The organism is Streptomyces sp. 17_S59, from assembly GCF_056930295.1.
In genome coordinates this window covers 2616629-2672500 of sequence record NZ_JBXOWD010000001.1, presented here as the reverse complement: position 1 = coordinate 2672500, position 55872 = coordinate 2616629, and the positions used below count along the sequence as shown (strand labels likewise).

Annotated in this window: 38 protein-coding genes and 2 rRNA genes (2 of these 40 only partly in view); 29 read left to right on the top strand and 11 right to left on the bottom strand. The window is 72.7% G+C overall.

Annotated features, from left to right (window positions below):
• Together AC1Z4A_RS11785 and rrf are read left to right on the top strand one after the other, a co-directional pair.
• A 23S ribosomal RNA gene (locus AC1Z4A_RS11785) occupies nucleotides 1–2144 on the top strand; it begins 979 nt to the left of the window's first position.
• A 76-nt stretch (nucleotides 2145–2220) separates the two neighbouring features.
• Nucleotides 2221–2337 (top strand): 5S ribosomal RNA (gene rrf / locus AC1Z4A_RS11780).
• Nucleotides 2338–2514: 177 nt separating this feature from the next.
• Here the strand turns inward: rrf and AC1Z4A_RS11775 are convergent.
• A complete protein-coding gene (locus tag AC1Z4A_RS11775; RefSeq protein WP_483678011.1) occupies nucleotides 2515–3438 on the bottom strand; it encodes a glycerophosphoryl diester phosphodiesterase membrane domain-containing protein in 924 nt (307 codons plus the stop codon).
• Between the two features lie 383 nt (nucleotides 3439–3821).
• On the opposite strand from AC1Z4A_RS11775, the gene mtnA reads away from it, so the two are divergent.
• The 7 genes from mtnA (at nucleotide 3822) to AC1Z4A_RS11740 (ending at nucleotide 12401) form a co-directional block, all read left to right on the top strand.
• Entirely contained in the window at nucleotides 3822–5000 is a 1179-nt protein-coding gene (mtnA, locus tag AC1Z4A_RS11770; RefSeq protein ID WP_483678009.1) for an S-methyl-5-thioribose-1-phosphate isomerase, read from the top strand.
• Nucleotides 4997–5674: a two-component system response regulator MtrA gene (mtrA, locus tag AC1Z4A_RS11765; protein ID WP_483678007.1), complete on the top strand. Its 678-nt coding sequence runs from the start codon at nucleotides 4997–4999 to the stop codon at nucleotides 5672–5674. The genes mtnA and mtrA overlap by 4 nt, the downstream gene beginning before the upstream one ends.
• 1 nt (nucleotide 5675) lies before the next feature.
• A complete protein-coding gene (mtrB, locus tag AC1Z4A_RS11760; RefSeq protein WP_483678005.1) occupies nucleotides 5676–7700 on the top strand; it encodes an MtrAB system histidine kinase MtrB in 2025 nt (674 codons plus the stop codon).
• Complete coding sequence (locus tag AC1Z4A_RS11755; protein ID WP_483678003.1) at nucleotides 7684–9516, top strand: LpqB family beta-propeller domain-containing protein; 1833 nt, start codon at nucleotides 7684–7686, stop codon at nucleotides 9514–9516. Before mtrB ends, AC1Z4A_RS11755 begins: the two co-directional genes overlap by 17 nt.
• A 145-nt stretch (nucleotides 9517–9661) precedes the next feature.
• Nucleotides 9662–10387 carry a ComF family protein gene (locus tag AC1Z4A_RS11750; protein WP_483678001.1) on the top strand — a complete coding sequence of 242 codons (726 nt, stop codon included), beginning with the start codon at nucleotides 9662–9664 and terminating at the stop codon, nucleotides 10385–10387.
• 338 nt (nucleotides 10388–10725) lie between these two features.
• On the top strand, nucleotides 10726–11412 hold the full coding sequence (gene hpf, locus AC1Z4A_RS11745) for a ribosome hibernation-promoting factor, HPF/YfiA family (RefSeq protein WP_483677999.1): 687 nt from the start codon (nucleotides 10726–10728) through the stop codon (nucleotides 11410–11412).
• Between the two features lie 236 nt (nucleotides 11413–11648).
• Nucleotides 11649–12401: a response regulator gene (locus tag AC1Z4A_RS11740; protein WP_483677995.1), complete on the top strand. Its 753-nt coding sequence runs from the start codon at nucleotides 11649–11651 to the stop codon at nucleotides 12399–12401.
• A 39-nt stretch (nucleotides 12402–12440) separates the two neighbouring features.
• Here the strand turns inward: AC1Z4A_RS11740 and AC1Z4A_RS11735 are convergent, their stop codons facing one another.
• A complete protein-coding gene (locus AC1Z4A_RS11735; protein WP_483677992.1) occupies nucleotides 12441–13661 on the bottom strand; it encodes a winged helix-turn-helix domain-containing protein in 1221 nt (406 codons plus the stop codon).
• A gap of 42 nt (nucleotides 13662–13703) precedes the next feature.
• A complete protein-coding gene (locus tag AC1Z4A_RS11730) occupies nucleotides 13704–14297 on the bottom strand; it encodes a GNAT family N-acetyltransferase (RefSeq protein WP_483677990.1) in 594 nt (197 codons plus the stop codon).
• 226 nt (nucleotides 14298–14523) lie between these two features.
• On the opposite strand from AC1Z4A_RS11730, the gene secA reads away from it, so the two are divergent.
• Nucleotides 14524–17343 carry a preprotein translocase subunit SecA gene (secA, locus tag AC1Z4A_RS11725; RefSeq protein ID WP_483677987.1) on the top strand — a complete coding sequence of 940 codons (2820 nt, stop codon included), beginning with the start codon at nucleotides 14524–14526 and terminating at the stop codon, nucleotides 17341–17343.
• Between the two features lie 65 nt (nucleotides 17344–17408).
• On the opposite strand, the gene AC1Z4A_RS11720 is transcribed toward secA, so the two are convergent.
• Entirely contained in the window at nucleotides 17409–17891 is a 483-nt protein-coding gene (locus AC1Z4A_RS11720) for an Rv3235 family protein (RefSeq protein WP_483677985.1), read from the bottom strand.
• Nucleotides 17892–18180: 289 nt separating this feature from the next.
• On the opposite strand from AC1Z4A_RS11720, the gene AC1Z4A_RS11715 reads away from it, so the two are divergent.
• The 4 genes from AC1Z4A_RS11715 to AC1Z4A_RS11700 all read left to right on the top strand — a co-directional run bounded on the left by AC1Z4A_RS11715 (nucleotide 18181) and on the right by AC1Z4A_RS11700 (nucleotide 26069).
• Nucleotides 18181–18684 (top strand): DUF6912 family protein, encoded by a 504-nt coding sequence (locus AC1Z4A_RS11715; RefSeq protein ID WP_483677983.1) that lies wholly within the window; start codon nucleotides 18181–18183, stop codon nucleotides 18682–18684.
• Between the two features lie 59 nt (nucleotides 18685–18743).
• On the top strand, nucleotides 18744–19421 hold the full coding sequence (locus AC1Z4A_RS11710) for an HAD family hydrolase (protein WP_483677979.1): 678 nt from the start codon (nucleotides 18744–18746) through the stop codon (nucleotides 19419–19421).
• Nucleotides 19422–19793: 372 nt separating this feature from the next.
• Nucleotides 19794–24833 (top strand): NAD-glutamate dehydrogenase, encoded by a 5040-nt coding sequence (locus AC1Z4A_RS11705; protein ID WP_483677977.1) that lies wholly within the window; start codon nucleotides 19794–19796, stop codon nucleotides 24831–24833.
• 81 nt (nucleotides 24834–24914) lie between these two features.
• The gene (locus tag AC1Z4A_RS11700) at nucleotides 24915–26069 is read left to right on the top strand and encodes a hypothetical protein (RefSeq protein ID WP_483677974.1); all 1155 of its coding nucleotides are present in this window, start codon (nucleotides 24915–24917) and stop codon (nucleotides 26067–26069) included.
• Here AC1Z4A_RS11700 and AC1Z4A_RS11695 read toward each other — a convergent pair.
• A complete protein-coding gene (locus AC1Z4A_RS11695; RefSeq protein ID WP_483677970.1) occupies nucleotides 25997–26521 on the bottom strand; it encodes a GtrA family protein in 525 nt (174 codons plus the stop codon). The genes AC1Z4A_RS11700 and AC1Z4A_RS11695 overlap by 73 nt on opposite strands.
• A gap of 147 nt (nucleotides 26522–26668) precedes the next feature.
• On the opposite strand from AC1Z4A_RS11695, the gene manB reads away from it, so the two are divergent.
• The 6 genes from manB to AC1Z4A_RS11665 all read left to right on the top strand — a co-directional run bounded on the left by manB (nucleotide 26669) and on the right by AC1Z4A_RS11665 (nucleotide 35361).
• A complete protein-coding gene (gene manB, locus AC1Z4A_RS11690) occupies nucleotides 26669–27748 on the top strand; it encodes a mannose-1-phosphate guanylyltransferase (protein ID WP_483677967.1) in 1080 nt (359 codons plus the stop codon).
• 66 nt (nucleotides 27749–27814) lie between these two features.
• Nucleotides 27815–28642 carry a polyprenol monophosphomannose synthase gene (locus AC1Z4A_RS11685; protein WP_483677965.1) on the top strand — a complete coding sequence of 276 codons (828 nt, stop codon included), beginning with the start codon at nucleotides 27815–27817 and terminating at the stop codon, nucleotides 28640–28642.
• A 19-nt stretch (nucleotides 28643–28661) separates the two neighbouring features.
• Nucleotides 28662–30158 carry a hypothetical protein gene (locus AC1Z4A_RS11680; RefSeq protein ID WP_483683570.1) on the top strand — a complete coding sequence of 499 codons (1497 nt, stop codon included), beginning with the start codon at nucleotides 28662–28664 and terminating at the stop codon, nucleotides 30156–30158.
• Entirely contained in the window at nucleotides 30155–31417 is a 1263-nt protein-coding gene (locus tag AC1Z4A_RS11675; protein WP_483677963.1) for a glycosyltransferase family 87 protein, read from the top strand. Before AC1Z4A_RS11680 ends, AC1Z4A_RS11675 begins: the two co-directional genes overlap by 4 nt.
• Before the next feature lie 3 nt (nucleotides 31418–31420).
• Nucleotides 31421–34201 (top strand): bifunctional glycosyltransferase/CDP-glycerol:glycerophosphate glycerophosphotransferase, encoded by a 2781-nt coding sequence (locus AC1Z4A_RS11670; protein ID WP_483677961.1) that lies wholly within the window; start codon nucleotides 31421–31423, stop codon nucleotides 34199–34201.
• Nucleotides 34198–35361: a glycosyltransferase gene (locus AC1Z4A_RS11665; protein WP_483677959.1), complete on the top strand. Its 1164-nt coding sequence runs from the start codon at nucleotides 34198–34200 to the stop codon at nucleotides 35359–35361. The genes AC1Z4A_RS11670 and AC1Z4A_RS11665 overlap by 4 nt, the downstream gene beginning before the upstream one ends.
• Nucleotides 35362–35407: 46 nt before the next feature.
• Here AC1Z4A_RS11665 and AC1Z4A_RS11660 read toward each other — a convergent pair whose 3' ends face one another.
• Nucleotides 35408–37099 (bottom strand): glycosyltransferase family 2 protein, encoded by a 1692-nt coding sequence (locus AC1Z4A_RS11660; RefSeq protein ID WP_483677957.1) that lies wholly within the window; start codon nucleotides 37097–37099, stop codon nucleotides 35408–35410.
• Nucleotides 37100–37245: 146 nt separating this feature from the next.
• Here AC1Z4A_RS11660 and AC1Z4A_RS11655 point away from each other — a divergent pair, with 146 nt between their 5' ends.
• Nucleotides 37246–38775, top strand: a complete 1530-nt coding sequence (locus AC1Z4A_RS11655) for a glycosyltransferase family 39 protein (RefSeq protein ID WP_483677955.1) — start codon at nucleotides 37246–37248, stop codon at nucleotides 38773–38775.
• Nucleotides 38776–38803: 28 nt separating this feature from the next.
• Here the strand turns inward: AC1Z4A_RS11655 and AC1Z4A_RS11650 are convergent, their stop codons facing one another.
• From AC1Z4A_RS11650 to AC1Z4A_RS11635, 4 genes are all read right to left on the bottom strand, one after another.
• Nucleotides 38804–39685 carry a carbohydrate ABC transporter permease gene (locus AC1Z4A_RS11650; RefSeq protein ID WP_483677953.1) on the bottom strand — a complete coding sequence of 294 codons (882 nt, stop codon included), beginning with the start codon at nucleotides 39683–39685 and terminating at the stop codon, nucleotides 38804–38806.
• Entirely contained in the window at nucleotides 39682–40962 is a 1281-nt protein-coding gene (locus AC1Z4A_RS11645) for a carbohydrate ABC transporter permease (RefSeq protein WP_483683569.1), read from the bottom strand. Before AC1Z4A_RS11645 ends, AC1Z4A_RS11650 begins: the two co-directional genes overlap by 4 nt.
• 79 nt (nucleotides 40963–41041) lie before the next feature.
• The gene (locus tag AC1Z4A_RS11640) at nucleotides 41042–42514 is read right to left on the bottom strand and encodes an ABC transporter substrate-binding protein (protein ID WP_483677951.1); all 1473 of its coding nucleotides are present in this window, start codon (nucleotides 42512–42514) and stop codon (nucleotides 41042–41044) included.
• 193 nt (nucleotides 42515–42707) lie between these two features.
• A complete protein-coding gene (locus tag AC1Z4A_RS11635) occupies nucleotides 42708–45935 on the bottom strand; it encodes an FtsK/SpoIIIE domain-containing protein (RefSeq protein ID WP_483677949.1) in 3228 nt (1075 codons plus the stop codon).
• A gap of 544 nt (nucleotides 45936–46479) precedes the next feature.
• Here AC1Z4A_RS11635 and AC1Z4A_RS11630 point away from each other — a divergent pair.
• The 4 genes from AC1Z4A_RS11630 to AC1Z4A_RS11615 all read left to right on the top strand — a co-directional run bounded on the left by AC1Z4A_RS11630 (nucleotide 46480) and on the right by AC1Z4A_RS11615 (nucleotide 52218).
• Nucleotides 46480–48267, top strand: a complete 1788-nt coding sequence (locus tag AC1Z4A_RS11630; protein ID WP_483677947.1) for a serine/threonine-protein kinase — start codon at nucleotides 46480–46482, stop codon at nucleotides 48265–48267.
• Nucleotides 48268–48433: 166 nt separating this feature from the next.
• On the top strand, nucleotides 48434–49744 hold the full coding sequence (locus AC1Z4A_RS11625; RefSeq protein WP_483677945.1) for a serine/threonine-protein kinase: 1311 nt from the start codon (nucleotides 48434–48436) through the stop codon (nucleotides 49742–49744).
• Between the two features lie 106 nt (nucleotides 49745–49850).
• A complete protein-coding gene (gene prfB, locus AC1Z4A_RS11620; RefSeq protein ID WP_483677943.1) occupies nucleotides 49851–50966 on the top strand; it encodes a peptide chain release factor 2 in 1116 nt (371 codons plus the stop codon).
• Between the two features lie 229 nt (nucleotides 50967–51195).
• Nucleotides 51196–52218: a hypothetical protein gene (locus tag AC1Z4A_RS11615; RefSeq protein ID WP_483677941.1), complete on the top strand. Its 1023-nt coding sequence runs from the start codon at nucleotides 51196–51198 to the stop codon at nucleotides 52216–52218.
• Nucleotides 52219–52300: 82 nt separating this feature from the next.
• On the opposite strand, the gene AC1Z4A_RS11610 is transcribed toward AC1Z4A_RS11615, so the two are convergent.
• Entirely contained in the window at nucleotides 52301–52492 is a 192-nt protein-coding gene (locus tag AC1Z4A_RS11610) for a hypothetical protein (protein ID WP_483677939.1), read from the bottom strand.
• A 287-nt stretch (nucleotides 52493–52779) separates the two neighbouring features.
• On the opposite strand from AC1Z4A_RS11610, the gene ftsE reads away from it, so the two are divergent.
• The 4 genes from ftsE to smpB all read left to right on the top strand — a co-directional run.
• A complete protein-coding gene (gene ftsE / locus AC1Z4A_RS11605) occupies nucleotides 52780–53469 on the top strand; it encodes a cell division ATP-binding protein FtsE (protein WP_483677937.1) in 690 nt (229 codons plus the stop codon).
• Between the two features lie 31 nt (nucleotides 53470–53500).
• On the top strand, nucleotides 53501–54415 hold the full coding sequence (ftsX, locus tag AC1Z4A_RS11600) for a permease-like cell division protein FtsX (RefSeq protein ID WP_483677935.1): 915 nt from the start codon (nucleotides 53501–53503) through the stop codon (nucleotides 54413–54415).
• Between the two features lie 81 nt (nucleotides 54416–54496).
• The gene (locus AC1Z4A_RS11595) at nucleotides 54497–55723 is read left to right on the top strand and encodes a S41 family peptidase (RefSeq protein WP_483677933.1); all 1227 of its coding nucleotides are present in this window, start codon (nucleotides 54497–54499) and stop codon (nucleotides 55721–55723) included.
• A 21-nt stretch (nucleotides 55724–55744) separates the two neighbouring features.
• A protein-coding gene (smpB, locus tag AC1Z4A_RS11590; protein ID WP_483677931.1) for an SsrA-binding protein SmpB crosses the window boundary here: on the top strand, nucleotides 55745–55872 show its beginning. It continues 355 nt past the right edge of the window; the window shows 128 of its 483 coding nt (coding positions 1–128); the start codon lies at nucleotides 55745–55747; its stop codon lies off the right edge, out of view.

Genomic DNA, 55872 nt, shown 5'->3' with positions numbered 1-55872 from the left:
GCGATGGGCCCTACCGGGTTACTGACCTTAGCCAAACTCCGAATGCCGGTAAGTGAGAGCGCGGCAGTGAGACTGTGGGGGATAAGCTCCATGGTCGAGAGGGAAACAGCCCAGAGCATCGACTAAGGCCCCTAAGCGTACGCTAAGTGGGAAAGGATGTGGAGTCGCAGAGACAACCAGGAGGTTGGCTTAGAAGCAGCCACCCTTGAAAGAGTGCGTAATAGCTCACTGGTCAAGTGATTCCGCGCCGACAATGTAGCGGGGCTCAAGCGTACCGCCGAAGTCGTGTCATTCACACAACAGCCTCAACGGGTGTGTGGATGGGTAGGGGAGCGTCGTGTGCCGGGTGAAGCAGCCGTGGAAACGAGTTGTGGACGGTTCACGAGTGAGAATGCAGGCATGAGTAGCGATACACACGTGGGAAACGTGTGCGCCGATTGACTAAGGGTTCCTGGGTCAAGCTGATCTGCCCAGGGTAAGTCGGGACCTAAGGCGAGGCCGACAGGCGTAGTCGATGGACAACCGGTTGATATTCCGGTACCCGCTTTGAAACGCCCAATATCGAATCAGGCGATGCTAAGTCCGTGAAGCCGCCCTGGATCCTTCGGGTGAAGGGGAGTGGTGGAGCCGACGGACCAGACTTGTAGTAGGTAAGCGATGGGGTGACGCAGGAAGGTAGTCCAGCCCGGGCGGTGGTTGTCCCGGGGTAAGGGTGTAGGGCGTTGTGTAGGCAAATCCGCACAACATGCAGCCTGAGACCTGATGCCGAGCCGATTGTGGTGAAGTGGATGATCCTATGCTGTCGAGAAAAGCCTCTAGCGAGTTTCATGGCGGCCCGTACCCTAAACCGACTCAGGTGGTCAGGTAGAGAATACCGAGGCGTTCGGGTGAACTATGGTTAAGGAACTCGGCAAAATGCCCCCGTAACTTCGGGAGAAGGGGGGCCATTCCTGGTGATAGCACTTGCTGCTTGAGCTGGGGGTGGCCGCAGAGACCAGCGAGAAGCGACTGTTTACTAAAAACACAGGTCCGTGCGAAGCCGTAAGGCGATGTATACGGACTGACGCCTGCCCGGTGCTGGAACGTTAAGGGGACCGGTTAGCTCTGTTTCGACGGGGCGAAGCTGAGAACTTAAGCGCCAGTAAACGGCGGTGGTAACTATAACCATCCTAAGGTAGCGAAATTCCTTGTCGGGTAAGTTCCGACCTGCACGAATGGCGTAACGACTTCTCGACTGTCTCAACCATAGGCCCGGTGAAATTGCACTACGAGTAAAGATGCTCGTTTCGCGCAGCAGGACGGAAAGACCCCGGGACCTTTACTACAGCTTGATATTGGTGTTCGGTTCGGCTTGTGTAGGATAGGTGGGAGACTGTGAAGCATGCACGCCAGTGTGTGTGGAGTCGTCGTTGAAATACCACTCTGGTCGTGCTGGATGTCTAACCTGGGTCCGTGATCCGGATCAGGGACAGTGTCTGGTGGGTAGTTTAACTGGGGCGGTTGCCTCCTAAAGGGTAACGGAGGCGCCCAAAGGTTCCCTCAGCCTGGTTGGCAATCAGGTGTTGAGTGTAAGTGCACAAGGGAGCTTGACTGTGAGACCGACGGGTCGAGCAGGGACGAAAGTCGGGACTAGTGATCCGGCGGTGGCTTGTGGAAGCGCCGTCGCTCAACGGATAAAAGGTACCCCGGGGATAACAGGCTGATCTTCCCCAAGAGTCCATATCGACGGGATGGTTTGGCACCTCGATGTCGGCTCGTCGCATCCTGGGGCTGGAGTCGGTCCCAAGGGTTGGGCTGTTCGCCCATTAAAGCGGTACGCGAGCTGGGTTTAGAACGTCGTGAGACAGTTCGGTCCCTATCCGCTGTGCGCGTAGGAGTCTTGAGAAGGGCTGTCCCTAGTACGAGAGGACCGGGACGGACGAACCTCTGGTGTGCCAGTTGTCCTGCCAAGGGCATGGCTGGTTGGCTACGTTCGGGAGGGATAACCGCTGAAAGCATCTAAGCGGGAAGCCTGCTTCGAGATGAGGACTCCCACCCACTTGATGGGGTAAGGCTCCCAGTAGACGACTGGGTTGATAGGCCAGGTGTGGAAGACCGGTAACGGTTGGAGCTGACTGGTACTAATAGGCCGAGGGCTTGTCCTCAGTTGCTCGCGTCCACTGTGTAGGTTCTGAAGTAACGACCGTTGAGTCATGCTCCGGTTGGTTAACTTCATAGTGTTTCGGTGGTCATAGCGTTAGGGAAACGCCCGGTTACATTCCGAACCCGGAAGCTAAGCCTTTCAGCGCCGATGGTACTGCAGGGGGGACCCTGTGGGAGAGTAGGACGCCGCCGAACAAATTGTGAGAGAAAGCCCTGGCAGGGATTACCTGCCGGGGCTTTCTTGCGTTATGGGTGGGTTATGGCCCCCCGTCCCCGCCTCTGCCCCGCGGGCCCCGTCCGCCCGCGCCTTCACAAGCACATGAGGGAAGGCGGGCGAACAGGGCCGCAGCAACTCGGCACCGCGAAGAACGCTTACTCGTTGCCCGCCGCGGCGCGGGCAAGATCAATGTCGAGGGATTCGCGACGGATTCGCTGATCCATATACAGCAGCGCCGTAACCCCTGCCGTGAACGGCAGCATGATCGTCGAGCTGATGGTCGCGGTGATGCCGGTGATGATCGAATCCGTCCAGCCCGTGGAACTGGCGGCCGGGTGGCCCGTGATGATCAATTCGATGATTCCCATGGGCACGGAAACAACTGCGGTGACCACGAAAACCAGCAGCGCGGTCAGAATCTGTATTCCGAAGATCCGGCCCCACGCGCCCTTTACCAGCTTTTCGCTCCGCCGCATGGCGGCGATCACGCCCTGCCTTTCCAGCATGAGTGCGGGTGCCGCAAGGCTGTAGCGAATCCAGAGCCATACCGCGGCCGCCAGTCCCGCCAGCCCGCCGACCACCGCGAGCGAGAGGCCGGCCTGTTCGGCCCCCACCGCCGTGAGCAGCAGTCCGGGTGCCGTTCCTGCGGCGAGGGCACCCACGATGAGCAGCGGAATCAGGCAGAACAGGCCCGCCATGGCCGGCAGCCGGGGGCGGGTGTCGGCCCATGCCTCCCGGGTGGTGACCGGGCGGCCCAGCACCGCGCGGCTGACCACGATGGTCAGCATGGCGGTGGCGAGGATCGAGCCCACAAGGCTGATCAGGGAGCCGATGCCCAGCTCGGCCAGGCTGTCACCCAGGGCGCGCAGCACTTCGTGAGGGGTCGCGTCCGCGAGTTCCTCGGGGGTCGTCAGGGGCTTGGCCGTGCCGGGCCACAGGCCCTCGACCACCGTTCCCACCGTCTGGGTGCAGACTGCCACGGCCAGGGACACGCCCAGGGCCGTGCGCCAGTGCTTGCGCACCGTGCCGAGCGAGCCCGCGAGGATCTCGCCGACCGCCAGCGGCCGGAGCGGGATCACACCCGGTTGCGGTGCCGGTGGCGGGGTGGGGTGCCAGTGGCCGCCACCGCCCCAGCCGCTGCCCTGGCCGCCTCGTCCGCCGCCCTGTCCACCCCAGCCACTGCCCTGGCCTCCGCCGCTGTTGGCGCGAGCCCGTCCCCCGCCGGAAGGGGTCCGGTCCGGAGAGTCGTTCATCTGTCTCTAGCTCCTTCTGCTGCCCGTGCCAGCGCCCATGCGAGGGCGAGCGGGTTACCGCCAGCCATCGTGTCACGCACCGTCGACGGCGCCCGGGGCTCATACGGGGTCGCACCCCGGCTCGTACCCGGGCGCGTACCCGGGCTCGTAAGGGGGAGGCGCCCAGGTGAGCCCTTCAATACTTGGTGTGCGCGGGGCAGACTGGACTAATGGCTGATCACCAAGAGGCACCGGCATCCGTGACCACACCCGCGAGCGCTTCCGAAACCGCCCCCGGGCCACGTACGGGGGAGGGAGTCCCCCTCGTACCGGCCCTGCGCTGGGAGGACCTTCCCGAAGGGCCCGTGATCGTCCTGCTGGACCAGCGGAAGCTGCCCGCGGCCGAGGTGGAGCTGGTGTGCACGGACGTGCCCGCGCTGGTCGAGGCGATACATACGCTCGCGGTCCGCGGCGCGCCGCTGCTCGGGGTCGCGGGGGCGTACGGGCTGGCGCTCGCGGCCGTCCGGGGCTTCGATGTGGACGAGGCCGCCGACATGCTCGCCCACGCCCGTCCCACGGCGGTGAACCTGGCCTACGGCGTGCGCCTGGCCCAGGACGCCCACCATGCGGCCCTGAAGGGCGGGGCGGCCCCCGAGGAGGCCGCGGCCGCCGCGCTCCGCGCAGCGCGCGAGCTGCACCGTGCGGACGCCGAGGCCAGTGAGCGCATGGCCGGGCACGGTCTGTCGCTGCTGCAGGAGCTGGTGCCGGGCGGTGGTTTCCGGGTGCTGACGCACTGCAACACGGGTGCGCTGGTCTCCGGTGGCGAGGGCACTGCGCTGGCCGTGGCGGGGGCGGCGCACCGGGCCGGGGAGCTGCGGCGGCTGTGGGTGGACGAGACGCGTCCGCTGCTTCAGGGGGCGCGGCTGACGGCGTACGAGGCGGCGCGGGCCGGAATGCCGTACACGCTGCTCACGGACAATGCCGCGGGCTCGCTGTTCTCGGCGGGCGAGGTGGATGCGGTGCTGATCGGTGCGGACCGGATCACCGCGGACGGCTCGGTGGCGAACAAGGTGGGCAGTTATCCGCTGGCCGTGCTGGCCCGCTATCACCATGTGCCGTTCGTCGTGGTGGCCCCGACCACGACGGTGGATCTCGGTACTGCCGACGGAGCGGCCATCGAGGTGGAGCAGCGGTCGGGTCTGGAGGTGACGGAGTTCCCGGGATCTGCCGTTTCGACCCCTCTCGCGCCGCTCGGAACACAGGCGTACAACCCTGCGTTCGATGTCACACCGCCGGAGTTGGTGACGGCTATTGTCACGGAAAACGGGGTTGTTTCGCCCGTGACGGGGGAGGGTCTGGCAGAGCTGTGTGCCAGGTCACGATCGGGTAATGGGATGATGTCGATATGAAGGGACGCGTCCTCGTCGTCGACGACGACACTGCACTGGCCGAGATGCTCGGAATTGTGCTTCGTGGTGAGGGTTTCGAGCCGTCGTTTGTTTCGGACGGCGACAAAGCACTTGCTGCTTTCCGGGAGGCCAAACCGGATCTTGTTTTGCTGGATCTGATGCTGCCGGGCCGTGACGGCATTGAGGTGTGCAGGCTGATCCGGGCCGAGTCCGGAGTGCCGATCGTGATGTTGACCGCGAAGAGCGACACGGTCGATGTGGTGGTCGGGCTGGAGTCCGGCGCGGACGACTACATCATCAAGCCGTTCAAGCCGAAGGAGCTGGTGGCCCGGATCCGGGCGCGGCTGCGGAGGTCCGAGGAGCCCGCGCCGGAGCAGCTGACCATCGGCGACCTGGTCATCGACGTCGCCGGGCACTCGGTGAAGCGCGACGGGCAGTCGATCGCGCTCACGCCGCTGGAGTTCGACCTCCTGGTGGCGCTGGCGCGCAAGCCGTGGCAGGTGTTCACCCGTGAGGTGCTCCTGGAGCAGGTGTGGGGCTACCGCCACGCCGCGGACACGCGGCTGGTGAACGTGCACGTGCAGCGGCTGCGGTCGAAGGTCGAGAAGGACCCCGAGCGGCCGGAGATCGTGGTGACGGTCCGCGGCGTCGGCTACAAGGCCGGGCCGAACTGACGTGACGGGGAGCGGGACCGCCCCGGAGCGGGGTGCGGGGCGGCCCGCCGACACGGCGGGCGGCATATCTCTTCTGCGGCGGCTGTGGCGCGCCGGCAGGCTGCTGCCCGACGGTGCCGCCACGGCGCCGGTCCACCCCCTGCTGCGGCTCTACGTGCGCTGGGTGCGGCGGCCGCTGCTGCCCGCCATGCGGCTGTGGCGGCGGAACATCCAGCTGCGGGTGGTCGCGACCACCCTGCTGATGTCGCTCGGTGTGGTGCTGCTGCTCGGCGTGGTGGTCATCGGGCAGGTGCGCAACGGCCTGCTGGAGGCCAAGCAGCACGCCGCGCAGAGCCAGGCCGAGGGTGGTTTCAAGGCGGCCCGGGCGGCCGCCGACCCGGGCGCGGACGGCCGCGGCCAGGACGGTGCCCAGTCCGGCGGCCGCGGGAACCCGGATCCGGGGGCCTGGCTGACGGCTCTGGTGCAGCAGCTCGCCAGCGGCGGCCAGGGCGTCTACCACGTGGTGGCCCTCAGCGCGGGCGACAGCGGCGACACCTCGTACGTCGGCGGGGGCACGCGCGGTCCGCGCGCCTCGGGCGACATCGATCCCGAGCTGAGCGTGCCCGCCGATCTGCGCAGGCAGCTGGACAGCCGGACGGGGACGTTCCAGAAGCCCGGGACGATCAAGCGCAGCGCCTCGGACGAGGGCGAGCCGGCGCTGATCGTCGGCAAGCGGATGTACGACGTCAACGGCAAGCCGTACCAGCTCTACTACCTTTTCCCCTTCACCCAGGAGGAGAAGTCGCTGAGCCTGGTCAAGGGCACGCTGGCCACGGCCGGGGTGTTCGTGGTGGTGCTGCTGGGGGCCATCGCGTGGCTGGTGGTGCGGCAGATCGTCACGCCCGTGCGGATGGCGGCGAGCATTTCCGAGCGGCTCGCGGCGGGTGTCCTCCAGGAACGGATGAAGGTCACCGGCGAGGACGACATCGCACGTCTGGGTGAGGCCTTCAACAAGATGGCGCAGACCCTCCAGGTGAAGATCCAGCAGCTGGAGGAGCTGTCGCGGATGCAGCGACGGTTCGTCTCCGACGTCTCGCACGAGCTGCGGACGCCGCTGACGACCGTGCGGATGGCGGCGGAGGTCATCCACGAGGCCCGGGACACCTTCGATCCGGTGACCGCGCGCTCGGCCGAGCTGCTGTTCGGGCAGCTGGACCGGTTCGAGTCGCTGCTGGCCGACCTGCTGGAGATCAGCCGGTTCGACGCGGGCGCGGCGGCGCTGGAGGCCGAGCCGATCGACCTGCGGGACGTGGTGAACCGGGTCGTCGACGCCGCGCTGCCGCTGGCGGACCGCAAGGGCAGCAGGCTGCTGGTGCGGGGCAACGAGCAGCCGGTGATCGCCGAGGCGGATGCCCGGCGGGTGGAGCGCGTGCTGCGGAACCTGGTGGTCAACGCCGTGGAGCACGGCGAGGGCCGCGATGTCGTGGTGCGGCTGGCGGTGGCGGGCGGTGCGGTCGCGGTGGCCGTGCGCGACTACGGCGTGGGCCTCAAGCCGGGCGAGGCGACGCGGGTGTTCAACCGCTTCTGGCGGGCCGATCCGGCGCGGGCCCGCACGACCGGCGGTACGGGCCTGGGCCTGTCGATCGCGGTGGAGGACGCGCGGCTGCACGGCGGCTGGCTCCAGGCGTGGGGCGAGCCGGGCGGCGGCTCCCAGTTCCGGCTGACGCTGCCGCGCACGGCGGGCGACACGCTGCGGGGCTCGCCGATCCCGCTGGAGCCGGAGGACTCACGGCGCAACCGCGGCGTGAACGAGGCCGGGGTGCCGCTGGCGCTGCCGGGGCGGACCGCGCCCGTACCGCCGCAGCCGGCCCCGCCGGGTGTGCCCGTGCCGCCGCAGGTGCGGAACGTGCGGCCCACGGCGGATCCGACGGCGCTGCCCGGCAGCGGTGCGCGCGTGGTGACGCGGTCCGCCGGGGCGAAGGGTGACGGGGCCGCCGGCGGCGGACGCGGGACGACGACCGGAGGCGACCGTGACGGGCAGGCGTAGGGGAATCGCCGGCGGGCGCCTGGCCGGGCTGGTGGCCGCCGGTGCGCTGCTGGCCGGCTGCGCGTCGATGCCGGGCAGCGGCGAGGTGGACTCGGTGGACTCCTCGCAGCGCGCCGACGCGGATGCGCAGGTGCGTGTGTACGGGGTGCCGCCGCGCAAGGCGGAGCAGCCGCAGGAGCTGGTGATGGGCTTCCTGGAGGCGACGACGAGCGACGATCCGGACTACGAGACGGCCCGGATGTACCTGGCCAAGTCCGTGAAGCGGCAGTGGGATCCGTCGGCGTCGACGACGGTGCTGGCCGCGACCCCGCAGCCGCAGGTGCAGGTGACGCCCGTGGGCGGCGACCGGGAGCCCGCCTTCACGGTGACGCTGACCGGGCGGCAGATCGCGACGGTGGACGCCAAGCACGCGTACAAGCCCGACGAGCGGGACTTCAAGACGCAGCTGCACATGGCGCGGGAGGACGGCGAGTGGCGCATCGACGCGCTCGACGCCGGTCTGGTGCTCGGCGTCTCGGACTTCCAGCGCATCTACCGGCCGGTCAATAAGTACTACTTTGCCGAGTCGGGGAGCGGTGACGGCAGCGGCGGTGCGGAGAAGGCGCGGCTGGTGGCGGATCCGGTCTATCTGCGCAAGCGGATAGACACCGTGACCTCGACGGTGCGGGCGCTGCTGGACGGTCCGACGAACTGGCTCGACCCGGTCGTGGGTACGGCCTTCCCGACCGGTACGCGCCTGGAGGACCAGCGGCTCTCGCTGGACGACTCCAATGCGCTGAAGGTCCGGCTGAGCGACCAGGCGTCGGCGGCCGACCAGGAGCAGTGCCTGCGCATGGCCGCGCAGCTGCTCTACACGGTCCAGGAGTCGGCCAAGGTCACCGATGTGACGCTGCAGCGCAAGGACGGCTCGCGGCTGTGCGTGCTCGGCAAGGAGCAGGCCAAGTGGTACGCGCCGGACCAGACGGCCGGGCGGCCGGACCGGCAGTACTTCATCGACGCGCAGCACCGGATGGTGAGCCTGGCCGACTCCGACGAGGAGCCGCGCCGGGTGGCGGGGCCGCTCGGCGGCGACGCCGGCGTGCCGCTGCGGTCGGTGGCGGTGGACCGGAGCGAGCGGCGGGCGGCGGGCGTGTCCGCGAACGGCCAGTCGCTGTACGTGGCCGCCATGCAGGCGGGCGCGCCGCTCGGCGAGGCCCGGTTGAACGTTCACGGAGGCAGCACCCCGAAGTCCGGTCTGACGGCGCCGAGCTGGGACGGGCTGGGCGATCTGTGGGTCGCCGACCAGGATCCGGAGCGGCCGCGGCTGCTGCGGCTGCCCGGCGGCACGGGGGCGCCGGATGAGGTCCGGGTGCCCGGGCTCGACGGCGGGCGGATCACGGGGCTGCGGGTGGCCGCGGACGGGGTCCGGGTCGCGCTGCTGGTGACGAAGGGGGACCATACGGTCCTCAAGCTCGGCCGGGTCGAGCGGCGGGACAGCGGGGGCAAGGCGAGCCTGTCGGTGCAGGAGCTGCGCTCCGTGGCGCCCAGGCTGGAGGACGTCAGCGCGGTCTCCTGGGCCGGCGCGAGCCGGCTGCTGGTGGCCGGGAGCGAGCAGGGCGGCCTCCAGCAGCTGCAGTACGTGGAGACCGACGGATCGCAGGCCAACGGCTCGGGACTGCCCGGCATCACGCAGGTGCGGGGCGTGGCCGCCTCGGAGACCCCGGGCAAGTCCCAGGCGCTGGTCGCCGAGGGCGAGGGCGGGGTGGTCCGGTTGCTGCCGGACACGAACTGGAAGCTGGTCGGCAAGGAGGGCTCGGCTCCGGTCTATCCGGGATAGCGGTGCCCGGGACAGCGGTGGACGGTGGTCCGGGGTGCCACTCGGGGCGTCTTCCGGCAGCCCGGCATCAGTGCTGGTCAAGGACGCTGCCCGGGAGTTTTCCACAGGGGTGGCGAGGTCCCGCCGGGGGCGGGACAGTGGATCCATGCGCGGGTTGTGGCGGGAGCTGGCCGGTCTGGTGCTGCCGGTGGAGTGTGCGGGGTGCGGTCTGCCGCGGTCCGTGCTGTGTGCGCGGTGCCGTGCGCAGCTGTGCGGGCGGGCGGCCCGGCGGGTGCGGCCGGATCCGGAGCCGCCGGGGCTGCCGCCCGTGCATGCCGCCGCGCAGTATGCCGAAGGGGTGCGTGCCGTGCTGCTCGCGCACAAGGAGCGGGGTGCGCTCGGGCTGGCGGAGCCGCTGGGTGCCGCGCTGGCGGGCGCGGTGCGGGAGGTCGGGTGCACTGGTGCCGGGCGGGGCGAGAGGGGCTGGAGCGGGCCGTTGCTGCTCGTCCCGGTGCCTTCCTCGCGGCGCGCGGTGGCGGGGCGGGGGCAGGATGCGGGGCGGCGGATCGCGCTGGCGGCGGCGCGGGCCCTGCGGGGTGCGGGGCGGCCGGCCCGGGTGGCGGCGGTGCTGCGGCTGCTGCGGCCGGTGGCGGACCAGTCGGAGCTGGACGCCCGGCAGCGCCGGGCGAACGTCTCGGGGGCCATGGGGGTGGCCCGGAGGGCGGACGGGCTGTGGCGGGAAGGGCGGCCGGTGGTGCTCGTCGACGACCTCATGACGACCGGGGCCTCGCTGGCGGAGGCGGCCCGTGCGGTGCGGAGCACGGGCGGGCGGATCGTGGGTGCCGCAGTGGTCGCCGCGCCTTCGAGAACCTTCGAAAGCAACCGGAACTGACGGGAAACGTACTGCGTTCCTGATGGAAACGGCCGGGAAACACCTGAATGGAGGTACGTTGCAACAGGGGGTACCGACAGGCTCCCGAGCGAGATATGTTCGGTTGTGAGGAATGGCAGGAGCTATGCCTCATATCTCCGATTGGCGCGCTTCGTATGCCTTCGCTGAAGCTGGGAAGAAGCCCGAAGAGCCTTGAAGCCGGTGGGGTGTAGATCTTGTCGACGGGGGAGGAGGAGGTGAAAACCGCCTAGTCGGTGGCCCCGGGGATCCCCGGGGTCTGATGCAAGAGGGATGCGCTCCGCAACCTTCGGCGGAGCGATCCGGGAACGGAGTTCTGCGTGGACATCGTCGTCAAGGGCCGCAAGACAGAGGTGCCCGAGCGGTTTCGCAAGCACGTGGCCGAGAAGCTGAAGCTGGACAAGGTCCAGAAGCTCGACGGCAAGGTGATCAGCCTCGACGTGGAGGTGTCCAAGGAGCCCAACCCCAGGCAGTCCGACCGCTCCGACCGAGTGGAGATCACCGTGCGTTCGCGAGGACCGGTGATCCGGGCGGAGGCGGCGGCGACGGATCCCTATGCCGCGCTCGACCTGGCTGCGGCCAAGCTCGAGGCGCGCATGCGCAAGCAGCACGACAAGCGCCACGACCGCCGGGGCAACGGGCGCATTCCGGCGAGCGACGTCGGGGCGAGGGTCGGTGCCGCGGCGCTCAACGACAGCGGCGAACTGGCCGCGACGGAAGCAGCCGAAGGGGTGCCCGTCACCCACATCGGACCTCTGGAGATCCGGGGCGAAGGCCCCCTGGTGGTCCGCGAGAAGACCCACGCCGCCGCACCGATGACGCTCGGTCAGGCGCTCTACGAAATGGAGTTGGTGGGTCACGACTTCTATCTCTTCGTCGACACCGACACCAAGATGCCCAGTGTCGTGTACCGGCGCCACGCGTACGACTATGGCGTCATCCACCTCAACGCCGACCCGCTCTTCGAAGGGGAGCCGGGTGGTGCGGGCGGGGAGCTCGGCGGCTGACCCCGCGGCCGCGGCCGGCAGCGAGCCGCCGTGGTCCGGATGAGCCGCAGACCGTGCAGGTGCCCCAGGAGCGCCCCCGGCGCTCCCGGGGCATCACCATGCCGCCGGGAAAGCGGGGTCCGGCGGCCCCGGCATGAAATCATGGCCGGGCGGCCAACCGCCGGTCCGCCGGAACGGATTGGCGCGGCACAGCACTGAGCAACCGCGAGGGGCCATGGCCTTCAGGGGGAGGAACAATGGCGAACAGGTTCGGGCCGGTACTCGTGCCCGGCGATGACGACGACGAAGGCGCACCCGCGGAGCGCGGCGGCGGGGGCGGCAGGCGCGAGGAGCCGATCCGGGTCCTGGTCGTGGACGACCACGCGCTCTTCCGCAGGGGACTGGAGATCGTCCTGGCCCAGGAGGAGGACATCCTGGTCGTCGGGGAGGCCGGGGACGGCGCGGAGGCGGTGGACAAGGCGGCCGACCTGCTGCCCGACATCGTGCTGATGGACGTCCGGATGCCCAGGCGCGGCGGCATCGAGGCCTGCACCTCCATCAAGGAGGTGGCCCCCAGCGCGAAAATCATCATGCTGACGATCAGCGACGAGGAAGCCGACCTCTACGACGCCATCAAGGCCGGGGCCACCGGATACCTCCTCAAGGAGATCTCCACCGACGAGGTGGCGACCGCCATCCGTGCCGTGGCGGACGGCCAGTCGCAGATCAGCCCGTCGATGGCGTCGAAGCTGCTCACCGAGTTCAAGTCGATGATCCAGCGGACCGACGAGCGCCGCCTGGTGCCGGCGCCCCGGCTCACCGACCGCGAGCTGGAGGTCCTCAAGCTGGTGGCCACCGGCATGAACAACCGTGACATCGCCAGGGAGTTGTTCATCAGCGAGAACACCGTGAAGAACCATGTGCGCAACATCCTGGAGAAGCTCCAGCTGCACTCCCGGATGGAGGCCGTGGTCTACGCGATGAGGGAGAAGATCTTGGAGATCCGCTGAGGCGGGTCCCTCCTGGGCCGGGGCTCCCGGCCGTGCGGCTCAGGCGACCGCCGCCCGCAGCGCCCCGGCCAGCGCAGCGTCGTCGCAGCGCTCGATGCGCACGGCGTCGCAGCCCACCCACTCCGCCGCCTCCCGCAGCGCCCGCGCCATCGGTTCCACGGCCTTCGGGCCCGCCAGGGACACCTGCCGGGCCACCAGCGTCCGGCCGTCGCGCGCCGGATCCACCCGGCCCGCCAGCCGCCCGCCGGTCAGCAGCGGCATGGCGAAGTAGCCGTGCACCCGCTTCTCCTTGGGCACATACGCCTCCAGCCGGTGGGTGAACCCGAACATCCGCTCCGTGCGCGGCCGGTCCCAGATCAGCGAGTCGAACGGCGAGAGCAGGGTCGTGCGGTGCCGCCCCCGGGCCTCCGCGGCCAGCGCGGCCGGGTCCGCCCAGGCCGGCCGGTCCCAGCCGGCCACCTCGACCGGCACCAGGCCCGTGCCCTCGATCACCGCGTCCACCTGCTCGCCCTTGAGCCGGTGGTAGTCCGCGAGGTCCGCCCGGGTCGCCACCCCCATCGCCGCGCCCGCCTGCGCGACCAGGCGCCGGGTGCACTCGGCGTCGTCCAGGCCGTCGTGGAAGAGGTGCTCCGGCACCGCGCGCTCGGCCAGGTCGTACACCCGCTTCCAGCCGCGGCGCCGGGTGCAGACGACCTCGCCGGTGTCCAGCAGCCACTCCACCGCGATCTTCGTCTCGGACCAGTCGTACCACTCGCCGCCGTTCTTGGCGCCGCCCAATTCCGTTGCCGTCAGGGGGCCCTCGGCCGCGAGGCGGTCGCGCACGGCGGCACACGAGCGCTCGGCGTCCGCCATGACGTGCCAGCGGTAGCCGCGCGCCCGCAGGGCCCGCCGCCGGAAGGCGAAGAGCGGCCACTCCTCGACGGGCAGCAGGCACGCCGCGTGCGACCAGTACTCGAAGGCGTGGTCGCCCGACCAGTACGCCGCCTCGACCGCGTCCCGCCCGAGGGCGCCCAGCCGTGCGTACGGCACCAGTTCGTGCGAGCGGGCCAGCACCGAGATCGTGTCCAGCTGGACCGCGCCCAGCCGGCGCAGTATCCCGCGGACCCCGGCCCGCCGGTCGGGCGCGCCCAGCAGGCCCTGGGCGTGCAGCGCCATCCGGCGCGCCTCGTCGGCGGAGAGCTGCGCTTCGGCCCGGTGGTCCCGGTCCGTGCGGGCGCGGGAGCCGGCCCTGCGGCCCTTGGTCGTGGCGGCAGTTGTCATGACGGGCACCCTAGGCCCGGCCACTGACAACGCCCCTTGAGGTCAGCCGCGCTCCGGGTGGGGCAGGTAGGCGGTCGCGGTCGGCAGCCCCAGGTCGGAGGGGAGCAGCGAGCCGATCCAGGCGTCGCGGCGGGTGCCGGAGTGGAGGATCTTGGAGCGCATGGTGCCCTCCATCCGGAAGCCCGTCTTCAGGGCGACGGCGCGCGAGCCCTCGTTGCCGGCCTCCGCGTACCACTCCATCCGCTCGACGCCCAGGTCCTCGAACGCCCAGCGGACGACCCGGCGGGCCGCCTCCGTGGTGAAGCCGCGGCCGCGCTGCTCCTTCGCCGTCCAGTAGCCCAGCTCGGCCTGGCGCTCGGGAGTGCGGAGCTGTTCCAGGCGGACCAGGCACATGGCGCCCACCAGCCGCCCGTCCTCCTGCGCGAAGATGCCGAAGGTGTACAGGGAGTCGTCGAGCCAGCCCTTGGGGCACGTCTCCTCGACGTAGAGGCGGGCGTCGTCCGGGGTGTAGGGGGACGGGACGCTCGTATAGCGCGGAATGTCCGGTTCCTGGCAGGCTGCGTGCACCGCGGGCGCGTCGGCGGCCGAGAACGGGCGCAGCAGGAGGCGCTCGGTGGTCAGGCGTATGGGCTCCATGGACGGAGTTTAGGGAGCAGGACCGGACAATGGTGTCCGAATATTGACGCCCGGCACCTTCGGGGACCGCCGTTCGTTCTCACTGCGGGTGACACCCGGCCTCGGAACCGACGGACCTCCCGGTGCGGCGGGGTCCTCGCTTACGATGGCCGTTGCGGCGGGGACTGTCCCGTCGTGCCCGCGCACCCCACCGTGCCCAGGCCCGACCGGCAAGGAGCCAGCCTACGTGTCCGTCTTCGGCAAGATCATGCGTGCAGGAGAAGGCAAGATCCTGCGCAAGCTGCACCGCATCGCGGACCAGGTCAATTCCATCGAAGAGGACTTCGTCAACCTCTCCGACGCCGAGCTGCGTGCCCTGACCGAGGAGTACAAGCAGCGGTACGCCGACGGCGAGAGCCTGGACGACCTGCTGCCCGAGGCCTTCGCGACCGTCCGCGAGGCCGCCAAGCGCGTCCTCGGCCAGCGCCACTACGACGTGCAGCTCATGGGCGGCGCCGCCCTGCACCTGGGTTATGTCGCGGAGATGAAGACCGGTGAGGGCAAGACCCTCGTGGGCACCCTCCCCGCGTACCTGAACGCGCTGTCCGGCGACGGCGTGCACCTGATCACCGTCAACGACTACCTGGCGGAGCGCGACTCCGAGTTGATGGGCCGGGTGCACCGCTTCCTCGGCCTCTCGGTCGGCTGCATCCTCGCCAACATGACCCCGGCGCAGCGCCGCGAGCAGTACAGCTGCGACATCACGTACGGCACGAACAACGAGTTCGGCTTCGACTACCTCCGCGACAACATGGCGTGGTCGCAGGACGAGCTGGTGCAGCGCGGCCACAACTTCGCCGTGGTCGACGAGGTCGACTCCATCCTGGTCGACGAGGCCCGTACGCCGCTGATCATCTCCGGCCCGGCCGACCAGGCCACCAAGTGGTACGGCGACTTCGCCAAGCTGGTCACCCGCCTCAGCAAGGGCGAGCCCGCGAACCCGCAGAAGGGCGTCGAGGAGACCGGCGACTACGACGTCGACGAGAAGAAGCGCACCGTCGCCATCCACGAGGCCGGTGTGGCCAAGGTCGAGGACTGGCTGGGCATCGACAACCTCTACGAGTCGGTCAACACCCCGCTCGTCGGCTACCTCAACAACGCCATCAAGGCGAAGGAACTGTTCAAGAAGGACAAGGACTACGTCGTCATGGACGGCGAAGTCATGATCGTCGACGAGCACACCGGCCGCATCCTGGCCGGCCGCCGCTACAACGAGGGCATGCACCAGGCGATCGAGGCGAAGGAAGGGGTGGACATCAAGGACGAGAACCAGACCCTCGCCACGATCACCCTGCAGAACTTCTTCCGCCTCTACAACAAGCTCTCCGGCATGACCGGTACGGCCATGACCGAGGCCGCCGAGTTCCACCAGATCTACAAGCTCGGCGTGGTGCCGATCCCGACGAACAAGCCGATGATCCGCAAGGACCAGTCGGACCTCATCTACCGCACCGAGGTCGCCAAGTTCGAGGCCGTCGTCGAGGACATCGCGGAGAAGCACGAGAAGGGCCAGCCGATCCTCGTCGGCACCACCTCGGTCGAGAAGTCCGAGTACCTCTCGCAGCAGCTGTCCAAGCGCGGCATCCAGCACGAGGTGCTCAACGCCAAGCACCACGAGCGCGAGGCGACGATCGTCGCCCAGGCCGGCCGCCGCGGCGCCGTCACGGTCGCCACCAACATGGCCGGCCGCGGTACGGACATCAAGCTCGGCGGCAACCCCGAGGACCTCGCCGACGCGGAGCTGCGCCAGCGCGGCCTCGACCCCGAGGAGCACATCGAGGAGTGGGCCGCGGCCCTGCCCGCCGCCCTGGAGAAGGCCGAGCAGGCCGTCAAGGCGGAGAACGAAGAGGTCAAGGACCTGGGCGGGCTCTACGTCCTGGGCACCGAGCGGCACGAGTCGCGCCGCATCGACAACCAGCTGCGCGGCCGCTCCGGCCGTCAGGGCGACCCGGGCGAGTCCCGCTTCTACCTGTCGCTGGGCGACGACCTGATGCGCCTGTTCAAGGCCCAGATGGTCGAGCGCGTGATGGCCATGGCCAACGTGCCCGACGACGTGCCGATCGAGAACAAGATGGTCACCCGCGCCATCGCCTCCGCCCAGTCGCAGGTCGAGCAGCAGAACTTCGAGACCCGCAAGAACGTCCTGAAGTACGACGAGGTCCTCAACCGCCAGCGCGAGGTCATCTACGGCGAGCGCCGCCGCGTCCTGGAGGGCGAGGACCTCCAGGAGCAGGTCAAGCACTTCATGGACGACACCATCGACGCCTACATCCAGGCCGAGACCGTCGAGGGCTTCGCCGAGGAGTGGGACCTGGAGCGGCTGTGGGGCGCCTTCAAGCAGCTCTACCCGGTGCGGGTCACCATCGAGGAGCTGGAGGAGGCCGCCGGCGACCGCGCGGGCATCACGGCCGAGTTCATCGGCGAGTCCGTCAAGGACGACATCCACGAGCAGTACGACGCCCGCGAGGAGCAGCTCGGCTCCGACATCATGCGCGAGCTGGAGCGCCGCGTCGTGCTGTCCGTCCTGGACCGCAAGTGGCGCGAGCACCTCTACGAGATGGACTACCTCCAGGAGGGCATCGGCCTGCGCGCCATGGCCCAGAAGGACCCGCTGGTCGAGTACCAGCGCGAGGGCTTCGACATGTTCACCGCCATGATGGAGGGCATCAAGGAGGAGTCGGTCGGCTACCTGTTCAACCTGGAGGTCCAGGTCGACCAGCAGCTCGAGGAGGTGCCGGTCGAGGAGGCCGCGGAGCGCCCCGCCGAGAAGGTCCAGGACACCGTGCCCGCCGCCCGGCCGGAGATCCGCGCCAAGGGCCTCACGGCCCCGCAGCGCCCGGACCGGCTGCACTTCTCCGCCCCCAAGGTGGACGGCGAGGGCAGCGTCGTCGAGGGCGACTTCGTCAGCGACGACACCGGTGAGTTCCGCTCCGAGGCGGACGGGCTGACCCGGGCCGAGCGCCGCAAGGCGCAGAAGAGCACGGGCGGCCGCCGCCGCCGGAAGTAACCGCAGCACGGCCCGGAGGGGCGGGACACGCTCGACGTGTCCCGCCCCTCCGCCGTTCCCCAGGCCTAGGCCCCGCCCAGCTCGACGGCGGAGCAGCGCCAGCGCCGGTCCGGGCACTGCTCCAGGCGGAAGGCCAGGGCCCGCAGCCGGTCGCCGGAGGCGATCCGCGCGAACGCCTCGATCACCCCGGGCCGGGGCCGGAACTCGTCGCACCTGCGGAGGACGGGCGCGGTCCGGCCCGGTGGCGCGGGGCGCAGGGGCAGCCGCGGCGCCAGCTCGGCCAGCTGGTCGTAGGCGGGCGAGAGGGTGTGGCCGAGCATCCAGTGCACCGGGCGCTGCCCGCTGAGGGTGAGCAGCAGCCGCTCGGCGAACCAGTAGTGCGGGCGGCGGTGCTCGCGGTGGTGGGCCGCCGTGCGCCGGAGGTCCGTGCGCCGGGGCGGCGCGCTCGCCTCGCCCCTCGCCCGGGACACATGGTCCGACGCACGTCCGGGCAGCCGCCCGGAGGAGTGGGTGGACGGCTGACTGACGTGCTGCTGGCCCTGGTGCATGCGATCGCCCCCGTGATGCCGGCCCGGCCCTCGGTACCAGGCGGTAGCTTCGGTCGGTGATCTTCTACCGGCGGCTTTCCGGCAGCGGCAAGGACGCCGCCGGCGGGCCCGGCAGGCCGCGGGCCTTCACCTATCAGGGGGACCAGCGGCCCGAAGGCCCTCACCGGCGGCCGGGGCCGGGCTCCGGCCGGGCGGCCGTGTGCGGCACACCGGCACTTCGAAGGGGGACCCGCGCCCGTATGCTGGCAGCACTATCCGTAAGTCCTCAGGAATCAGGAAAGCGGCGGTCATGCGCGTCTACGTCCCCCTGACCCTCCCCGGCCTCGCCGAGGCGCACAAGGCGGGCCAGCTGGGCCCGGCCCCGCTGGACGCCTACGCCGTCACTCCCGCGCTGCGCGAGTGGTACCTCTCGGACGACATCGAGGAGCTGGAGTACGCGGCGCTCAGCCGCGCCGCCCAGGCGTCCCTGCGCATGCTGGCCGGTGAGCCCGGCGCGGCGCGCCGCCGGGTGGTCGTCGCGGTGGACGTGCCCGACCGCCTGGTCTCCAGCGACCCGGACCGGTCCCTGGACCAGTCGGCGCTGGGCGAGGTGCGGCTGGCGGAGCCGGTGCCGCTGAAGAAGGCGGCCTCGGTGCACGTCGACGCCGAGGAGGCCGAGGAGGACGTGGCGGCCGCCGCGGCCGCCCTGGGCGCGGCGGACCAGGGCGACGACGACGCCCGGTTCACGGTGGACGGCGCCGAGGACCACGAGCTGATGTGGTTCGGTGTCCAGGAGATTCCCAACCTGGTCTGAGGGCAGTCCGGGGGCCCGCTCCCAGGGGCGTTGTCACACCGGGCCGGTACCGTCTCTGTATGGGGATGAACAGCATGGGCAAGCGGGCGGCGCACATCGTGTGGGACTGGAACGGCACGCTGTTCCACGACGTCGACGCGGTCATGTCGGCGACGAACGCCGCCTTCGCGGAGATCGGCCTGGAGCCCATCACCCTCGCCCGGTACCGGGAGCTGTACTGCGTGCCCATCCCGCGCTTCTACGAGCGCTTGATGGGCCGCCTGCCCACCCAGGCCGAGTGGGTCCACATGGACGAGGTCTTCCACCGGTACTACCGGGACCACCACATACGCTGCGGCCTGGCCGAGGGCGCGGAGTCGCTGCTGGCGCGCTGGCAGGACACGGGCGGCACCCAGTCGATCATGTCGATGTACGGGCACGAGCACCTGCTGCCGCTGGTGCGGGGCTTCGGCATCGAGCGGAGATTCGTCCGGGTGGACGGGCGCACGGGGCCTTCGGGCGGCAGCAAGGCGGAGCACATGGTCCGCCACATCGCCGGTCTGGAGGGCGTGGCCGTCGACCGCACGGTCGTCATCGGGGACGCGCTGGACGACGCCGTGGCGGCCGCCCATGTGGGTGCGCACGCCGTGCTGTACACCGGCGGTTCGCACAGCCGGGCCAGTCTGGCGGGGGCGGGAGTCCCCGTGGTCGACTCCCTGGAGGAGGCGGTCGCGGAGGCCGGGCGTCTCGCAGGCTGACGCCCGCCGGGCCGAGTACGCTGAGGCGGTGGTATCCGGTCCGTACCCGGTCTGTCCAGAGCGGCCAAGTTCCGGCCCCGGTTTTGTACACAATCGGCCGGTGCGTTTTCCCCGGGGAAGAGCGATAGCCTTACCAGGTGATCAGCGCGATATCCGGCGGGGGCGACGACGCCTCCGTTCTGCTCCCGGGCCGTCACCGGCCCCGGGTCGCCGCTGCTTCCCGGAATCGGGCGCTCTGTGCGGTGTTCACCGAGAACGGCCCGGTCACCCCTCATCCCGGCATGGCGTCGAGGACGACCGGAGACCCCGCGTCGCGGCGTGATGCCACCACCATCTATGTCACGCAACGGCGCGCGACAGGAGCCAGAGGACATGCAGACCAAGCTGGACGAAGCCAAGGCCGAGCTGCTCGAGCGGGCGGCCCGCGTCGCCGATAACGTCCCGGCCGGGGGTCAACAGCCGGCCGGCCGGAAGGGCGAGGGCGGGTTCGACCAGGAGACCCTCACCGCCTACCTCCAGCGTTACTACCTGCACACCGCCCCCGAGGACCTCACCGGCCGCGACCCGGTCGACGTCTACGGCGCGGCCATCTCCCACTACCGGCTTGCCGAGATGCGGCCGCAGGGCACCGCGAACGTCCGGGTGCACACCCCGACCGTCGAGGAGAACGGCTGGACGTCCAGCCACTCCGTCGTCGAGGTCGTCACCGACGACATGCCCTTCCTGGTCGACTCGGTCACCAACGAGCTGACCCGCCAGAACCGCGGCATCCACGTCGTCATCCACCCGCAGGTGATCGTCCGCCGCGACGTCACCGGCCGGCTGCTCGAGGTCCTCGGCTCCGCCTGCACCACCCACGGCAACGGCAAGGACGCCACGCTGCCGCACGACGCGCTCGTCGAGTCCTGGATCCACGTCGAGACCGACCGCGAGACCGACCGCGACGACCTCAAGCAGATCTCCGCCGACCTGCTGCGCGTCCTCTCCGACGTCCGCGAGACCGTCGAGGACTGGGGCAAGATGCGCGACTCCGCGCTGCGCATCGCCGACGGCCTGGCCGAGGAGCCCACCGACGGCATCCCCGGGACCGAGCTGGACGAGGCCCGCGAGCTGCTGCGCTGGCTGGCCGCCGACCACTTCACCTTCCTCGGCTACCGCGAGTACGACCTGACGACGGTCTCCGCCGACGGCGGCGAGGAGGACGTGCTCAGCGCCGTCCCCGGCACCGGCCTGGGCATCCTGCGCTCCGACCCCACGCACACCCCCGACGGGCACCACGAGGGCCACCACGCCCCGCTCACCCGCCCCTCGTCGCCGTCCTTCAGCCGGCTCCCGGCGGACGCCCGCGCCAAGGCCCGCGAGCACAAGCTGCTCGTCCTCACCAAGGCCAACAGCCGCGCCACCGTGCACCGCCCCTCCTACCTCGACTACATCGGGGTGAAGAAGTTCGACGCCGCCGGCAACGTGATCGGTGAGCGCCGCTTCCTGGGCCTGTTCTCCTCGGCCGCCTACACCGAGTCCGTGCGCAGGGTGCCCGTCATCCGCCGCAAGGTGGCCCAGGTCCTGGACGACGCCGGCTTCAGCCCCGACAGCCACGACGGCCGCGACCTGCTCCAGATCCTGGAGACCTACCCGCGCGACGAGCTGTTCCAGACCGACACCGACCAGCTGCGGGCCATCGCCACCAGCGTGCTCTACCTCCAGGAGCGCCGCCGGCTGCGGCTGTACCTGCGCCGTGACGAGTACGGGCGCTACTACTCCGCCCTGATCTACCTGCCGCGCGACCGCTACACCACCGGCGTCCGGCTGCGGCTGATCGACATCCTCAAGGAGGAGCTGGGCGGCACCAGCGTCGACTTCACCGCCTGGAACACCGAGTCGGTGCTCTCCCGGCTGCACTTCGTCGTCCGCGTCGAGCCCGGCGCCACCCTGCCGGACCTCACCGACGCCGACGAGGAGCGCATCGAGGTCCGCCTGGCGGAGGCCGCCCGCTCCTGGGCCGACGGCTTCGCCGAGACGCTGACCGCCGAGGTCGGCGAGGAGCGCGCCGCCGAGCTGCTGCGCCGCTACGCCCACGCCTTCCCCGAGGGCTACAAGGCCGACCACAACCCGCGCAGCGCCGTCGCCGACCTCGCCCACCTGGAGAAGCTGACCGTGGCGGGCGGCGGCCAGGACTTCGAGCTGAGCCTGTACGAGCCGGTCGGCGCGGCCCCCGGCGAGCGCCGCTTCAAGATCTACCGCACGGGCGAGCCGGTCTCCCTGTCCGCCGTGCTGCCGGTGCTCCAGCGGCTCGGCGTCGAGGTCGTCGACGAGCGCCCGTACGAGCTGCGCTGCGCGGACGGGACGACCGCCTGGATCTACGACTTCGGGCTGCGGATGCCCGAGAGGGTCGAGGGCGACGACGCACGCACCCGCTTCCAGGAGGCCTTCGCGGCCGTCTGGACCGGGGCCGCGGAGAACGACAACTTCAACAACCTCGTGCTGCGGGCCGGTCTCGACTGGCGGCAGGCGATGGTGCTGCGGGCGTACGCCAAGTACCTCCGCCAGGCCGGCTCCACGTTCAGCCAGGCCTACATGGAGGACACCCTCAGCAGCAACGTCCACCTCACCCGGCTGCTGGTGAACCTCTTCGAGGCCCGGATGTCCCCGGCGCTCCAGCGCGCGGGCACGGAGCTGACCGACGGGCTGCTGGAGGAGCTGGACGGCGCCCTGGACCAGGTGGCGAGCCTGGACGAGGACCGCATCCTGCGCGCGTTCCTGACCGTCATCAAGGCCACGCTGCGCACCAACCACTTCCAGCGCGTCAGCGCGGGAAGCGAAGGCGGGGGGCAGCGCGCCGAGACCGGTGCCCCGCATCCCTACCTGTCGCTGAAGCTGGACCCGCAGGCCATTCCGGACCTGCCGGCCCCGCGCCCGGCGTTCGAGATCTGGGTGTACTCCCCGCGTGTCGAGGGCGTGCACCTGCGCTTCGGCAAGGTCGCCCGCGGCGGTCTGCGCTGGTCCGACCGGCGCGAGGACTTCCGCACCGAGATCCTGGGCCTGGTCAAGGCGCAGATGGTGAAGAACACCGTCATCGTGCCGGTGGGCGCCAAGGGCGGCTTCGTCGGCAAGCGGCTGCCGGACCCGGCCGTCGACCGCGACGCGTGGCTGGCCGAGGGCATCGCCTCGTACAAGACCTTCATCTCCGGTCTGCTCGACATCACCGACAACATGGTCGGCGGCGAGGTCGTGCCGCCCAAGAACGTCGTGCGCCACGACGGCGACGACACCTACCTCGTCGTCGCCGCCGACAAGGGCACCGCGACCTTCTCCGACATCGCCAACGAGGTCGCGGAGTCCTACGGCTTCTGGCTGGGCGACGCGTTCGCCTCCGGCGGCTCGGCGGGCTACGACCACAAGGGCATGGGCATCACCGCCCGCGGCGCCTGGGAGTCCGTCAAGCGCCACTTCCGGGAGCTGGGCCACAACACCCAGACCCAGGACTTCACGGTCGTCGGCGTCGGCGACATGTCGGGCGACGTGTTCGGCAACGGCATGCTGCTCTCCGAGCACATCCGCCTGGTGGCCGCCTTCGACCACCGGCACATCTTCCTCGACCCGACGCCGGACTCGGCCGTCTCCTACGCCGAGCGCCGCCGCCTGTTCGAGCTGCCCCGCTCCTCCTGGGCGGACTACAACACCGACCTGCTCTCCGCGGGCGGCGGCATCCACCCCCGCACGGCCAAGTCGATCCCGGTCAACGCCCATGTGCGCGAGGCCCTCGGCATCGAGCCCGGCGTCACCAAGCTGACCCCGGCCGAGCTGATGAAGGCCATCCTCAGCGCGCCGGTGGACCTGCTGTGGAACGGCGGCATCGGCACGTACGTCAAGGCGTCCACCGAGTCCCACGCGGACGTGGGCGACAAGGCGAACGACGCGATCCGGGTGGACGGCGGGGACCTGCGGGTCAAGGTCGTCGGCGAGGGCGGCAACCTGGGCCTGACCCAGCTGGGCCGCATCGAGTTCGCCCTGTCGGGCGGGCCGGAGTCCACCGGCGGCCGGGTGAACACCGACGCCATCGACAACAGCGCCGGCGTGGACACCTCCGACCACGAGGTGAACATCAAGATCCTGCTGAACGGGCTCGTCACCGAGGGCGATATGACCGTCAAGCAGCGCAACAAGCTGCTCGCCGAGATGACCGACGAGGTCGGCGAGCTGGTGCTGCGCAACAACTACGCGCAGAACGTGGCGCTGGCCAACGGCGTGTCCCAGGCCCCCAGCCTGCTCCACGCCCACCAGCGGATCATGCGCCGGCTGGTGCGCGACGGCCACCTGGACCGCGCCCTGGAGTTCCTGCCCACCGACCGGCAGATCCGGGAGCGGCTGTCCGCCGGGCGCGGCCTGACCCAGCCCGAGCTGGCCGTCCTGCTCGCCTACATCAAGATCACCACGGCGGAGGAGCTGCTCACCACCGAGCTGCCCGACGACCCGTACCTCCAGCGGCTGCTGTACGCCTACTTCCCGCAGGCGCTGCGCCAGTCGTTCGGCGAGCAGATCGACACCCACGCGCTGCGCCGCGAGATCGTGACGACCGTCCTGGTCAACGACACGGTCAACTCCGGTGGTTCGACCTTCCTGCACCGGCTGCGGGAGGAGACCGGGGCCTCGCTGGAGGAGATCGTCCGGGCGCAGACCGCGGCCCGCGAGATCTTCTGCCTGAACGAGGTGTGGGACGCCGTCGAGGCGCTCGACAACGTGGTGGCGGCGGACGTGCAGACCCGCATCCGGCTGCACGCGCGGCGGCTGGTCGAGCGCGGCACCCGCTGGCTGCTCAACAACCGCCCGCAGCCGCTCCAGCTGGCCGAGACGATCGGCTTCTTCAGGGACGGCGTGGAGACGGTCTGGGCCGACCTGCCCAAGCTGCTGCGCGGCGCGGACATCGAGTGGTGGCAGTCGATCCACGACGAGCTGGTCGACGCCGGGGTGCCCGACGAGCTGGCGGTGAAGGTGGCGGGCTTCTCGTCCGTCTTCCCGGCGCTGGACATCGTCGCCACCGCGGACCGTACCGGCAAGAACCCGCTGGACGTCGCCGAGGTCTACTACGACCTCGCCGACCGGCTGCACATCAGCCAGCTGATGGACCGGATCATCGAGCTGCCGCGGGCCGACCGCTGGCAGTCCATGGCCCGCGCCTCCATCCGTGAGGACCTGTACGCGGCCCACGCGGCGCTGACGGCCGAGGTGCTGTCGGTCGGCAACGGCGGCTCGACGCCGGAGGAGCGCTTCCGGGCCTGGGAGGAGCGGAACGCCGCGATCCTCAGCCGGGCGCGCACCACGCTGGACGAGATCCGGGGTTCGGACTCGTTCGACCTCGCCAACCTGTCGGTGGCGATGCGGACGATGCGCACTCTGCTCCGCTCGCACGGCTGACGCACGACTGAAGGGGGCGGCCCCGGGGAAAACTCCCGGGGCCGCCCCCTTTTCGCGTGCTGAGCGTGCTGAGAGAGACGAATGAGAGTCGTTTCACGGCTGGTGGCCACCCCGGCGCGCCGGGAGGGGGCCCTTGCGGTGGCCCTCCACCTCGGCCTGGCCGCCATCGGCTTCGCCGTCCTGCTGCTGATCGTCCATCGCCTGGGCCACGGCGTGCAGTGGCTGCTGCACCGCTGGGACAGCGGCCACTACCTGCGCGTGGCCGAGCGTGGCTATCCGAGCGCCATCCACTACCGCGACGACGGGACGCCCGCCTACAACCGGCTCGCCTTCTTCCCGCTGGTGCCCGCCCTGATCCGGGGCATACACCTGCTGACCGGGCTGGGCTACGCGTACGCCGGGGTGCTGGTCTCCTGGTGCGCGGCGGCGGTGGCCGCGGCGGGGATCCCCGCGCTCGTGCGGCAGGCCGGGGGCGGGCCCGCCGCCGGGTACGCGTGCGTGGCGCTGTGGTCCTGCTCCCCGTACGCCTTCGCGCTGTGGGTGCCGTACTCGGAGGCCGTGTTCAGCGCGGTGCTGCTGTGGGCGCTGGTGGCCGTGCTGGCGGGCCGCTGGCTGGCAGCCGGGGCGCTGAGCGTGCTGGCGGGCACGGTGCGGCCGACGGCCACGGTGCTCATTGCGACGGTGATGCTCGCGGCGGGGTGGGCGGTGGTGCGCCGACGGGGCGGCCGGCGGGCGTGGGCGGCGCTGTTCCTGGCGCCGCTGGGGCTGCTGGGGAGCTGGCTGTACCTGGGCAGCCGGGTGGGGCGCTGGGACGGCTGGTTCGAGGCGGAACGGGCCTGGGGGCAGTCCTTCGACTTCGGCAGCGGTACGGTGCGCTTCCTGCGGCACGTGCTGCTCTACCGGGACGGGGACGTCGCGGACGTCCGGCACATGGCCGTGGTCGCGCTGGTGCTGCTGACGCTGGTCGGGACGCTGGCGCTGGCGCTGGACCGGGGCGTGCCGTGGCCGCTGGTCGCGGTGGTAGCGGGGGCCTGGGTGCTGATGATGTGCACACCCGGTTCACAGTTCTCCAAGCCACGTTTCATGCTGCCGTTCCTGCCGGTTCTGCTGCTGTTGGCGGCCCGGCCGCTCGCGCGTGCTCCGCTTGGGGTGCGGATCTGTCTCTACGGTGGAGGTGCGGTGGTCTCGGGTTGGTACGCGGCCGGGTTGCTCGTGCTGTTCGACGGCTCGCCGTGACGCGAGACGCGGAGCGCGCCGTGCCCGGGAAGCGCCCTGAAGACCCAGGCCCGGTAGGACCAGAAGCGGAACAGGGTGGCCGTGCCGATGCCCAGGAACTTGAAGAGGTTGCTGAGGAACGGGCTGGCCAGGCCGAAGCCGTAGGTGGCGACGTAGAGCACGCCGTTCTCGATCACCAGGCCCACGACGCTGAAGACGGCGAAGAGCAGGACCTCCCGGCTGCGGTGGTCCTTGTCGCGGTCCCGGTAGGTGAAGTAGCGCAGCCCCAGGTAGTTGAAGGCGATCGCGACGACGGTCGCGATCACGCTGCACCGCACCACGGGCAGCCCCGTCGCCCCGCGGCAGATGTTGAAGACGCCCAGGTTGACGAAGATCCCCAGCCCGCCCACCGCGCCGAACTTCGCGAACTCCCGTCCGAGCGCCAGCAGCCTGGCCGGTCCGGGCATGGGCATCCCCCTCGGTTGCGTCGGTCGCAAGGGCATCTCCAGATACGGTCGCCACGCGTAGCGGACATTTCACGTAGACAGTCGATTGTAGTGTAAATTGCCGCAAAAACTGACGCAGTGCGACGATGTGATCACAGTGGGCGAGGAGCTGGCATGACAGAGGCGGTACTGCTCGTCGGCGGCAAGGGGACCCGGCTCCAGCCGCTCACCATCAACACCCCGAAGCCGATGGTCCCGGCCGCGGGCGTGCCCTTCCTCGCCCACCAGCTGGCCCGCGCCGGAGCCGCCGGGGTCCGCCATGTGGTCCTGGCCACCTCCTACCTCGCCGAGGTCTTCGAGCCCTACTTCGGCGACGGCTCCGCGCACGGCGTGCGCCTCACCTACGTCCATGAGGAGGAACCCCTGGGCACGGGCGGGGCCATCCGGCACGCCGCCCCGGCGCTCTCCGCCCGGCCCGGCGAGCCCGTACTGGTGTTCAACGGCGACATCCTCACCGGCCTCGACATCCGGGACCTGCTGCTCCGCCACGAGCGGGCCCGGGCGGACGTCACCCTCCACCTGACCCGGGTCGCCGACCCGCGCGCCTTCGGCCTGGTGCCCACCGACGGGGACGGCCGGGTCCTCGCCTTCACCGAGAAGCCGCGGCGCCCGGAGGAGATCGTCACCGACCAGATCAACGCGGGCTGCTACGTCTTCCGCCGCGAGGTGATCGACGCCATCCCGGCCGGGCGGCCGGTCTCCGTCGAGCGGGAGACCTTCCCCGGGCTGCTGGCCGCGGGCGCGCTGCTGCACGGCGTCGTCGACGCCTCGTACTGGCTGGACCTGGGCCGCCCGGCCTCCTTCGTGCAGGCCTCCGCCGACCTCGTGCGCGGCATCGTGCGCTCCCCGGCCGTACCCGGCGACCCCGGCGAGTACCTCGTACTGCCCGGCGCCCACGTCGAGGGCGGGGCCAGGCTCGGCGGCGGCACGGTCGTCGGCGCCGGGGCCAGGGTCGCCGCGGGCGCGGACGTCGAGGGGTCCGTGGTGCTCGACGGCGCCCTCGTAGAGGCCGGCGCGCGGGTGCGGGCGTCCATGGTCGGCACCGGCGCCCGGGTGGGCCCCCGGACCGTGCTGGACGGCGCCGTGATCGGCGACCACGCCGACATCGGCGCGGACAACGAACTGCGCGAAGGGGCCCGCATCTGGTGCGGCACGGCCATCCCCGATGCCGCGATCCGCTTCTCCGCCGTCTGACCCCGTCGCCCAGACTGTCTCCCCGGAAACGTCTTTCCCACTGGCCGCACCGACAAGGACCTGCCCATGAGCGCTCCGTGCACCCCCGCCGCCGCGACACCGCTCCCCGCCGAGTGGGGCCGCACCCCGCTGACGGTCGTGATGCCCACGTACAACGAGGCGGACAACCTGCCCACCATGGCCGAGACCCTGATGGCCCTGCCCCTCGAAGGGCTGCGGCTGCTGGTCGTCGACGACAACAGCCCGGACGGCACCGGCACCGTCGCCGAACAGCTGGCCGACAAGTACAACGAGCCCGGCGGCCCGGACGGCCCCGCCCGCACCCGCATGGGCGTCCTCCACCGCACCGCCAAGGCCGGCCTCGGCCGCGCCTACGCGGCCGGCATGGAACGGGCCGTCGAGGAGGGCGCCGCCTACGTCCTCCAGATGGACGCCGACGGCAGCCACCCCGCCGACAAGATCGCCGAAATGCTCGGCGTCGCCCTCGCCACCGGCGCGGACGTCGTCGTCGGCAGCCGCTACGTGCCCGGCGGCACCCTCTCCGATGCCTGGAAGGCCCACCGCAAGCTGCTCTCCCGCTGGGCCAACGCCTACGCCAGCGGCATCCTCGGCACCCGCGTCCGCGACATCACGGGCGGCTTCAACCTCTGGAGCGCGGACGCCCTGCGCGCCCTCGACCTCTCCACCGTCGACAGCGCCGGCTACAGCTTCCAGGTCGAGACCAAGTACCGCGCGCTGCGCTCCGGCTTCACCGTCGTGGAGGTGCCCATCCACTTCGAGGACCGCACGGCCGGGGAGTCGAAGATGGACCTCGCGGTGCAGCTCGAATCCGTGGCCATGCCCTGGCGGCTGCGGTCGAAGGCGCTCCGCACGGCCCACAAGCACCGCCGCTGACCCCGCCGTGACCGCGCCCATGGCCTTCGGGGCGAGGCTCCCGCACCGGACGGCCGTCGCCGCCGTCCTGCTGCTGGGCGTCCTGCTGCTGCTCATGGTGGTGCGGCTGCCCTGGTCCGGCGACCTGGGCATGCACGGCGCGGTGCTGGAACGGCTGCGCGCGGACCTGCTCCACCCCGGCAATCCGCTGGTCGACGAGGACACCCCCAGCCCGTACTACTCGCCCTGGACGGTCCTGCTGGCGCTGGTGGCGACGGGGGCCGGCTGGGGCACGTTCGGGGTGCTGCGGCTGGCGGCGCTCGCCGGGCTCGCCCTGCTGGCCACCGGGATCGCCGCCTTCGTCCGCACATTCACGGCGCGGCGGACCGCGGTGCCGCTGGCGCTGCTGTGCGTGCTGCTGCTGTACGGGGTGCGGCTGTTCGCCTGGAGCGGGGTGCCCGGGCTCACCTCGCTCTGCCTGACCCTCGCCTACCCGAGCACCTTCGCCCTGGGGCTCGGCTTCCACCTGTGGGCGCTGCTGCGCAAGGCGCTGGCGCGGGGCTGGGGGACGGCGGGGTTCCTGTGGCTGGGGGTGCTGCTGGCCGGGGTGCTGCTGTGCCATCAGTTCACCGGTGCGGTCGTGGTGCTGGGCGTGACGGCCGTGCTGGCGGGGGCCCGTCCCCGGCCCGGCCGCGAGGTGTGGCTCCGGGTGGCCGCGGGTGGCTGCCTCGCGCTGGCGCTGCCGCTGTGCTGGCCGTACTACTCCTTCCCGGGGCTGCTGGGCGGCGGGCTGGACGCCATCCACCGGCCGCTCTACGGCCATCTCGCGGCGCGTTTCTGCCTGGTGGCGCTGGGGGGCGCCGCCCTGGCCGTGCGCTGGCGCCGCGACCGCCGCGATCCGCTGGTGCTCTTCTGCGGGCTGGGGGCGGTGGTCTTCGCCGCCGGCTGGCCGAGCGGGCACTACGCGTGGGGGCGCGCGCTGCCCGCCGTGCTCCTGCCCGCGCAACTCGCGCTCGCCATCGAGACGGCCGAGGCCCTGCACGCCCCCGGCGGCAGGCTGCGCCGGGCGCTCCCGGCGGCGACGGCCGCTGCCCTGCTCACCGGGGCCTGGGCGCAGGCCGGGGTGCTGTCGTACGTGCTGCGCCAGGACGCCATCCCGCCCGTCCTGCGCGAGGCGCGGGCCATCGCCCTCTGGCCGCGGTTCGGCTGGGCGGCCCGGCAGGTGCCCAAGGGGGCGACGGTGCTCACCGACGACTACTACGCCCTGCGGACGCTGCCCGCCTACGGCCCGTACACCGTCGCCCCGGCCTACCCCGATCTCTTCCTCCCCGACGAGGAGCGGCGCCGGGACGCGACCCGGCGCTACTTCGCCCCGGCCACCTCCCGGGCCGAACGGCTCGGCATCCTCAAGGAGTACGGCGTGCGATGGGTGCTGCAGAAGAACGGCGGGCCGGGCCTGCCGCCGGACGACCCCGCGCTGGGGCGGGAGGTGCGGGGCCCGGGCGGCCTCGCGCTGCGGGAGGTCCTCGGCCGGTGACAGCGACCCCCGCCCCCGGCGACGCGACGGCCCGCTGGCTGTACGGCCGCGCGCCGCGGCCCGCGCTGTGCGCGGCCCTGCTGCTGTACGCGCTCGGCTCGGTGCGGTCCTACGAGAAGGTGCGCACGGGCATCGACAACGAGGTCGTGGTGCGCGCGGCCCGGACGCTGCTGGAGGGCGGCTCCCCGTACGCGGACAAGCGGTTCCTCTACCTGCCCGGGGCGGCCTTCGCGGCCCTGCCGCAGACGCTCCTCTCCGAGCGGGTGCTGTTCTACGCCGTGCCCGCGGCGACCGGGGTGCTGGTGGCGGTGGGCGCGCTGCTGGCGCTGCGGATCTTCGGCGCCCGGGCGGACAGCCGGCTGGCGGCGGCCATGGCGGCCGGGCTGGCGCTGTTCCTGCCCTTCGTCAGCCTGACGTACCTGGGCAACTGGACGGCCGCCTCGGTGATCGCCTTTCCGGGCACGCTACTGGCGGCGCGGCGCGGGCGGTGGGATGCGGCGGGGGCGGTCATCGGCGGGGCGATCGCGCTCAAGCCGATGCTGGTGCCGGTGCTGCTGCTGTTCGTCCTCGCGCGGAGGTGGCGGGCGCTGGCGTGGGCGGTGGTCATCCCGGTGGCGGTGTCGCTGGTCGCGGCGGCGGCGATGCCCCGGCCGGGGCTGTTCTTCACCCGGACGCTGCCCTTCCTGCTGCACGGCCAGGACTCCTACGCCCGTCCGTACGACTCCTCGTGGCCGACGGTGCTGCCGAGGCTGGGCGTGCCGCACGCGCCGGCCTTCGCCCTCGGGGTGCTCGCGGCGGGTGCGGTGCTGTACTTCGCCCGGCTGCGCTGGCGCTGCGGGGGCGACGAGGGCGTACGGCTGGTGGAGTGCGCCTCGCTGCTGATGCTGGCGGCGTTCGTGGTCTCGCGCCCGTCGTTCATGAACTACGCGCTGGTGGTGGTGCCTTCGCTGGCCGCGTCGTACGTGGCGCGGAGCGCGGCCTCGCGGTCCGTGTGGTTCTGGATGCCGCTGGTGCCGCAGTGGGGCGGGGTGCCGTGGCCGGGGGTGGAGTCGGCGCAGCAGCACGCGTTCAAGGACATCGTGATGTTCGGCGGCATGGCAACGGTGCTGGCGTTCACGGCGTGGCGGGAGAGGGAGCAGGGGCGGGACCGGGTGGGGGGCCGGGGGAGGGCCGCCACCCTGCCTATTGTCACTGTCAGTGATGATGATTACTCTCTGTGTAGTGAGGTCGAGGTCCGGCCCGATCCCGAAGCGAGGTGACCCATGCCCACCGCCGACGTCAGCGTGGTCGTGATCGTCTACAACGACGCGGCCCGGCTGCCCCGCGCCGTACGGTCCGTCCTCGGCCAGTCCCTGCGCAGCCTCGAAGTGATCGTCGTCGACGACTGCTCCACGGACGGCACCCCGGCCGTCGCCCGCGAACTGGCCCGGTCCGACCCCCGGGTGCGCACCCTGAGGCTGCCCGCCAACAGCGGCGGCTGCGGGGCGCCGCGCAACGCCGGCATCGAGGCCGCCCGCGCGCCCCATGTGATGTTCCTCGACAGCGACGACGAACTCCCGTACCACGCCTGCAAGTCGCTGCTGCTGGCCGCCGAGGGGACGGGCGCCGACTTCGTCACCGGCGAGGTCACCCGGCTCTTCGAGGAGACCGGCGCCACCGGCCTGTGGTACCCCGAACTCTTCGCGGACGTACGGCTCGTCGACGGCATCCGCGCCGCCCCCGAGTACTTCCTCGACAACCTCTCCACCAACAAGCTCTACCGCGCGGACTTCCTCGCCCGGCACGGCCTGCGCTTCCCCGAGGACCTCCACTACGAGGACCACCTCTTCACCGCCCGGGCCTTCACCCTGGCCCGCTCCTTCGCCGTCGTCCCCTGGCCCGTCTACACCTGGCGGCTGGCCGGGGACCCCGCGGCCGGGCCGTCCATCTCCTCCGGCCGGCACCGGATCCAGAACGTCCGCGACCGCATCGCCGTGGCCCGGCTCGTCGACGACTTCCTGGAACGGACGGGCAACGCCGACCTGAGACCGGCCAAGGACGCGAAGTTCCTCCGCCACGACGTCCGCCTCCTCCTCGGCGACCTCCCCTTCCGGGACCGCCGGTGGGCCGCGGAACTCGCCGCCGCGCTCGCCCCCTGCCTGGACGGCATCCCCGCCGGGACCCTCGCGGCCGTCCCGCGCGAGCAGCGCGTGTGCCAGTACCTGTTGCGCACCGGCCGGTTCGAGGAGGCCGCCGAGTGCGCCCGCACCCTGGACCGGCCCGGCCTCGCCCCGCGCCACGTCGTCCGGGACGGCGCCGGGCGCACCTACTGGGGGAGCACCCTGCCCCCGGACGGGCCCGCCGCGGAGGCTCTGGACATCACCGAGTGGCGGCCGGACGAGCAGTCCTTCGCCGGCGGCCCGCTGCGGCACGAGGCCGTGCGGCTCGAACCGGCGGGCGCGCGCCTGCGCGTCTCCCTGCGCACCTACGACCCGTTCCGGCTGCTCCCGGCCGCCGGGCCGGTGACGGCCGAGCTGAGGGTGGCCACGGCGGCGGGGCCGTACGCCGTGCCGTTCCGGTACGAGCCCGCCGGGGAGGACGCCGGGGAGGGTGCGGCGGTCCGGCGGGCCGAGATCGTGGTCGACCTGGGCCGGGTCCCGCTCGGGATCAAGGGCTTCCGGGGCCGCCGTCACCCCGTCGTCGCCCTCACCCGGCTGGGGCTGACCCGCACCGATCCCGTGCTGGCCCCCGCCGGGCTGCCCTCGCTGCGCACCTGGACCGGCGGGCACCGGGTGCGGGCCGGCTGCGAGGGGCGCGGGGCGGGGAGGCTCGAGTTCTCCTGGGAGCGCGTGGGGGCCCTCCGGCACGCCGAGGCCGCGGCGCCCGCCCTGGCGCCGCTGCGGCGGCTCGCCCGGCGCGCCACCGGGCCCCGGGCCAAGGCCCTCGTCTGCCACGAGCTGCAGAAGCTGCCCGTCGACGAGCACCTGGTGGTCTTCGAGGCCCTGGAGGGCCGCGGCTACGCCGACAGCCCCCGCTATATCCACGAGGAGCTGCTGCGGCGCGGTCTCCCGCTGCGCGCCGTGTGGTCCTGGACCGGCAGCCGCTCCTCCTACCCGGAGGGTGTCGAGCTGGTCCGGCGCGGCAGCTGGGAGTACGTCCGCGCGGTGGCCCGGGCGCGCTACTGGGTGGACTCGCACGGCTTCCCGGCCCACTTCGCCAAGCGCCCCGGCACCCGCTACCTCCAGACCTGGCACGGCCAGGCCCTCAAGCACATGGGCTTCGACTCCCCCGAGCTGCGGCTGGCGAGCGCGGAGCGGCAGCGGCGGCACCGCGCGGCGGTGGCCCGCTGGGACGCGCTGATCTCCCCCAGCGAGGAGTTCGAGCGGACCTTCGTACGGGCCAACGGATACACCGGTGAGCTGCTGCGCACCGGGCTGCCCCGCAACGACGTCCTCGTCCGCTGGAACGACCCCGAGCAGCGTGACCGCGCCGCCGCCACCCGCGAGCGCCTGCAGATCCCCGAGGGGCGCAAGGTGCTGCTCTACGCACCGACGTTCCGCGACGGGGCGCGCGGCAGCGGCGAGTCGATCCGGGCGGACCTGCCGGAGCTGGTGCGCGCGGTGGGCGAGGAGTGGACGGTGGTGGTGCGCCCGCACTACTACGAGCGGTTCACGGTGCCGCGCGAGCTGGGCCACGCGGTGCGCGAGGGGCGGGAGTTCACCGACCTCAACGACCTGCTGCTCGCCTCGGACGCCCTGCTCACCGACTACTCGTCGGTGATGTTCGACTACGCCAACCTGGGCCGGCCCATCCTCCTCTACGCCGACGACTACGCGGAGTACCGCTCACTGGCCCGCGGCACCTACTACGACCTGCCCGGCATCGCCCCCGGCCCGATGCTGGCCACGACGGGGCAACTGGTCGACACCCTGCGGAATCTGGCGGAAGTGCAGGAGGAGTGGGCGGAGGCGTACGCCCGGTTCCAGGCGCGGTTCAACTCCCATGAGACCGGGTGGGCGAGCAAGGCCGTGGTCGACCTGTTCTTCGAGGGGGTTGCGCGGTGAAGCGGCGGCAGCTGTTCCTGGTGGGCATCGACGTCGACTCGATGGGCGGCTCGCAGCGGGTGCTGCACACCCTCGCCCAGGGCTTCGCCGGGCGGGGTCACGACGTCGAGCTGATCGGCATCCGGCCCAGCCCCGAGCCCCACGAGTACACCGCGGATCCCGGCTACCGGCGCACCACCCTCCACCGCTCGCCCGCCGCCCCCTCCCGGGAGGCCGCCTCGCTCGCCGAGCGGCTGAGCCCGGTGCGGCTGCGCGCGGCCCGTGCCGAGCGGCTGGAGCGGGCGCGGGCGCGCGAGCTGCTGGCCCGGAGGCTCGCGGCGGTGCCGGAGGGGCGCGGGGGATATGTGATCGCGGGCTCGCCCTGGGCGGTGGACTGGCTGGCCGGGGCCGGCCGGCCGCCGGGGCTGCGGGTCGTCGGGCAGTACCACGAGTCGTTCCTCCAGGCCCGCGGCTCGGCGAACCTCCAGTTGATCCTGCGTCACTATCCGGCGCTGGAGAAGGCGGTGTTCCTGAGCGAGGCGGACGCCGCCGAGTTCCGCCGCAGGCGGCTGCCGAACGCCGCCGCGATGCCCAACCCGCTGCCCTTCGAGCCCCTCGCGCCTGCCCCCCTGGACACCCGGCGCATCGGCGCCGTGGGGCGGCTGGACGCGGTGAAGCGGCTCGACCGCCTGCTCGACGCCTTCGCCTCGGCCGCCCCGGCCGGTGCCGGGCAGCCCGGCTGGGAGCTGCACTTCTTCGGCGAGGGCCCGCTGGAGCCGGAGCTGCGGGCGCGGGCGGAGCGCCTGGGCGTCGCCGAGCGGGTCCGCTTCCGGGGCGCCGTGCAGGACATGGCCGCCGCCTACCGCGAGCTGTCGCTGGTGGCGCTCACCAGCGAGCGCGAGGGGCGCCCCATGGCCCTCGCCGAGGCATCCGCCGCCGGGGTGCCGTGCGTCGGTTTCGACCTGTCGGGCGGGGTGCGCGAGCTGGTGGACCACGGCCGTACGGGCACGCTCGTGCCGCCCGGCGACACGGCGGCGTTCGCGGCGGCGCTGGCGGAGCTGATGGGGGACGGGGCGCTGCGCGAGCGCTACGGGCGGGCGGCGCGGGCCCATGTGGCGCCGCTGGCGCTGCCGGCGGTGCTGGACCGCTGGGAAGCGCTGTTCGAAGAGATCGACCGGTAGGGGGGCGGGAGTGAACCACGCAGCAGTGCGAGGCCCTGAGTGGGCGTCAAGAGGGGGTGCCGGGCCGGGCCCGGCGCGGGCGGCGCAGCCTGTGCACGGCGATGCCGAGGGCGCCGCGGAGGCCGGGCGCGAGCCGCAGGGCGAGCGAGGCGGTCGCGGTGGCATGGGGCTGCGCCAGCAGGATGCCGTAGCGCAGGCTCGGCAGGGCGTACCGCCCCAGCGCCTCGCCGTCGGCCCGTACGGCCGTGTGCAGGATGCCGCCGTGCGCACAGCGGATCCGTACCCGGACGTCCCACGTCTGGGGCGCGCGCACGGCGGCGGTGCGGGGCCGTTCCGGGCCCGGGGCGTCCCGGCGCGCCGCGGCCCGGGCGTCCCGGCGGCCCTGGACCGCGAGCGCATTGAGGTTGACGGCGAGCCGTGCGGTCCAGGAGCCGTCGCCCTCGGTCAGGGCGACGGCGTACTCCAGGGCCGTGCCGCCGCTCCGCGGCCGGAACTCCACGTCCACGGTGTGCGGGCGGGCCATGGCCAGGCGGTCGTACAGGTCGTGGACGAGCAGCCGGAGCTCGACGCGGGGCCCGGACTGCGGGCGGAGGCTCGCGTCGACCGTGACCGGGAGGCGGCGGGCCGGCTTGGCATCGGGGCCGACCAGGCCGTCGAGCGGCACCCGGGCCAGGTCCGCCGACCACACGGGCCGGCCCGCCACGGCGGCGTAGGGCGGCAGCAGCCGGGCGGGACGGGCGGCCAGCTGGGCCAGCCGCTCCAGGTCCCGCGGCGCCTCGGCGGCCAGCACCACCCGGGCGATCCAGCGGGCGGGGGCCCGGGCGGCGCGCAGGTCGGCCTCGTCGAAGGAGGCCAGGCAGGCGCGGGTCACCCGCCACCAGGCGCGCCGGTAGCCGTTGCCACGGCGGGGCAGCTCCCGGACGTACATGCGCAGGTCGTGGTCGAGGAACTTCACGCGCGCCGCGTGGGCGAGCGGCTTGCTGCCGGCGTCGAGGAAGACCGCCACGCCCTGCTGGTGGGCGCGGACGCGGGCCTGCCAGTTGGCGACGGAGGCGCGGTCGAGCGAGAGCGAGGGCCGGGCGGCGTCCCGCCGCACGTGCCAGACGTAGACGGGGTCGGGGACGGTCGCGATGCGCGGGGCCGCGGCGAGGACTCGGGCGCCGAAGACGAAGTCCTCGTACCGGAAGTCCCCTTCGGGGAAGGCGATGCCGCGCCCGGTGAGGAAGGACCGCTCGTAGAGCTTGTTCACGCACAGGGTGTCGTGCAGGAGCGCGGGGTGCGCCGCGGGGGAGTCGTGGACGGCGGCCGACCGGTAGAGGGCGGGCTGCCAGGGCGTGTCCCGGCCGCCGGGGAGTTCGCGGCGCACGCACAGGCCCGCGGTGACCGGGGTGCCGTGCCGGAGCGCGGCGCGCAGCAGCGAGGTCACCGCGCCGTGGGGGAGCACGTCGTCGCTGTCGAGGAACATCACATAGGGGGCGGTGGCGGCCCGGACGCCTTCGTTGCGAGGGGTGCCGCAGCCGCCGCTGTTGACGGTGCGGCGGACGATCCGGAGCCGTGGTTCGGCGGTGGCCAGCCGGTCGAGGACGGTGCCGGTGCGGTCCGTGGAGGCGTCGTCGACGACGACGACCTCGGCGACGGCCGGGCCCTGGGCGAGGGCGGAGTGCACGGCGTGGCCGATGAGCGCGGCGTCGTTGTAGCCGATGACGATCACGCTGACCTGGGCGGTGGGGATTCCCATCCCACTCACTGTCACACTCGCTGTCACAAAAGACATTTTTATCTAATAAGTATGGCTAATCGGGGCATTGTGTCCCCGCGTGTGGCCGGGCGCCCCGCGTCCGGCGGCCCGGGCCGGGGGAGGACGGACATGGTGGTGACGCAGACATGGCGGTGACGGAGCCGATCACCGGGGCCGGGGTGCGTGCCGCGCCGCGGGGGAGGCGGAGCCGGCTGCCCCCGCCGGGGCGGGCCGCTGCCGTCCTCGTGCCCGCGGCCGTCATGCTGGCCCTCGGCCTGTGGGGGCTGGACCGCGGCACCGTGTGGCGGGACGAGGGGGCGACCCTCCAGGTGGCCCGCCGCTCCCTGCCCGAGATCTGGCACATGCTCGGCAACGTCGACGCCGTGCACGGCCTGTACTACCTGCTGATGCACCCTCTGCTCGCCCTGCGCGCCGACGAGACCGCCCTGCGCCTGCCCTCCGTCGCCGCGGCCGCGGCCACCGCCGGGCTCGTCGGCGCCATCGGCGCCCGGCTGGCCCGGCCGAGGGTGGGCCTGTGGGCCGGGCTGCTCTACGCGGCCACCCCGTTCGTCAGCCACTACGCGCAGGAGGGCCGCTCGTACGCGCTGGTCGCGGCGGGCGCGGCGCTGGCGACCTGGCTGCTGCTGCGCGCCGTCGAGCAGCGCTCGTACCGCTGGTGGGCCGGCTACGGTGCGGCAGTGGCGGTCACGGCGCTGCTGCACGAGTTCGCGATCCTGCTGCTCGCCGCCCACGGCGCGACCCTGCTCGCCTCCCGGGCGCCCCGGACCGTCCGGCGGGGCTGGGCCTGCGCGGCCGCGGCGGCCTGCGCGGCGCTTGCCCCGCTGGCCGTCGTCTCGCGGGGCCAGAGCGAACAGGTCTCCTGGCTCCGCACCCCCGGGTACGAGCAGGCCAGGGCCCTCCTCTACGCCTTCGCCGGCCCCCGCGAGGCCGTCCTCGCGGGCACCCTGCTGCTCGTCGCGGTCGCGCTGCTCGCCCCCCTGCCCCGCACCGGGCCCCTCCAGCTGAACGCGGTCGCCCTGCCGCTGGCCCTGGTCCCGCCCGTCCTGCTCTACCTCGCCGCGCAGCGGCAGCCGCTCTTCCTCGACCGGTACCTGCTCTTCTGCCTCGCGGGCGTGCCGCTGCTCGCCGCCGCCGGGGCCGAGCGGCTCCTCGGGCTCCTGCCGTGGCGCCGGACCGTGGCGGCGGCCGGGGCCGCGGCGGTCGCCGCGGCCTTCCTGTGGCAGCTGCCCGCCCAGGAGCGCGAGCGGCTGCCCACCAGCCGGGGCGACCAGCCCGCCCTCGTCGCCAGGGCGGCCGGCAGGGTGGTGCGGCCCGGCGACGCCGTGCTGTACCTGCCGCACTACGAGCGCCGGATATCCCTCTTCTACCCGCGCGACTTCACCGGGCTGGACGACCTCACCCTCAAGCGCACGGCCGCCGCCTCCGGCACCCTCTACGGCGAGGACGTCACCGCGGAGGAGCTGCGCGCCCGGCTGGAGCGGCTACCCCCGCAGCGGCGGGTGTGGGTGGTGTGGGACACCGGCACCGTCGGTACCCGCTGGTTCCGGGGCCAGCGCGCCGAGTTCGCCAAGACCAGGGTGCTCGGCGCGCTGTACCGCGAGGAGTCCACGGTGTACGTGCACGGCGGCGCGGTGTCGCTGTACGCACGCCGCTGACCCACCGGACACACCCTGGGCCCGGCGCTCACTTCACCGCGCCCGCCATCACCCCGCTCACGAACTGCCGCTGGAAGGCGAAGAAGACGGCGAGCGGCACGACCATCGACAGGAAGGCACCCGACGCGAGGACGTCCACGTTGTCGCCGAACTGGCGCACCTGCTGCTGAAGGGCCACCGTGATCGGCGGATTGCCGCTGTCCGCGAAGATCAGCGCCACCAGCATGTCGTTCCACACCCACAGGAACTGGAAGATGCCCAGCGAGGCGATCGCCGGCCCACCCAGCGGCAGCACGACCCGGGTGAACAGCCGCAGCTCGCCCGCCCCGTCCAGCCGTGCCGCCTCCAGCAGCTCGCGGGGGATCTCGGCGAAGAAGTTCCGCAGCAGGAACACCGCGAAGGGCAGCCCGAAGGCGGTGTGGAAGAGCACCACGCCCACGGTGGACTCGAAGATGCCCAGCGCGTTGAAGAGCTTCGCCACCGGGATCAGCGCCACCTGCACCGGCACCACCAGCAGCGCCACGACCGCCATGAACCACCAGTCCCGCCCGGGGAACTCCAGCCAGGCGAAGGCGTACCCGGCCAGCGCCCCGATGAGGATCACCAGCACCGTCGCGGGCACGGTGATCAGGGCGGTGGTCAGCAGGGAGTGCATCACCTCGTCGTTGGCGAACAGATGACGGTAGCTCTCCGTCGTCAGCTGCGCCGGGTGGGCGAAGACCCGCCACCAGCCCGAGGCCGCGATGTCGGACTTGTCGCGCAGCGACGACAGCAGCAGCCCGACGGTCGGCGTCAGCCAGAGCAGGCCCACGACGACGAGGAACAGCCGCGTCAGCCCCCCGCCGAGGTGGGCGGCCACCCGCGCGGGCAGCGACTGCCGGGCCCGTACGACCGTGTTCGCGGCGCTCATCGCCCTCGCTCCTTCCGCATCCGCCGTATGTTCACGACCACCACCGGTGCCACGAGCACCAGCAGGAAGACCGCGATGGCGCTGCCCACACCCTGGTTGACGTCCGTGCCGAAGGACGACTGGTAGAGCTGGAGGGCCAGGACGTTGGCGTCGTGGAGGCTGGAGCCGGGGGCGATGATGTAGACGAGGTCGAAGATCTTCAGCACGTTGATCATCAGCGTCACGACGACGACCGCGAGCACCGGCGCCAGCAGCGGCACCGTCACCCGGCGGAACACCTGCCACTCGCCGGCCCCGTCCACCCGCGCCGCCTCCAGCAGCTCGCGCGGCACGCTCGCCAGGCCCGCGGCGATGAGCACCATTGCGAAGCCCGCCCACATCCAGATGTACGCGCCGATGATCGACGGCGTCACCAGCGTGGGGCCCAGCCAGTCGATGCCGTTGTAGGCCGAGGCGAAGTTGGCGCCGGGCAGCCGGAGCCGGGCCCCGTCCGCCGCGCCCGGCAGCGTGAACGTCCCGTCGGCCGCCGTGGTCGCCGAGGCGACGGTCCGCCCGTCCTTCACCGCCTCGACCTTCACACCCGCCAGGGCCTTCTCCCCCGCGTCGATCATGCCCGCGGTACCGCCGCCGCCCCGGGTGAAGTCCATCCACACCGTGCCGGTGACCTTCCCGGCCACGTCCCGCGCCGGTATCGCGTCCCTCGCGCCCCTGGCGTCCTCCGGCTTCACGGCCACCAGCGGCAGTGCCACCGCCGTCCCCGCCCGCACCGCGGACTTCGTCGTGAACCCACCTCCCCCGCTCGCGGCCAGCTCGCCGGCCGGCCGCGGATGCGCCCCGGGGAAGGGCGCGGGCTCGGCGAAGGTGTCGTGGATGCCCACCCACACGGCGTTGGCGACCCCGCGGTCCGGGTTCTGCTCGTACACCAGCCGGAAGATGATGCCCGCGGCGAGCATGGAGATCGCCATCGGCATGAAGACGACGAGCTTGAACGCCGTTCCCCAGCGCACCCGTTCGGTCAGGACGGCGAAGATCAGCCCCAGCGCCGTGGCGACCGTCGGGGCCACGACCACCCAGATGACGTTGTTCTTCAGCGCCGTGCGGATCCGGTCGTCGGTGAAGACCTCGTGGTAGTTGTCGACGCCCACGAAGCCGTTGCCGGAGGCGTCGAAGAGGCTGCGGTAGACGGAGTAGCCGATGGGGTAGACGACGAGCGCGCCCAGCAGGGCCAGCGCGGGCAGCAGGAAGCAGGCGGCCGCCCACGGCCGGGGGCCGAGCATGCTCCGCCGCCTGCCCGGCTTCGGTACGGGACCTGGGGGCGCGGCGGCGCCCGGAGTCGCGGTGGTCACGGCCGGCCCGTCAGTTCTTGAACGCCTGGGCCGCGTCGGACTCCAGCCGCTCCTGGGTGCCCGCCACGTCCGAGGGGTTCCGCAGGAAGTCCTGGAGGTCCTTCCACTCGCCCTGGCCGGGCTTGGCACCGAACGCGGCGGGCGCCTGGTCCGACATGTCGAAGCGGAAGGCGTCGCCCGCCGCGACCACGGCCTTGGCTATGCCGCGCTGGACGTCGTCCGGGTAGGCGGCGAGGTCGAGGTTCTTGTTGGGCGACACGAACCCGCCCTGCCGGGCCCAGACCTGCGCGGCGTCGGAGGAGGCCAGGAAGGTCAGCAGGGCCTGCGCCGCCTGCCCGTCCTTGAGCGCCACCCCCACGTCGCCGCCCGTCACCACGGGGGAGCTGCCGCCCACCGCGGGGAAGGGGAACACCTTGGCGTCCGTGCCGATCTTCGCCTTGGTGGCGGTGATGTTGGCCGCCGCGAAGTCGCCCTCGAAGACCATCGCGGCCTTCGCCTTCTCGCCCTGGGTGAAGGTCTGGGTGACGGACGTGGGGAACTGGGTGCCCAGCGCGCCGTCGTTGCCGCCCGCCAGCAGCTCCTTCTTCCCGAAGAGCCGGCCCAGCGTGGTCAGCGCGTCCTTGACGGAGGAGTCGGTCCACTTGATCTTGTGCTGGGTCAGCTGGTCGTACTTCTCGGGGCCGGCCTGGGAGAGGTAGACGTTCTCGAACCAGTCGGTGAGGGTCCAGCCGTCCGCGCCGCCGACCGAGACCGGGGAGACGCCGTAGTCGGCGACCGCCTGCGCGGCCTGGAGGAACTCCGGCCAGGACGCGGGCACCTTGGCGCCCGCCGCGTCGAAAATCTTGGTGTTGTACCAGACGAGGGACTTGTTCGTGGCCTTGAAGTACACGCCGTACTGCTTGCCCTGATAGGAGCCCAGTTCCTGCCAGCCCTTGGCAAAGTTCTTGCCCAGCTGGTCCGTTGCCTCCGCACCGAGTGGTTTGAGCCAGCCCTTGGCCGCGAACTCGCGCAGCACGCCCGGCTGTCCGAGCAGGGCGACGTCCGGCGGGTCTCCGCCGGCGACCTTCGAGCCGATGAACGACGCCGTGTCGTCGCCGCTGGGCACGTACGAGACCTCGGCGCCCGTGCGCTTGGCGAACTCGTCGAGGACCTTGGTGAAGTGCTTCTGCTCGGTTCCCGTCCAGACGGCGGTCACCTTGAGCTTCTGGCCGTCGAGCTTGGGCAGCCGGACCGTCTGGGAGATGGCGTCGGACTTCCCCGGGGCGGGCTTGGAACTCTTCTCGCTGCCGCTCTTGTCGCCTCCGCCGTCGCCGCTGTCCCCGCAGCCGGCGGCCGTGAGGGCCAGGGCGCCCGCGGCGGCCAGGGCGAGCGCGGTGCGGGCCGCGCGCCCCGTGCGGATCGGTGTGTGCGGTTCAGGGGATGTCCCAGGGGGTGTCCTGGGAGATGGATGCGGCGTAGGTGTCGTGCGGGTTGGCTTGCGCATGGCCGTACCTCCCGTGCCCGGTCCCCGTCGGCGGCCGCCCGCACCGCACGTGCCCCGGCGCGTGGCCGCACTCCCGTGCGACAGTCCTACGCCCGGCGGCGGGCCGCCGCAATACCGTCTCCGTTGTCAACTCGCCCATCGTGACCGGGCTGTGACGCGGAGAAGGCAGCGGCGTCCCGCCGGTTGCCTCCTGCTACAGCAGCGGCGGCGCGGCCTGCGCGCCCGCGGACTGGGCGGCCCGCTGGAGGGCGCTCGCCAGCAGGGCCAGGTCCGTCGGCCCGTTGCCCAGCTCGCGCACGGGTCGGCGGGTCGGCGGATCGCCCATGCGCTGCCAGTCCAGGGGGACGACGGTCGGCCGCAGCGTCGCCGTGCGCGGGATGCGGCCGGTGACGCGGCCGGCCTGGAAGGGGGTCACCGCGCCGTCGTCGGGGCGCTGCAACCGGCCCCGGCCCGGGGCGGGTTCGCCCGCGCCGCCGCTCCCGTCCCCGCCGGAGGGCGGGCCCTCTGCCGAGGGGGGCGCGATCTCCAGCGTCGCGCGCAGCCCCGCGCGCTCGACCGCCGCCGTGTCCGCCGTGCGCTCCGGGCGCCCGGACGCGGCGATCAGGTGCACGCCCAGCCGCTCGCCGTCCCGGGCCACCGCCTCCAGCGCCCGGACGACCGAACCGGCCGCCGGGCGGCCCGTGCTGCCCAGCGCGGGCGCGACGAGCGCGTCGAAGTCGTCGACGAGCACGACGAGCCGGGGCAGCGCCGTCTCGGCCGTGCGCGTCGGACCGCCGCGCTGCGTACGCAGCTTGAGCGTGCCGCTCGACACCGGCTCCAGGTCCCCGGAGGACGGCTCGGCCGGACGCCGGGGGCCCACCACGCCCGCCGCGGCCGCGGTGTGCCGGTCGTGCCAGGCGACGAAGTCGAGAGTGCCCAGCAGCTCGGCGCGGCGCTTCAGCTCCGAGCCGAGGGCCTGCGCGAACTCCCGCATCCGCACCGGGTCCGCGGCGGCCAGATAGGTCGACACGTGCGGCAGGTCGGTGCACACGCGCAGCCCCTCGCCGCGCTCGGCGGCCGCGCCGTCGACCAGGACGAGGGAGAGCCGGTCGGGCCGGTCGGCCGCCGCCAGCGACGCGGCGAGCGAGCGCAGCAGCTCGGTCTTGCCGGTGCCCGGGCCGCCCTCCACCAGCAGGTGCGGCCCGTCCGCCGCCAGGTCCACCGAGAGCGGTCCGTGCGGCCCGGCGCCCAGCACCGCGACGGCCTGCCCGCCGGACCGGGCGCCCCGGTCGGTGGCGGCCGCCCAGCGGGCCGTCAGGGACGCGGGCGTGGCCCGGGCCAGGCCCAGCTCGTCCAGCAGCCGGGCCGTACGGGGCAGCGCCGCCGCGATCCGCGAGCCGTGCGCCTCGCCGCCCGCCGCGTCCGCCGCCCGCAGCGGGGCCAGCGCGCGGGCGAACCGCTCCGCCCAGGCACCGGACACGGCGTCGAGGGCGGCGATGACGGTCTCCCCGGCCGCGGGCGCACCCGCCGACGCCGGGGCCTGCGCGCGGTGGATCACCTGGACGACCGTGGCCACGTCACCGCTCAGCAGGGCCACCGTGCCGCAGTGGGCGAAGGCGGGGGAGACGGCCTCGGCCGCCGCCAGCGTGGCCGACACCGGGGAGGAGGCCGTGGTGGCCGGCGTCTCCGCGAGACAGAGGACGTGGACGCCCGCCGCGGGCCCGCCCGCCGCCAGCCGCGCGACCGTCTCGCGCAGCGCCGACGAGCCGGGGTCGCCGTCCACGACGAGGACGGTGTACGGGCCGCAGTGGCGCCCGGCGGCCGCGGCGACCGCCTCGGGGGAGGCCGTCGCCCAGCCGGGGCCCAGCGGGCTGTCGTCCAGCCGGCGCACCAGCTCGGCGGTGCGGGCCTCGGCCTGCTCGCGGTCATAGGCGAGCAGCAGCCGGCAGTCCTGCCCGTGCGCGGGGCGCAGCTGCGGCAACCAGCCCAGCCAGGACCACTCCGCCAGCCGCTCCTCCACGGCCCGCGAGCGGTCCGCGCTGATCAGCACGTACTCCAGGGTGGCGGGCGGGTGCAGGGCGGCGAGCTGGGCGAGCACGGAGCGGGCGAGCCCGGACAGCCGGGCCCGGGGCCCGGCCAGCCCCAGGGCCCCGGCCCGGCGCAGCCCGACCGTCACGGGCACGGTGGACAGCTGCCCGCGGTCCGCGGACCCCAGCCGCACCGTCAGCAGGTCCGGGTGGTCCGGCCCGCGCTCCCACAGGCGCGGGCCCGGCCCGAGCACGGTCAGCAGGACGGCCGCCGGGTCGGGCCACCGCTCCTGCAGCGCGGCGGCGGTGCCGCCGGGGTGCGCGGCGCCGGGGACGCCTGCCGTGCCGGGGACGGGGGCGCCGTCCCCGTCCCGCGGCTCCGCGGCCGGCCGCCGGTCGCCGCCGCGTCCCCCGGCGAGCCGCCGGGCCCAGGCGCCTATGCCGCGGGGGCGGCGCCTGCCCTCGTCGGAGGCGCCGGCGCCGTCGTCCGGGGCCGCGGCCGCGTCGTATCCGTCGTGCGCGTCGTATTCGTCGCTGCTCCGGGCGCCCGGCACGCGGGCTCCGGGGGGTGCGCAGGCGTCCGTGCCCGGTCCGTCCGCGGCCCGGCCCCCGTCCGCCGGTTGCCCGAACACCGCCGAGCCCGTGCCGTGGCCGGTCGCCCCGGCGCCGCCCTCCGCCCAGGAGGGGCGCCGCGGCCCGGCGAACCCCGGATGCGTGCTCGTGGGCCCGGAGGGCGCCGCCGGCGGCGCCGCCACGCGCAGGTGCCCCTCCCCGTCCGGCGCCGCCGGAAGGGCGGCCGGGGACGGGGCGTCCGCGCCGTACAGGCCGAGGGTCGACTCGCCGACCTTCAGCAGGGCGCCGGAGGCCAGGGGCACCGGGGTGCCGTCGACGGGCTCGCCGTCCAGGAGGGTGCCGTTCGTGGAGCCGAGGTCGTGGAGGGTGACGCGGCCGTCGTCGGTCAGCGTGACCGCGCAGTGCAGGCGGGAGACGTCGGGGTCGTCGAGCGGGACGTCCGCCGAGCTGGAGCGGCCGACCCGGACCTCGCCGCCGTGCAGCAGGTGCACCCCGCCCGCGTCCGGCCCGGAGACGACGTGCAGCCGGGCGGCGGCCTCCGGCACGCCCGAGGGGAGCACGCCCGGGTGCCGCTCGGGATCGGCCGGGGCGCCCAGCGACAGCACCGCACCGTCGATCAGGGGCGGCTCGCCCAGCGCGCAGCGCTGCGGGTCGAGCCGCTCGGTGCCCGCGTGGACGACGACGGCGCCGCTGCCGAGGTCGGAGCCGGCGGCCGCGACGGCCGCGGCGAGCCCGCTCGCGACGGCCGCGAGCGGGGTCCCCGCGGGGGCGGTCACGAGCACGTCGCAGGCGGTGGTGGTGTGGCCGCTGAGCGGCCCGAGGACGGTCAGCCGGATCTGCATCGCGTCAACGGTCCCTTTCCTGCCCCCGGTGCGTGACAGGGGCAGGCGGCCTTCCCCCACCTCGCACGGGCGCGTCGGCACGTACAGGTCACCACGTCGCGCGGGGGCTCGCCGCTCCGCCCCGCCGCATCCGTGCTGCGAGCATCCTTGCACCTGGCACCGGCAACCCGCCCGGCGAGAGTCGATTCGTGATCTTGGACGACCATCCGAGTATGCGGAACCTCCGGCTCAGAGTCGGGCCGGTGGCTGATTTCTTTTGCCGGTTGTCCGTTCTCGACCTTTTTCTTGCCGTTTTTTATAACTCCTTCCGGCGCACCGGCAACCATCCGTCCACGGCCCGCGTCTTCCCCTGGAGCCCCACCGGTCCGGTCGGCGTTCGCCCGGCCCCGGCCCCCGCGGCGGCACTACAGTGGGGCGGAAGACGGGGGTGGAAGACGGGGCGGAGGGCAAGGGCAGGGCCGAGGGGCCGGGCCATTGGCCGAACCGGAGTTCCGGATCACGACCGGGATCACGACCACAGCATCACGACCAGGGAGCGCATGACGTGCGGCCGGTAGGCAGCAAGTACCTGCTCGAGGAGCCGCTCGGACGCGGCGCCACGGGCACCGTCTGGCGTGCGCGCCAGAGGGAGGCGGCGGGCGCCGAGGCGGCCGTGGCCGGACAGCCCGGCGAGACCGTCGCGATCAAGGTCCTCAAGGAGGAGCTGGCCAACGACGCGGACGTCGTGATGCGCTTCCTCCGCGAGCGCTCGGTCCTCCTGCGCCTCACCCACCCCAATATCGTCCGCACCCGCGACCTCGTCGTCGAGGGCGACCTGCTCGCGCTGGTGATGGACCTGGTCGACGGCCCGGACCTGCACCGCTACCTGCGCGAGAACGGCCCCTTCACCCCGGTGGCCGCCGCGCTGCTCACCGCGCAGATCGCCGACGCCCTCGCCGCCAGCCACGCCGACGGCATCGTCCACCGCGACCTCAAGCCCGCCAACGTCCTGCTCCGGCACGACGGCGAGCGGATGCACCCGATGCTGACCGACTTCGGCATCGCCCGCCTCGCGGACTCGCCCGGCCTCACCCGCACCCACGAGTTCGTCGGCACCCCCGCCTACGTCGCGCCCGAGTCCGCCGAGGGCCGTCCGCAGACCTCCGCCGTCGACATCTACGGCGCGGGCATCCTGCTGTACGAGCTGGTCACCGGCCGTCCGCCGTTCGCGGGCGCCACCGCGCTGGAGGTCCTCCACCAGCACCTCAGCGCCGAGCCGCGCCGCCCCTCGACCGTTCCGGAACCGCTCTGGACGGTCATAGAGCGCTGCCTGCGCAAGCGGCCCGAGGAGCGCCCGAGCGCCGAGAACCTCGCCCGCGCCCTGCGCGTCGTCGCCGCGGGCGTCGGCGTGCACGCCTCCCCGGCCCAGGCCGAGGCGGCGCTGGGCGTCGGTGCGCTGCTCGCGCCCGACCCGGAGCCCACGCAGGTGCCCGGCACGGGCCTGCACACCGCCCCCGGCACGGGCGACGCCGAGCCCACCCAGGTGCTCTCGGCGAACGCGGGCGCCCCCGGCCCGTACGACCCCTACGACCCCAATGCCGCGACCAGCGTCCTGCCCAGCACCGGGCCCGGGGGCCACGCGGACCCCACCCAGGTGCTGCCCGCGGGCCCGGGCCCGTACGGCGGCGACCCCACGCGCGCCATGCCGCCGGTGCCGCCCGGGCAGCAGCCGCAGGACCGGCAGGCCCAGCAGGCCGACAGCCCGCACCCCTGGCAGACCCAGATGCGCGCGGCCCGCGACCGCAACGAGCAGACCCAGTACCTCGACCCGGGCGAGGACCCGCTGCGCCGCCGCCCCACGCGCCGCCCGGCGCCCCAGCCGCCGCAGGCCCCCCAGGCATACGGCCAGCAGCCCCCGCCGTACGGGCAGCAGGGCTACGGGCAGCAGCAGTACGCGCCTCAGCCGCCCCAGCCGCCTCAGCCGCAGTATTCGGCCCCGCGGCCCCCGCAGCGGCAGCAGCCTCAGCGGGCGCCGCGCTACCAGACGCCCCAGCCGCCGCAGCCTCAGCCCCAGTACGCCCCGCCGCCCGCGCCTGCGCCCGAGCCCCCGGCCCCGCGCCGGGAGCCGCGCCCGGCGCGGCAGCGCAGCGCCAACCCCATGCACATCCCCGGGCTGGGCTGCCTCAAGGGCTGCCTGTTCCTGATCGTGCTGCTGGTGCTCGGGTCCTGGGCGGTGTGGGAGTTCACGCCGCTCAAGGACTGGGTCGCCGACGGCAAGAACTTCTGGGACACCGTGGTGGACTGGTTCAACACCGCCAAGGACTGGGTGTCGGGCCTCGGCTCCAGCCAGTAGGCCCGGTGGGCCCGGTGGGCAGGGCTGTCGATATATCGACACCCGACGGGTGTTTTCTGCCTCAGAAGTAACGATTGGCACCGGATCGGTGTCCCCAACTCCTCCGCAGCCGCGTAGCTTGGTCGCCAGCGAGCCTGTCGGATGACGGAGGAGTCGGGGAACAGTCTTGGCACGGAAGATCGGCAGCCGGTACACCGCCCACCAGGTCCTGGGACGCGGCAGTGCCGGGACGGTGTGGCTCGGCGACGGACCCGAGGGCCCGGTCGCCATCAAGCTCCTGCGGGAGGACCTCGCTTCCGACCAGGAGCTGGTCGGCCGGTTCGTGCAGGAGCGCGCGGCCCTTCTCGGCCTCGACCACCCCCATGTGGTCGGCGTGCGCGACCTGGTCGTCGACGGCGCCGACCTGGCGCTGGTCATGGATCTCATCCGGGGCACGGACCTGCGCACGCGGCTCGACCGCGAGCGGCGGCTGGCGCCCGAGGCCGCGGTGGCGATCGTCGCCGACGTCGCGGACGGCCTCGCGGCCGCGCACGCGGCCGGGATCGTCCACCGCGACGTCAAGCCGGAGAACGTCCTGCTCGACATGCAGGGCCCGCTCGGCCCCGGCGGTGCGCACCCCGCGCTGCTGACCGACTTCGGGATCGCCCGGCTCGTCGACTCCCCGCGCCCGGCCTCCGCGCGCGACCGGGACCGCCCGGCGGGCCAGCGCAGCGTCATCGGCACCCCCGACTACCTGGCCCCCGAGATCATCGAGGGCCTTCCGCCGCGCGCCTCGGTCGACGTCTACGCCCTGGCGACCGTCCTGTACGAGCTGCTGGCGGGCTTCACCCCGTTCGGCGGCGGCCACCCGGGCGCGGTGCTGCGGCGCCACGTCACGGAGACCGTGGCGCCGCTGCCGGGCATCCCCGACGAGCTGTGGCAGCTCGTCCTGCAGTGCCTGGCCAAGGCGCCCGCCTCCCGGCTGCGTGCCTCGGAGCTGGCGGCCCGGCTGCGGGAGCTGCTGCCGGGCCTCGCCGGGATCCCGCCGCTCGACATCGACGAGCCGGAGGAGGAGACGGGGCCCGACCCGGCGGCCCCCGTGGCCCCCGCGGCCGCGGAGGCGGCGCCGGAGCCGCGGCGCCGGGGCGCCGTGCCGCTCGTGCCCGGCGGGGTCTCCGACTCCACCCGTGACACCCACACCAGCATGCGCGTGCCGGGCCCGGAGGAACTGGCGGGCGGCGCCCACGGCACGGCCCGCGCCCCGCGTGCCCCGGGGCAGCGGCGTGCGGGCTCGGCCCGCTACCGCTCGCCCGCGGAGGCGGTGCGGAGGCGGCGCGTGAAGATCGGGACGGGGGTGGCGGTGGTGCTGGTCGCGGCGGCGGGGGCGGTGGGCTGGTACACGACCTCGGACCGCCCGGACCCGGGAGACGCCAAGCCGGGCGTCCACCACCCGGGCCCGACGCGGGGGACGGACCCGTCGGTGGCGCCGCTGCCGTAGGGGGTGGGGAAAGAAACCCCGCCCGGCACCGCGATCGCACCGCCCCCGCACCGTGATAGCCCTCACCACGGACCGCACAGCCCTCGCCAGCCGTTAGGCTGGTTGCGTGGCAGTCGTTGATGTATCCGAAGAGCTGAAGTCCCTCTCCTCGACCATGGCGTCGATCGAGGCCGTCCTGGACCTCGACAGGATGAGGGCCGACGTCGCCGTGCTCGAGGAGCAGGCGGCCGCCCCGTCCCTGTGGGACGACCCCGACGCGGCGCAGAAGATCACCAGCAAGCTGTCGCACCTCCAGGCGGAGCTGCGCAAGACCGAGACGCTGCGCGGCCGCATCGACGACCTCGGGGTGCTCTTCGAGCTCGCCGAGGCCGAGGGCGACGCCGACGCGCTCGCCGAGGCCGAGGCCGAGCTGGTCTCCGTCCGCAAGGCGCTGGACGAGATGGAGGTCCGCACCCTCCTCTCCGGCGAGTACGACTCCCGCGAGGCGCTGGTCAACATCCGCGCCGAGGCCGGAGGCGTCGACGCCTCCGACTTCGCCGAGCGCCTCCAGCGCATGTACCTCCGCTGGGCCGAGCGCCACGGCTACAAGACCGAGGTCTACGAGACCTCGTACGCCGAAGAGGCCGGCATCAAGTCGACCACCTTCGCCGTCCAGGTCCCGTACGCCTACGGCACCCTCTCCGTCGAGCAGGGCACCCACCGCCTGGTGCGCATCTCGCCCTTCGACAACCAGGGCCGCCGCCAGACGTCCTTCGCCGGCGTCGAGGTCCTCCCGGTCGTCGAGCAGACCGACCACGTCGAGATCGACGAGTCCGAGCTGCGCGTCGACGTCTACCGTTCCTCCGGCCCCGGCGGCCAGGGCGTCAACACCACCGACTCCGCGGTGCGCCTGACGCACATCCCGACCGGCATCGTCGTCTCCTGCCAGAACGAGCGCTCGCAGATCCAGAACAAGGCGACCGCCATGAACGTCCTCCAGGCCAAGCTCCTCGAGCGCCGCCGCCAGGAGGAGCAGGCGAAGATGGACGCGCTCAAGGGCGACGGCGGCAACTCCTGGGGCAATCAGATGCGTTCGTACGTCCTGCACCCCTACCAGATGGTCAAGGACCTCCGCACGGAGCACGAGGTCGGCAACCCCACCTCCGTCCTCGACGGCGACATCGACGGCTTCCTCGAGGCCGGCATCCGCTGGCGCAAGCAGCAGGAGCAGCAGGACAAGTAACGCCAACCCCCCCTCTAGCCGGACATCACGCCCGTAACTCCCTTGACGCTGCCCGGAAAACTGGGAAGGCTGGCGTGCGGCATGCGTATCACTGGGGTGCGTGTGGCGGGGGGCGAGCGTCCCGGCCTGTACGAGGTGTACGGCCGGTTCGGTCACGCCGTCCCCAGAGCGCCACACCCCCGTGCATAGCTGCTCCATGACGAGATCGGCTACTGGGGGTAGCAGGCAGATGACGAACAAGACGCGACTGCGTGTCGCGCGCATAGCCGCGGGCGCGATGATCGCCGCGGGTGCCTCGCTGACGGCCGCGGGCGCGGCCTCGGCCGCCGGCGTGGACGTCGACGTGCCGGGCATCGGCAAGGCGGACGTGGACGTCCCCACCGGCCCGACCGGCGGTCCGACCACGGGCCCCACCACCATCCCGCAGCCCACCACGGGCACCACCACGGGCGGCTCCGGCACGACCGGCGGCTCGACCACCACGGGTGGCTCGACGACGGGTGGCTCGACCACGACCGGTGGTTCCACGACGGGCGGCGAGACGACGACCGGCGGCACCACGACCGGCGGCAGCACCACCACGGGCGGTACGACCACGGGTGGCAGCACTACCACGGGCGGCACCACGACCGGTGGTGAGACGACGACCGGCGGTGGCACGACCACGGGCGGCTCCGGCACGACCGGCGGCGGCACGACGACCGGTGGCGGCACCACCACGGGCGGCTCCGGCACCACGGGTGGCGGCAGCACGACCGGCGGCGACCACGGCACCACGGGCGGCTCCGGCACCACCGGTGGCGGCAGCACGACCGGCGGCGACCACGGCTCCACCGGCGGCTCCGGTTCCACGGGCGGCTCGGGCTCGACCGGCGGCTCGGGCACCACGGGCGGCTCCGGCTCCACGGGCGGCGGCGGCGACCACAGCGGCTCCACCGCCACCGGCGGCACCGGCGGCACCGGCAGCACGGGTGACGGCGACGACTCCCGCACCTGCCCCGTGGACACGGACGGCAACTGCAACACCGGCACCGACAACGCCGGCGCCCTGCCCGTCCAGCAGAGCAAGCCCAAGGAGGAGCTGGCCCAGGCCGGCACCGCCCCGGCCGAGCAGGCCCAGGCCTCCGGCCAGCTGGCCGAGACCGGTGCCGGTCAGACCACCTTCCTGGTGGCCGGCGCCGCGACGATGATCGCGGGTGGCATCGGCTTCCGCATGCTGCCGCGCCTGATCAACCGCAACACGGTGGCCTGACGCACACGGCCCCGCGCGCGTAACGCGGAGGCCCGGGACGCCGTCACCGGCTCCCGGGCCTCCGCCCGTATGTCGGGTGCCGCTAGCCCGCGAAGCCCCGGGCCAGCATCGCCACCGCGAAGAGCGCCGCCAGCAGCACTATGAGCGCCGCCGGGGTGAGCGCGCTGCCGAAGCCTTCCTGGTGCAGCCGCTCGCGGCTCGCCCGGCACACCGGGCACCGGCCCTCGCTGACGGGGGCCGCGCAGTTGGCGCACACCAGTCGGTCGCATGTCATGCGATTTCCTCCTCCGGTACGTCCAACGCGCGAGAGAGCCGAGCGGTTCCCCTTACCACTGTGCCAGCTTTCCCGCCGTTCGGCGCGGGCGGCCCCCCGCTGCCCCGGCGGCAGCGCGGCAGAGGCCCAATTGTCAAGGGTTTGTCCCCGGCGGCGGTGCCCGTAAACGCGTCAACCCCCGCGGCCCGCTGCAGCGGGGACGGCCGGTTCGGTAGGGTCACGCACACCGACGGGAGCCGTGAACGCGGCATTCCGTGCCGCTACCCAGGCCGACACGTGGTGCACTCGTGATCCGATTCGACAACGTCTCCAAGTCCTACCCCAAGCAGAACCGTCCGGCCCTCCGGGACGTCTCGCTCGAGATCGAGAAAGGCGAGTTCGTCTTCCTGGTCGGTTCCTCGGGTTCCGGAAAGTCCACTTTCCTGCGGCTCCTGCTGCGCGAGGAGCGGGCGTCCCACGGTCAGGTCCATGTGCTCGGCAAGGACCTGGCCCGGCTCTCCAACTGGAAAGTGCCCCAGATGCGCCGCCAGTTGGGCACGGTCTTCCAGGACTTCCGGCTGCTCCCCAACAAGACCGTCGGCCAGAACGTCGCCTTCGCCCTGGAGGTGATCGGCAAGCCCCGTGGCGAGATCCGCAAGGCCGTCCCGCAGGTCCTGGAGCTGGTCGGGCTCGGCGGCAAGGAGGAGCGGATGCCCGGCGAGCTGTCCGGCGGTGAGCAGCAGCGCGTCGCGATCGCCCGTGCGTTCGTCAACCGCCCGCTGCTGCTGATCGCCGACGAGCCGACCGGAAACCTGGACCCGCAGACCTCCGTCGGCATCATGAAGCTGCTGGACCGGATCAACCGGACGGGCACCACGGTCATCATGGCCACCCACGACCAGCAGATCGTCGACCAGATGCGCAAGCGCGTCATCGAACTCGAACAGGGCCGTCTCGTCCGCGACCAGTCGCGCGGCGTCTACGGCTACCAGCACTAGAAGAGCAACGCAAGAGCACTGAAAGGACGCCATGCGCGCCCAGTTCGTCCTGTCGGAGATCGGCGTCGGTCTCCGCCGCAACCTCACGATGACCTTTGCGGTCATCGTCTCCGTCGCTCTGTCGCTCGCCCTGTTCGGCGGTTCCCTGCTCATGCGCGAGCAGGTCAGCACGATGAAGGGCTACTGGTACGACAAGGTCAACGTCTCGATCTACCTCTGCAACAAGAACGACGCCGAGACCCAGGGAGTCTGCGCCAGGGGCGCGGTCACCGAGGACCAGAAGAAGCAGATCAGGGCCGACCTGGAGAAGATGCCCCTCGTCCAGAAAGTCCAGTTCGAGACGGCCGACGAGGCGTACAAGCACTACAAGGAGCAGTTCGGGAAGTCCTCCCCGATCGCCGCCTCCCTCACGCCCGACCAGATGCAGGAGTCCTTCCGGGTCAAGCTCAAGGACCCCAGCAAGTACGAGGTCATCTCCAGCGCCTTCTCCCAGCGGGCCGGCGTGCAGCAGGTGGAGGACCAGCGCAAGACCCTGGAGCCGCTGTTCAACCTGCTCAACGGCATGAACATCGCGGCGCTCGGCGTGATGGCGCTGATGCTCGTCGTCGCCCTGCTGCTGATCGTCAACACCGTGCGCGTCTCGGCCTTCAGCCGCCGCCGGGAGACCGGGATCATGCGGCTGGTCGGCGCGTCCAGCTTCTACATCCAGATCCCGTTCATCATGGAGGCCGCCTTCGCCGGCCTGCTCGGCGCCGGCTTCGCGTGCGTGCTGCTCGTCGGCGGCCAGTACTTCCTGGTGAACAACTGGCTGGTCCACCACATCGACGTCATCCAGTTCATCGGCTGGGACGCGGTGCTCGCCAAGATGCCGCTGGTGATCGCCATCGGCCTGCTGATGCCCGCGCTGGCGGCGTTCGTCGCGCTGCGCAAGTACCTCAAGGTGTGAGCCGGGGCAGGCGGATCGTGCCGAGGGCGCCGTGCGGTCAACTCCCCGTGCGGCGCCCTTCGGTGTCCTAGACTCACGCGCATGCCCGGCCCGACGTTGCCCGTTCAACCGCGCCGCGCCCGTCGAGGGGCGGCCCTGACGCTGGTCTTCGCGGGCGTGCTGGCGACCGGGGCCGTCACCGGCTCCTGGGAGGCCGACGTGGACGGGCGGTACGGCGCCGGGCCGGCCGCGGGGGAGCGCAGACCGCCGCCGGCCCGCACCGTGGCCCGGGCCGTGGACCGCGGAGCCGTCGAGGCCGCCGCCCGGGCGGCCGCGCAGGACGGCAAGTCCGGCTCCGAGGCCGCCGCGGACGTACTCAGCCGCAGCGGCGACGCCTGGGGCGCGGTCTACAGCGCCCGGGAGTACGAGGGCTTCTCGCTCGCCCTGGAGGGCGCGTACGTGGGCGTCGGCCTCACCGCGCGCCGGGCGGGCGACGGCGGGATGGTCGTCGACGGCGTCCGGTCCGGCGGGCCCGCCGAGCGCGCCGGGATCGAGCCCGGGGACCGCATCCTCACCGTCGACGACGTGGACGTCACCGGCCGGCCCGTCACCGAGGTCGTCTCCCGGCTGCGCGGCGAGGGCCGCGCGTACGCCGCCCGGGGCGCCGCCGGTCCCGGCACCCCGGTGCGCCTGGGGCTGGCCCGCGGCCCGCTGCGGTGGGAGCGGACGCTGCGCCGGGCCCGGGTGGTCACGGAGAGCGTGGCCGTCGACCGGCTGCGCGGCGACGGATGGCCGCCGGTCACCCGGATCAGGGTCGAGTCCTTCACCAAGGGCACCGGCGAGCGGATCCGCGAGGCGGTGCGCGCCGCCGAGCCCGGCGAGGGGGTGATGCTGGACCTCCGCGGTAATCCGGGCGGCCTGCTCGGCGAGGCCGTCACCGCCGCCTCGGCCTTCCTCGACGGGGGCCCCGTCGCCACCTACGACGTGGACGGCCGGCAGCAGGCCCTGCACGCCGAGCCCGGCGGGGACGGCCGCCGCCCCCTCGTGGTGCTCGTCGACGGGGGCACCATGAGCGCCGCCGAGCTGCTGGCCGGGGCGCTCCAGGACCGCGGCCGCGCGGTCGTCGTCGGTTCCCGGACCTTCGGCAAGGGCTCCGTGCAGATGCCCAGCCGGCTGCCGGACGGCTCGGTCGCGGAGCTGACCGTGGGGCACTACCGCACGCCCGCCGGCCGCACGGTCGAGGGCTCGGGCATCGCCCCCGACCTGGTCGTGCGGGGCGACGCCGAGCAGCGGGCCCGCACGGTATTGGGTGGCCTCGGGGGTGGGTAGTGGTGCGAGAATGGCCACGCTATGGCTAAAGAGACGGGTCGCAAGCTCATCGCGCAGAACAAGAAGGCGCGACACGATTACCACCTCCTGACCACGTACGAGTGCGGCCTGGTGCTCACGGGCACCGAGGTCAAGTCGCTGCGGCAGGG

Coding starts and splice junctions, on each gene's coding strand:
- mtnA (WP_483678009.1), top strand. CDS start 3,822: ATGGCTGATCACCAAGAGGCACCGGCATCCGTGACCACACCCGCGAGC.
- mtrA (WP_483678007.1), top strand. CDS start 4,997: ATGAAGGGACGCGTCCTCGTCGTCGACGACGACACTGCACTGGCCGAG.
- AC1Z4A_RS11750 (WP_483678001.1), top strand. CDS start 9,662: ATGCGCGGGTTGTGGCGGGAGCTGGCCGGTCTGGTGCTGCCGGTGGAG.
- AC1Z4A_RS11740 (WP_483677995.1), top strand. CDS start 11,649: ATGGCGAACAGGTTCGGGCCGGTACTCGTGCCCGGCGATGACGACGAC.
- AC1Z4A_RS11735 (WP_483677992.1), bottom strand. CDS start 13,661: ATGACAACTGCCGCCACGACCAAGGGCCGCAGGGCCGGCTCCCGCGCC.
- AC1Z4A_RS11730 (WP_483677990.1), bottom strand. CDS start 14,297: ATGGAGCCCATACGCCTGACCACCGAGCGCCTCCTGCTGCGCCCGTTC.
- AC1Z4A_RS11720 (WP_483677985.1), bottom strand. CDS start 17,891: ATGCACCAGGGCCAGCAGCACGTCAGTCAGCCGTCCACCCACTCCTCC.
- AC1Z4A_RS11715 (WP_483677983.1), top strand. CDS start 18,181: ATGCGCGTCTACGTCCCCCTGACCCTCCCCGGCCTCGCCGAGGCGCAC.
- AC1Z4A_RS11710 (WP_483677979.1), top strand. CDS start 18,744: ATGGGGATGAACAGCATGGGCAAGCGGGCGGCGCACATCGTGTGGGAC.
- AC1Z4A_RS11705 (WP_483677977.1), top strand. CDS start 19,794: ATGCAGACCAAGCTGGACGAAGCCAAGGCCGAGCTGCTCGAGCGGGCG.
- AC1Z4A_RS11700 (WP_483677974.1), top strand. CDS start 24,915: ATGAGAGTCGTTTCACGGCTGGTGGCCACCCCGGCGCGCCGGGAGGGG.
- AC1Z4A_RS11695 (WP_483677970.1), bottom strand. CDS start 26,521: ATGCCCATGCCCGGACCGGCCAGGCTGCTGGCGCTCGGACGGGAGTTC.
- manB (WP_483677967.1), top strand. CDS start 26,669: ATGACAGAGGCGGTACTGCTCGTCGGCGGCAAGGGGACCCGGCTCCAG.
- AC1Z4A_RS11685 (WP_483677965.1), top strand. CDS start 27,815: ATGAGCGCTCCGTGCACCCCCGCCGCCGCGACACCGCTCCCCGCCGAG.
- AC1Z4A_RS11680 (WP_483683570.1), top strand. CDS start 28,662: ATGGCCTTCGGGGCGAGGCTCCCGCACCGGACGGCCGTCGCCGCCGTC.
- AC1Z4A_RS11670 (WP_483677961.1), top strand. CDS start 31,421: ATGCCCACCGCCGACGTCAGCGTGGTCGTGATCGTCTACAACGACGCG.
- AC1Z4A_RS11660 (WP_483677957.1), bottom strand. CDS start 37,099: ATGGGAATCCCCACCGCCCAGGTCAGCGTGATCGTCATCGGCTACAAC.
- AC1Z4A_RS11655 (WP_483677955.1), top strand. CDS start 37,246: ATGGCGGTGACGGAGCCGATCACCGGGGCCGGGGTGCGTGCCGCGCCG.
- AC1Z4A_RS11650 (WP_483677953.1), bottom strand. CDS start 39,685: ATGAGCGCCGCGAACACGGTCGTACGGGCCCGGCAGTCGCTGCCCGCG.
- AC1Z4A_RS11645 (WP_483683569.1), bottom strand. CDS start 40,962: ATGCTCGGCCCCCGGCCGTGGGCGGCCGCCTGCTTCCTGCTGCCCGCG.
- AC1Z4A_RS11640 (WP_483677951.1), bottom strand. CDS start 42,514: ATGCGCAAGCCAACCCGCACGACACCTACGCCGCATCCATCTCCCAGG.
- AC1Z4A_RS11635 (WP_483677949.1), bottom strand. CDS start 45,935: ATGCAGATCCGGCTGACCGTCCTCGGGCCGCTCAGCGGCCACACCACC.
- AC1Z4A_RS11615 (WP_483677941.1), top strand. CDS start 51,196: ATGACGAACAAGACGCGACTGCGTGTCGCGCGCATAGCCGCGGGCGCG.
- AC1Z4A_RS11610 (WP_483677939.1), bottom strand. CDS start 52,492: ATGACATGCGACCGACTGGTGTGCGCCAACTGCGCGGCCCCCGTCAGC.
- ftsX (WP_483677935.1), top strand. CDS start 53,501: ATGCGCGCCCAGTTCGTCCTGTCGGAGATCGGCGTCGGTCTCCGCCGC.
- AC1Z4A_RS11595 (WP_483677933.1), top strand. CDS start 54,497: ATGCCCGGCCCGACGTTGCCCGTTCAACCGCGCCGCGCCCGTCGAGGG.